The sequence below is a fragment of the Rhodanobacter lycopersici genome (assembly GCF_040812335.1).
Lineage (GTDB): Bacteria > Pseudomonadota > Gammaproteobacteria > Xanthomonadales > Rhodanobacteraceae > Rhodanobacter_A > Rhodanobacter_A lycopersici.
The window spans coordinates 961716-1006305 of sequence record NZ_JBFOHK010000002.1; the positions used below are offsets into that span (position 1 = coordinate 961716).

Below are 44590 nucleotides of genomic sequence, written 5' to 3' on the forward strand. Positions count from 1 at the left end.
CCCGGTCATCGCCCCGCACCAGCCGGTAGACAAACCCCCGCAAGGTGGTCACCGCGACGCGCTGGGGGCCTATTTGGGGGCATGACTCCGATTGCGATTTCCGGAACCGTTGCGGCACAACGCCTGCGGGGAATTGTTTGATAGCCGGACGACCCTGGATCGATTTCCATAGAGCTACCTGGCGTGCACTCTCCGACAGGCCAAGGGGAGCAAAGGACATGCGCGTCATCAAAGCGTGGGCCGCCCGGCATCCGGTCGCCAGCAAGCTCGCCATGTGGTTTGGCAGCATGCTCGTCATCTATGACGGCTACTGGGCCATTGCGATCTGGAACTATCTACTGGCGTAGGGGGCAAACACCCAGTCGCTTGGCCCAAGCTTCTGCCGAACGGTCACCATACGGTCACCAGCGGCAGAAAAAGAAAAGGCCTTGCGGCCTTTTGCTGTCCAACTTATTGAAATCATTGGTGGCCGGGGACGGAATCGAACCGCCGACACGGGGATTTTCAATCCCCTGCTCTACCAACTGAGCTACCCGGCCATGAACTTCGCCAGCAGGTCGAGCGTTGCGCTCGTTGGCGTGGCGTAGAGCCGTGCATTAGACCCAATGCACGGCTTGCCGTCAAGACTCGGGGCCGGGCGGGGTGAAGCCGGCGGCCCGGTCGACCTCGCCGCCGAACAGGTATTTCTCCATCTGCTCGGCGAGGTATTTGCGTGCCTTCGGATCGAGCGGGTTGATCCGGTTTTCGTTGATCAGCATGGTCTGGTGGGCCAGCCACTGTTGCCATGCGGGCTTGGAGATTTCGTCGTAGATGCGCTGGCCCAGCGGACCGGGCCAGGGCGCGAAGTCGAGGCCCTCGGCGTCGATGCCGAGCTTGGCGCAGTGGATGATGCGGCTCATGCGATGGGTCCTTCGAGTTGCTCCAGCAGCTTGCGCACGGGTGCGGGCAGGCCGAGCGCAGCCAGCTCGTCGACACCACACCAGCGCAGGCCGGGATTATCGGCGATGCCGTGCGGTGCTGTCGCGCCGTCGAACAGCAGTGGCTCGATGCGCAGCTTGTAGTGGCTGAACACGTGGGTGAATGGTGCAAGCGATTGTGCGTCGTCGATGCGTGCGTGTTGCCGCGCGCGACGCCATGCCTCGTCGTGGCCGCCAGCCTCGGGCAGGCTCCACAGGCCGGACCATACGCCTTGCGGGCCGCGCCGTTCCAGCAGCACGCGGCCGCGCGCGTCGCGCAGGACCAGCATCACGGTTTCGCGCACGGGTATCGTCTTCGCGGGTTTCGCGCCGGGCAGCACGGCGGTGAGGCCGTCGCGTCGGGCGACGCAGTCTGCGGCGAGCGGGCAGGCCGCACAGCATGGCCGGGTGCGTGTGCACACGGTGGCACCCAGATCCATGATCGCCTGCGTGTAGTCGGCCGTGCGTGCGGCCGGCGTGTGTGTGTCGGCGTGCTGCCAGAGCTGCTTCTCCACCGCGCGTTCGCCCGGATAGCCGTGGATGCCGTGATAGCGCGCCAGCACGCGCTTCACGTTGCCGTCGAGGATGGGGAAGCGCAGGCCGTGCGCCTGGGCGAGGATGGCGCCCGCGGTGGAGCGGCCGATGCCGGGCAGCGCGGCGAGCGCGTCGAAGTCGCGCGGCAGCTCGCCGTCGTGATGCTCCACGCAGAGCTGCGCGGCGCGATGCAGGAAACGCGCGCGGCGGTAGTAGCCCAGGCCAGACCACAACGCCAGCACCTGATCCTCGGGTGCGGCTGCCAGCGCGCGCAGGCCGGGAAGGGCGGCGACGAAGCGCTCGAAGTAACCGGCCACGGTAGTGACCTGGGTCTGTTGCAGCATGATTTCCGACAGCCACACGCGATAGGCGTCGCGCGGGTGTTGCCAGGGCAGGTCGTGGCGGCCATGGCGATCGAACCAGGCCAGCAGGGCGGCGGCGAACGGCTTCACTTCGATTTGCCGGTGGCGTTCTTCGACTTGGCCGGTGCGGCAGCGGGTTTGGCCGTAGTGCCGGCCGTGGCGGGGGCATCGTTGCCGGCCTGCACGCTCAGGCCTTCGATGCTGAGGCTGCCGATCTGCAGTTTTGCCATCTGCAGCGTTCCGCCGCCGGGCGGCACGCTGGGCTGCGGTCCGCTCTGCTGGTCGACCGGCGCGTCCAGCGTGCTCCACCAATGCGCCAGCGCCAGTGGCGGCAGATGCAGGTCGGCGTGGTTGTCCGGGCCATCCAGCTTGAGGTGCAGCAGCAACGGATCGGTCTGGTCCGCGGGAGTAAGCGTCAGCATGATGTCGTAGCTGCCGGCATCGGCCTGGTCGAGCTTGCCGCCGAGCCGCGCGACCGCGTCCGCCGCGCCATGCCAGTGGGCGTTGCCACTCAGGGTGAGCGTGGTGCCGCTGCCTTGCGACAGGTGCAGCTGGATGCCATTGAGTTGCAGCATGCTGCCCTGCATGTGCGGGGTGGCAGTGAGCCGCAACTGCAACGGAGCCCCCGCGGCCGTGACGGCCGACATGCTGAGCGGAAACGCCTGGTCGGGCGCGAGCGTGCCCGCCGTGAGCGTCACGTTGTTGAGCAGCAACTGGTCGCCGCGCACCACGCTGCCGTGCTCGATGCTGATGCCGGCATCGATGCGCGGGATGACGGGGGCGGCGTTCTCCGGTTGCGGCGGCAGGGTGTCGAGCCAGTCCTGCAGCGCATCCAGATCCACCCGCGGTGCGTCGACCTCCATCTGCGCGATCGCGGTGGGACCGCCGAGCAGCGTGTGCCAGGGCAGTACCAGCTGGCCACGCGAGGCCAGCAGGATCGGGGTGTCCGCTCCTTCGGCATTGAGTGTGATGCCATGCAGGTCCAGTGCCGGGCGCGGGAACAGGGTGGGGCTGGCGGGGCTGTCCAGGTTCAGCACGAGGCCGGCCTGGTGCGCCTGGCTCTGCAGCATCGCGGTGAAGCGATCGGGCTGCAGCAGGTAGAGCACGACCGCCATGGCCAGCAGCGCGGCGAGCGCCAGCGCCGCCAGGCCGATCAGCAGCCGTCGCAGTCCGGGCGTCATGTCAGCTCCGCACCGGGCCGGGCTCAGTCATGGCCCGAAGCCGGCAGCAGGCCGTCGACGAAGGCAGTGGCGTCGAACGTGCGCAGGTCGGTGGCGGTTTCGCCCAGGCCCACGAAGCGGATCGGCAGACCGAACTCCCGCGCCAGCGCGAACACCACGCCGCCCTTGGCGGTGCCGTCGAGCTTGGTGACCACCAGGCCGGTGACGCCGACGATCTGGCGGAACTGGCGCACCTGGTTCACCGCGTTCTGGCCGGTGGTGCCGTCGATCACCATCAGCACCTCGTGCGGTGCCTCGGGGTCGAGCTTCTTCAGCACGCGGGCGATCTTGCCCAGCTCATCCATCAGGCCGCCCTGGGTATGCAGGCGGCCGGCGGTGTCGGCGACGAGCACGTTGGCGCCACGCGAGCGCGCGGCCTGCAGCGCGTCGAAGATCACGCTGGCGGCGTCGGCGTCCTGGCCCTGCGAGATCACCGGCACGGCGTTGCGCTCGCCCCAGGTCTTGAGCTGCTCGACGGCGGCGGCGCGGAAGGTGTCGCCGGCAGCCAGCAGCACGCTGCGACCCTCGTCGCGCCACCTGCGCGCGAGCTTGCCGATGGTGGTGGTCTTGCCCACGCCGTTGATGCCCACGGTAAGCACCACGAAGGGCTTGTGGCCGACGACGTCCAGCGGCTGCTCCACCGGCTTCAGCAGGGCGATCAGCGCCTCGCGCAGCGCGTTGCGCAGCGCCGCGGCGTCGGCGAATTCGCGCTTGTGCATGCGCGTGCGCAGGTCTTCCACCAGTGCCGTGCTGGCTTCTACACCCACGTCGGCGGTGATCAGGGTGGTTTCCAGTTCGTCGAGCAGGTCGTCGTCGAGCTTGGGATGGCGCTGGAACAGCGCACCCAGACCACGCCCCAGCGTGCTGCCGGCCAGACGTTCGCGCCAGCCGCGCCTGGCCGGGGCCGTTTCGGTTGCCCCGGTGGTGGCGGCCGCTGGCGTAGCGGCTTCGACGGGCGCCACGACTGGCGCTGCGGCAGGCGCAGTTGTTTCCAGCGGCGTGTCCATGGCCGGTGCTTCGGCGGGAGCCGCGGGCGAAGTGTCGGCAGGCTTCTTCTTCCAGAACTTGAGCATTGCTGGGACGATTCAAAGACAATGGGCGGCATGCTAACACCCTCACCCGTACCGGCCGCTGAGCCGCGGCAGGCCGCATGAACGGCCGTCCCGGACGCATCCGCATCATCGGCGGCAGCCTGCGCAATTCGCGGCTGGAGGTGCCCGAGCAGCCCGGCCTGCGACCCACGCCGGAGCGGGTGCGCGAGACCCTGTTCAACTGGCTGGCGCCGATGATCGAAGGGGCGCGGGTGCTGGATCTTTGCGCCGGCACGGGTGCACTGGGTATCGAGGCGTTGTCGCGCGGCGCGGCCGGCGCCTGCTTCGTCGAGCCCGATGCGCGGGCGGCGCAGGCCCTGCGCGACAACCTTGCCCGACTCAAGGCCGCGGGTGGCGAGGTGGCGGCGCTCGACGCGCAGGGTTTCCTGCGTGGCACGGAACGGCCGTTCGACCTGGTCTTCCTCGACCCCCCGTTCGCGCTGGACCTGTGGGGTGCGCTGGCGCAGCGCCTGGAGCAGGCAGGCTGGCTGGCCGAGCGGGCGTGGATCTACCTGGAGTCGCCGCGCGGGGTGACGCCGGCCGTGCCGGCAAACTGGTCGCTGCATCGCGAGGGGGGGGCTGGCGAGGTGCGCTTCGCGCTCTATCGGCGTGCGCTTCCGTTAAGCTAAGGGAAGTTTCCACAGCGCCACCGGCTCGTGAACAAACCTTCCGGCAATCCCCGCCTGGCCGTGTACCCGGGCACCTTCGATCCGATCACCAACGGCCATGCGGACCTGGTGGCGCGCGCCGCGCCGCTGTTCGATCGCGTGGTGGTGGCAGTGGCCGAAAGCTCCAGCAAGGGGCCAGGCTTCAGCCTCAACGAACGCATCGCGCTGGCGCGTCTCGCGCTGGCCGACCTGCGCAACGTCGAGGTACGCGGCTTCGACAGCCTGCTGGCCGGCTTCGTGGCCGAGATCGGCGCAGGCGTGATCATCCGCGGCCTGCGCGCGGTGTCGGACTTCGAGTACGAGTTCCAGCTGGCCAGCATGAACCGGCACCTGATTCCGCAGGCGGAGACGCTGTTTCTCACGCCGGCGGAGCAATACAGCTTCATTTCCTCGTCGCTGGTGCGCGAGATCGGCCGTCTCGGCGGCGATATCTCCGGTTTCGTGCATCCGGCGGTGCAACAGGCCATGCGTCAGCGCTGGCACAAGGGCCGCAGCGGCGGCCTCCCCAAGCAACCTGAAAAAGAAGGTGACCACCATGCGTAAGTTCGTTCTCATCGCCGCCATCGCGCTGACCGCCGGCCTCGTCCTGGGCGGCTGCTCGCAGGGCTCGGACCAGGATCAGCAGGCCGCGCAGCAGGCCCAGGCGATCACCAAGCCCACCAGCATCACCGACGCCAAGGGCTGGAACGCCTACCTCGGCCAGCTGGTGCAGAAGAACCTGCAGGGCATGGCCGCGCAGCAGCCGTACGCCTACCTGGTGACCCCGGGCCAGACCGACGACGACAAGGCGCAGAACGACCGCCAGCTGCAGAACGTGCAGGATGCGGTGGCCCGCGGCGTGCTGCCGGGCAACCTGATGGCCTTCGCCGGCCCGGTCTCGGCGACCACCGCCGAACTGGTCGTGGCCGCGTTCAAGGATGCCAAGCCCGGCACGTTCAAGGGCGTGATCGTCGTGTTCATCGGCGACAAGGCCGACGAGCAGCGCGTCACCGACGTGATCAATCCCACCGGCGCCACGTTCCGCTTCGTGCAGATGTGATCGAACGGCGGGGCGGGGAGCGAAGGGCGCAAGGCCCGGCTTCCCGCCCCGCAGCGTGAACCGATGTCCCTGAAGATCCTCGACACCTGCGTCAACTGCGACGTCTGCGAACCGGTCTGCCCGAACAAGGCGATCTCGCTGGGCGAGGAGTACTACGTGATCGACCCGGCGCTGTGCACCGAGTGCGTGGGCCACCACGACGAGCCGCAGTGCGTGGAGGTGTGCCCGGTCGAATGCATCATCGTCGACCCCGAACACACCGAGTCGCGCGAAGCACTCGAGCTCAGGTACCGCCAGCTGATGAGCCCAAGCAGCGCTGCTTGACGGGCCCAGGCGATGGCGCTGGATTTAGCAAAGGAGTTCGCCGCATGAAATTCCAGATGCACGGCCGCGTGCTGTTGCTGAGCCTGCTGCTGACCGGCAGTGCGGCCTACGGCGCCGATGGCACGCCGAAGGCCGCGCCGGCCACCGCCACGCCGCCGCCGGCTGCGCAGCGTCCTGGCCATGCCGGCATCGCCAGTGCGAATTTCCTCGCCACCGACGCCGGCTTCGAGGTGCTGGCCAAGGGCGGCAACGCGTTCGACGCGGCAGTGGCGGTGGCTTCCACGCTGTCGGTGGTGGAGCCGGAGAGCTCGGGCATCGGCGGCGGTTTCATGGCCACGCTGCACATCGCCAAGGGTAATCGCAACGTCTTCATCGATGCGCGCGAGATGGCGCCGATGGCGGTGAACCCGAAGGATTACCTCAACCCCGACGGCACGCCGAACCGCGACACGGCGCTGAAGGGGCCGCTCTCGGCCGGCATTCCCGGCGAACCAGCCGGCCTGGCGCTGCTGGCGAAGCGCTACGGCAGGCTGCCGCTCAGCGAGTCGCTGGCGCCGGCGATCCGCATCGCCCGCGACGGCTTCAAGCCCGATCCGCGCCTGCTGGCTTCGATCAGGGACGAGCAGAAGAACCTCGAGCGCTGGCCCGCCTCCGCGGCCAAGTTCCTGCCCGGTGGCAAGCCGCCGGTGGCGGGCGAGACCTGGCGCGACCCGGATCAGGCACGTACCTGGGAGTTGATCGCCGAGAAGGGCGCCGCCGGTTTCTATCGCGGCGAAGTGGCACAGAAGCTGGTGGATGCGGTGCACGCCGCCGGTGGCAACTGGACGCTGCAGGACCTGGCGAACTACCGCGCCAAGGAACGCACGCCGATCACCATCGACTACCGGGGCTACCAGATCGTCACCGCGCCGCCGCCGTCCTCCGGCGGCGTGGCGATCGCCGAGATCCTCAACATCCTGCGCGGCTACGACCTCGCTGCGATGGACCAGGCGCATCGCGTGCACACCATCGTCGAGGCGATGCGCCGCGCATTCCGCGACCACAACGACTACCTCGGCGATCCCGATTTCGTGAAGATGCCGCTGGACATGCTGCTGTCGCCGTACTACGCCGACGGCCTGCGCCAGAGCATCCTGCCCGACCAGGCCACGCCGTCGTCCATGCTGCCGCACGGGCCTGCGCATGACCCGGGCATGCACACCACGCATTTCTCGATCATCGACAAGGACGGCAACATGGTGGGGATCACCTCCACCGTGAACTACATCCTCGGCTCCACCTTCGTCGCCAGGGGCACCGGCGTGCTGCTCAACGACGAGATGGACGACTTCGCGCTGGTGCCGGACAAACCCAACGTCTACGGCCTGCTCGGCAGCAAGGCGAACGCGCCGGCGGGCGGCAAGCGCATGCTGTCCTCGATGTCGCCCAGCATCGTGATCGGCAAGGACCGCAGCGCGGTGATCGGCTCGCCCGGCGGCTCCACCATCATCACCCAGGTGCTGGAAGGCATCCTGCACTTCATCGACGGCCAGAGCGCGCAGCAGATCGTGGCGGACAAGCGCTACCACCACCAGTTCCTGCCCGACGTGGTCGACGTGGAGGATGGCGCGTTCGACGCCGCCACCAGCGCCACGCTGCAGAAGATGGGTTACACGCTCAAGTCGCGCGAAGGCTGGGGTTTCATGAATGTGGTCACCTGGGATCACCGCGACAACAAGCTCGACGCCGCCAGCGATCCGCGCCGGCCGTCAGGGCTGGGCAAGGTGGAGTGATCTTGCGGCAACGCCGGGCGGCCGACACGGCCGCCCTTGTAGGAGCGCACCCTGTGCGCGAATGCTTTTGGCTTCGATCAAGCACCAAGGCCATCGCGCACAGGGTGTGCTCCTACTCGGCTCGCTGTCGCCCCGGCTTCTTCGACCCGCGCGTGACGCGATAAGGTACGTGTCATGGAATTCTTCTCGCTTCTTGGCAACTCCCAGCGGCTCGATGGCGGCGCCATGTTCGGCAATGCGCCCAAGGCGATGTGGTCGCGCTGGATCGCGCCGGACGAACAGAACCGCATCCCGCTGGCCTGCCGCTGCCTGCTGGTGAAGGGACTCACGGTGAACGGCGTGCCCGGCCGCAACGTGCTGTTCGAGACCGGCATCGGCGCCTTCTTCGAGCCCGCCCTGCGCGAGCGCTACGGCGTGGTGGAGGATCGCCACGTGCTGCTCGACTCGCTGGCAGCGGCGGGGCTGGCGCACGGGGACATCCACGCCGTGGTGCTGTCGCACCTGCACTTCGACCATGCCGGCGGCCTGCTGGCGGCATGGGAGCAGGACCAGCCACCACGGCTGCTGTTTCCCCATGCCACTTATATCGCGGGCAGCGCGCACTGGCAGCGTGCGTTGAAGCCGCATCCGCGCGACCGCGCCTCGTTCATCCCCGAGCTGCCGCAGCTGCTCATGGACAGCGGCCGACTGGAGCTGGTCGAGGGTGTGCACTCGAAGGCGCTGGGCGAGGCGGTGCGCTTCAGCTATTCGGATGGCCATACGCCGGGCCTGATGCTGGCCGAGGTGGGCGGCGTGGTGTTCTGCGCCGACCTGATTCCCGGCCGCGCCTGGGTGCACCTGCCGATCACCATGGGGTATGACCGCTACCCGGAGAAGCTGATCGACGAGAAGCGCGCCTTCCTTGACGACAAGCTGACGCGTGGCGTGCGACTGTTCTTCACCCATGACCACGCCTGCGCCGTGGCGCGCGTGCAGCGCGACGAGAGAGGCCGCTACGGCTGCGCGGACGAGTTGCCTGAACTGCACGGGAGCTCCGGCTGATGTCCATCGACCGCATCACCAACCTGCGCGGCCCGCTGGCCGTTGCGGCCGGCTTGGTGTTGCTGGTGCTGGGCATCGCATCGGGTGTGTGGACCGAGCGCAGCCTGGAAGACTACCGGGTGGTGCTGGAACTGCATGGTGGCGCGGTGGTCAATCTCGGCCGCAGCATGGACATGCAGGCCGACCTGCAAGGCCGGATGGTGCGCCTCAGCGGCACGCCGCGGGTGGTGGAGGCGCCCTACGATCCCGACTTCAACCAGCAGGCGGGCACGCCGGTGCTGGTGCGTCAGGTGCAAATGTTCCAGTGGCGCGAACTGCGCCTGGGCAGCAACGTGACCTATGAGCTGGACTGGGCGGATACGCCGCAGGACTCCAGCCGGTTCGCGCAACCGAAAGGCCATGCCAATCCGGGACCATTCCCGATCGCCGGTAAGCGCTTCGATGCAGGCAGCGTGGCGCTGGGAGGCTACAAGCTGGGCGTCGCGCTTGTACATGCCCTGCCAGGCAGCGAACCCGTCGCGCCCGACATGAAGACGTTGCCGGCGAACCTCGCGGCCAGCTTTTCCCTGCATGACAACGCACTGGTGACCAGTGCCAGGCCGGGCGATCCGCATCTCGGCGACCTGCGGGTGAGCTGGAGTGCGGTACCGCTGCAGGAAGTGACGGTGATCGCGCGCGTCGACGGCGATCATCTCGTGGCGGTGCCGAACGCAGCCGATGGCAAGGGTTACGAGGTGAACGTGGGTGACAGTGCGCTGCTGGACATGCGTCCCGACATGGCGGCGCAACCGGCGCTGACCTGGCCGCGGCGCATTCTCGCCGTGTTGCTGGCGGCGCTGGGTGCAGGTTTGCTGCTGCGCTGGCGCGACGCGACGCGCGTCGACCCGCTGGCGGCGCTGGGAGGCGGCCTGCTCGCGGTGGGCGTGTTCGCCGCCATGCCGTGGCTGGGCAGCAGTACGGTGACCGCCATCACCTGGCTCGTCGTCGCGCTGGTCGGCCTGGTGCTGCTGGTGTGGCGTCGTCGCGCGCCGCGCCACTGAACCGCTGATCGCCGTCGGCAAGATGTCAGGATCGTGCCAGCTGCAGGCCCGCGGCGGCGGCGATGCTGCACACCCGCGTCCACGGAGACTTTCCATGCCCTTGCGTTTGCTGATCGGTGCCGCCCTGGTGCTGGGCCTGATCCTGCCGGTTGCCCGTGCGGCGCAGCCCTCGCACGGCATCGCCCACAGCCGGTGGAACGCGCCGCAAAAGCCGTTCCGCATCTACGGCAACACCTGGTACGTGGGGCCGTACGGCCTCTCCTCGATCCTGGTGGATACCGGACAGGGACTGGCGCTGTTCGACGGCGACCTGCCCGAATCCGCTGTGCAGATCGAGGCGCATATCCGCGAACTCGGCTTCCGGGTGCGCGACGTGAAATGGATCCTCAATTCGCATGCCCATAGTGACCATGCCGGCGGCATCGTCGCGTTGCAGGCTGCCAGCGGCGCACAGATATTCGCGAGCGTTGCCGGTGCGCACGAACTGGAACTCGGCGGTGCCGACCCCGGCGACCCGCAATACGGCTCGGCTCCCCGGTACGTGCCCTTGAAGAACGTGCGCGTGGTACGCGACGGCGAGACCCTGCAACTCGGCCATGTGGCCGTCACGGCGCACTACACCCCCGGCCACACGCCGGGCAGCACCTCGTGGACCTGGCAATCCTGCTCGGGCCAGCGCTGCCTGCACGTGGCCTACGCCGACAGCCTCAGCGCCATCGCCGCGCCGGCTTACCGCTTCATCGACCATCCCGCCTACGTGGCCAGCTTCCGCAAGGCCATCGCCACCGTGGCGGCACTCCCTTGCGACATCCTGCTTACCCCGCACCCGGATGCCAGCGGCTTCTGGGAGAAAGTGGCGCAACGCAAGTCGCCGACGGATGTGGCCCCATTGGTCGACCCCCGATCCTGCCGCGACTATGCCGCCGACGCTGCGAAAAACCTGGACGCGCGGCTGGCGAAGGAGCCTGCAACGAAAGAGTGAGCCGCAAGCTCGTTGCCTCAGCATCCAGATACGGCGCGGTGTGGCCGTGCCGTGTATCGCGTAGGCGGGAGTTGCTCCCAGGCCCTCGAGACATCACTGCTTGTAATCCCGGCGTATTGAACCAGGCCATTTCTCTTGGTTACTTCTCTTGACTCCGGGCATACTGCCCTCCGCCCTTCGGGCCGGCTTCGCCGTTCGCCACCGCTCCTGCGGTGGCGTGGGCCAGCAAAGAGAAGTGACTCGGGCGCCGGCAGGCGTCCGAAAGCCCGCCGCAGGCGAGCCAAGGTGCGGAAGCGAAAGGTCGTCGCGAGCACCCGCCCCTCACCCCAGCCCTCTCCCCTCCGGGGAGAGGGGGCGAAGCCGATGTACCGCGAAACGTTCAACCGGTGGACGTGTGCTCCAACAGCCACAACCCCGCGAACAACTTCGGATCGATCGAATACCCCTCGGCAGCGCGCGCAAACAGCCACGCGCCTGCCTCAAGGCGCGGCACCGCGTGCACCACGATGTTCTCGCTGTCATCACCCCCGCCCGCGCCCACCTTCACCAGGTCGAACGCGCGCACATAGGCGATCATCTCGGTGCTCATACCGGCCGAGGACGGTCCCTGATGCAGGAAGGCCACGCGGCCGCAGCGCCAGCCGGTTTCCTCCTCCAGCTCGCGCCGCGCGGCCAGCAGCATGCCCTCGTCCTCCTGTCCGGCGAGATCGCCGATCAGGCCGGCCGGCATCTCGATGGTGCGCGCCTGGATCGCCACGCGGTACTGCTCCACGAACAGCACGCGGTCATCCGGCGTCACCGCGATCACGATCGCCGCGCCGCCGGGATTGTTGCGTTCGGCATACTCCCAGCGCCCGCGCCTGCGCAGGCTCAGCCAGCGGCCCTGGTACAGGGTTTCCTCCGGCGCGCCGGCATCGGGGGGCAGGGGCTGGTCGTGGGGATTCATCGGCATCGCGTCGCGTGGATAACCCCGGCATGGTGCCGTGGCGACGGCAGGCCCACAAGGGATGCGGGCCGGCCCCGCTTTTCGAATTCAGATGCCGGGGTGAAGCCTGTGCTGAACGGGTCAGGGCATCCCGGGCGCGGCGAGGTTCAGAACGTGCGCTGCACCGAGTAGTCCGCCAGCGTGGCCAGCGCGTCGCGGTACGGCGATGCGGGCAGCAGGGACAAGGCCTCGTGCGCGGCCGTGGCGTGGGCGACGGCGCGCTCGCGGGTACGCTCCAGCGCGCCCGAGTCGCGGATCGAGGCGACGATGCGGTCCAGCGAATCCAGCCCGCCGTGCTCGATCGCGTGGCGCAGCGAGGCGGCCTGTTCCGGCGTGGCGTTCTGCAGCGCGTAGATCAGCGGCAGCGTGGGCTTGCCCTCGGCGAGGTCGTCGCCGATGTTCTTGCCCAGGGTGTCGGCGTCGCTGGTGTAGTCCAGCAGGTCGTCGGCGATCTGGAAGGCGTAGCCCAGCTCCATGCCGTAACGGCGCAGCGCCGTCACCTGTTCCGCGGGCAGGCCGCCGAGCAGGCCGCCCAGTTCGGTGGCGGCGGCGAACAGCACCGCGGTCTTGCGTTCGATCACCGCGAGGTAGGCGGCCTCGTCCACGTCGGCGTTGCCGATGTTGAGCAGCTGCAGCACCTCGCCCTCGGCGATGGTGTTGGTGGTATCGGCGAGGATGCGCATCACGCGCATGTCGTCCAGTTCCACCATCAGCTGGAACGAGCGCGAGTAGAGGAAGTCGCCCACCAGCACGCTGGCGGCGTTGCCCCACAGCGCGTTGGCGGTCTGGCGGCCGCGGCGCAGGCCGGACTCGTCCACCACGTCGTCGTGCAGCAGGGTGGAGGTGTGGATGAACTCGATCACCGCGGCCAGCTTGACGTGCTGCTCGCCGCGATAGCCTGCCGCGCGCGCGGCCAGAGCATGCAGCATCGGCCGCAGCCGCTTGCCGCCGCCGGCGATGATGTGGTCGGCGATCTGGTTGATCAGCACCACGTCGGAAGCCAGCCGCGTGCGGATCAGCTGGTCGATGCGCCGCATGTCGGCGTCGGCGAGCGCGCGCACGGCGGCGAAGTCGGCGGGGCGGTTGGCGTCGGCGGGGATCGAGTTCATGGGTTATCGCGGTCCGGGTCGGATGATTATAGAGGCAGCTCGCCGCAAACCAGCGACAGGGATGCCCCGGGGTGATTGCAAGCCGCACTGGCCGGCCCAATGATGGGGCGGCGGCCCTCGTTGCCACCGCGGGAATCCGATCCGATGGCTCACGAAATCATTGCGCTGATCGCCCAGTACGGCCTGTTGCTGGTGTTCCTGAACGTGCTGGCGGCGCAGGCGGGTGTGCCGGTGCCGGCGGTGCCCACCCTGGTCGTGGCCGGCGCGCTGGCGGCGGGCGATCGCCTGCCGCTGGCCGGCATCGTGGCGGCGGCGCTGGTCGGCAGCCTGCTCGGCGACCTGGCCTGGTACCTGGCGGGACGGCGCTACGGCGCGGGAGTGATGCGCACGCTCTGCCGCATCTCGTTGTCGCCGGATTCCTGCGTGAAGCAGTCGGAGCTGCGCTTCCAGCGCTGGCGCGGCCGGGTGCTGCTGGTCGCCAAGTTCGTGCCGGGCCTGTCGATGCTGGCGCCGCCGCTGGTCGGCGCGATGGGCCTGCCGCCGCGGAGCTTCGTGCTGCTCGACGGCCTGGGCGCGCTGCTCTGGGCGGGCGTGGCGATCGCGCTCGGCTACGCCTTCGCAGGCGAGGTCGACCGCGTGTTGGATGCCGTCGCCAATGCCGGCACGGTGGCGGTCGAGGTGGCGGCGGCACTGCTCGCGGCCTACGTGCTCGTCAAGTGGTGGCGGCGCGAGCGCCTGCTGCGTTCGCTGCGGATGGCCCGCATCGGCGTCGAGGAACTCGGTCGTGCGATCGCGGCGGGCCGCGCGCCCGTGGTGATCGACGTGCGTTCGGCGGTGGCCCGGCAGCTGGACGACCGGATCATCCCCGACGCCCTGCTCACCGATGTCGACGGCGTCGTGCAGGCCGTCGTCGCGATCCCGCTCGATCGCGAGCTGGTGGTGTATTGCAATTGCCCGAACGAGGTCTCCGCCGCCCATGCGGCGCAGGCATTGATGACGCGCGGCTATCGCCGCGTGCGGCCGCTGCGGGGCGGGCTGGATGCCTGGGATGCGGCCGGTTACGCGGTGCAGCGGCTGGTGCCGGTGCAGGTGGCTGGCGCGGACGACCCCGCGACTACGACGGTCTGAACGCACGATTCCCGACGGCGGAAAATTTACGCGTTCTATACGCGCCGGCTGCGGATCGCTACCCCTTTCATATGCGGCACTGCTTACAGTGCGCGGCGTCGTTTCCATGAGTCGACGCCGATGGATCTGGTCTACCTGCTGTTCCTGTTCGTGCTGAGCGCGGCGGTGCTCGGCTTCCTGCTGGTCTGCGACCGGCTGCGCCCGCGCAAGTAGCGCGCGCCGTTCCCTCTGCCTCATCACTCGCATCGCATTGCGGGAGTGTCTGCATGCATTTCGCCTATGCCATCGCCGCCGTCATCGCGGTGCTGCTGATCGCCTACCTGTGCGTGGCCCTGCTCAAGCCGGAGTGGTTTGAATGACTGCCAACGATCTCATCCAGATCGGCCTGTACCTGGTCGTCCTGTTGCTGCTGCTCAAGCCGATGGGCAGCTACATGACGCAGGTGTTCGCCGATGCACCGAACCGCGTGACGCGCATCGGCGGCGGCATCGAACGCCTGACGTACCGCCTCTGCGGCATCCGCAGCGACGAGGACATGGGCTGGAAGCGCTACGCGCTGGCCATGCTGCTGTTCAACGTGCTCGGCCTGCTGTTCGTGTACCTGCTGCAGCGGGTGCAGCAGTGGCTGCCATTGAACCCGCAGCACTTCGGCAACGTGGCGCCGGATTCGGCGATGAACACCGCGATCAGCTTCGCCACCAACACCAACTGGCAGGGCTACAGCGGCGAGTCGACTATGAGCTACCTGACCCAGATGCTGGGGCTGGCGGTGCAGAACTTCCTTTCGGCGGCGACCGGCATCGCGGTACTGGTGGCGGTGGTGCGCGGTTTCGTGCGGCGCGGCGCTGGTGCGCTCGGCAACTTCTGGGTCGACCTGACCCGCGCCACGCTGTACGTGCTGTTGCCGATCTCGCTGGTGATCGCGCTGCTGCTGGCCTCGCAGGGCGTGGTGCAGAACTTCAGGCCATACGTGGACGTGCCGGTGGTGCAGACCAGCACCTATGCCCAGCCGGTGACCGATGCGGCCGGCAATCCCGTCAAGGATGCTTCCGGCAACCCCGAAACCAGACCCGCGCAGCTCACCACCCAGACCCTGCCCATGGGGCCGGCGGCCTCGCAGGTGGCGATCAAGATGCTCGGCACCAACGGTGGCGGTTTCTTCAACGCGAACTCGGCGCATCCCTACGAAAACCCCACGCCGCTGTCGAACTTCATCGAGATGCTGGCGATCTTCCTGATCCCCGGCGGCCTGTGCGTGATGTTCGGCCAGATGGTCGGCGACCGGCGACAGGGCTGGGCGATCCTTGCCGCGATGCTGGTGATCTTCGTTCCGCTGACGGTGGGCCTGGTCGCCGCCGAGCAGGCCGGCAACCCGGCACTGCATGGCCTGGTGGCGCAGCACCTGGTGGATCAGCACGCCTCGGCGCTGCAGGCCGGCGGCAACATGGAGGGCAAGGAGACCCGCTTCGGCATCGCCGCCAGCGGCCTGTTCGCCGCGATCACCACGGCCGCCTCCTGCGGTGCGGTGAACGCGATGCACGATTCGCTCACCCCGCTGGGCGGCCTGGTGCCGATGTGGCTGATGCAGCTGGGCGAGGTGATCTTCGGCGGCGTCGGTTCGGGCCTGTACAGCATGCTGGCCTTCGCCGTGGTGGCGGTGTTCATCGCCGGCCTGATGGTGGGCCGTACGCCGGAATATCTCGGCAAGAAGATCGAGGCCTACGAGATGAAGATGGCCAGCCTCGCGGTGCTGTTGCCCTGCGCGCTGGTGGTGATCTGCACGGCGGTCGCGGTGATGCTGCCGGCGGGCGTGGCGGGCATCGCCAACCCCGGCGCGCACGGCTTCAGCGAGATCCTCTACGCGGTCAGCTCGGCCTCGAACAACAACGGCAGCGCCTTCGCCGGACTCTCCGCGAACACGCCGTTCTGGAACGTGCTGCTGGGTGTGTGCATGTTCCTGGCGCGCTATCCGCTGGCGATCGCGATGCTGGCGCTGGCCGGGGCGCTGGCCGCCAAGCGGCACGTGCCGGAATCCGCCGGCACGCTGCCCACGCATACGCCGCTGTTCGTCACGCTGCTGGCCTGCGTGGTGATCGTGGTGGGTGCGCTGACCTTCCTTCCGGCGTTGGCGCTGGGCCCGATTGCCGAATTCCTGATGTCCGCCACGAGGCACTGATCCATGACTTCGACGACTCACGCAGTCCGTAGCCTCGACCGCGAACTGGTCCTCCATGCCGTCGCGGACTCGTTCCGCAAGCTGTCGCCGCGGCTGCAGTTCAAGAACCCGGTGATGTTCGTGGTGTTCGTGTGCAGCGTGCTGACCACACTGTTGTGGGTTCAGGCGCTGGCCGGCCATGGCGAGGCGCCCACCGGCTTCATCTTCTGGGTCGGCGCGTGGCTGTGGTTCACCCTGCTGTTCGCCAATTTCGCCGAGGCGCTGGCGGAAGGGCGCGGCAAGGCGCAGGCTGCCGCACTGCGCAGCTCGCGCAAGGACGTGATCGCGAAGAAGCTGGCCGGTCCCGATCGCAATGCGGCGATCACCTTCGTGCCATCCAGCGAACTGCGCAGCGGCCACCATGTGCTGGTGGAGGCGGGCGAGCAGATCCCAGGCGATGGCGAGGTGGTGGTCGGCGCGGCCAGCGTGGACGAGAGCGCGATCACCGGCGAATCCGCGCCGGTGATCCGCGAGTCCGGCGGCGACCGCAGCGCGGTCACCGGCGGCACCCGCGTGCTGTCGGACTGGCTGGTGGTGCGCATCACCAGCAATCCGGGCGAGAGCTTCCTCGACCGCATGATCGCAATGGTGGAAGGCGCCTCGCGGCGCAAGACGCCGAACGAGATCGCGCTGACCATCCTGCTGGCGAAGTTCACCCTGATCTTCCTGCTCGCCTGCGCCACCCTGCTGCCGTATTCGATCTACAGCGTGCAGGCCACCGGCGCCGGCCACCCGATCACGCTGACCGTGCTGGTGGCCCTGCTGGTCTGCCTGATTCCCACCACGATCGGCGCGCTGTTGTCGGCGATCGGCATCGCGGGCATGGACCGGATGATCCGCGCCAACGTGATCGCCACCTCCGGCCGCGCGGTGGAAGCCGCCGGCGACGTCGACGTGCTGCTGCTCGACAAGACCGGCACGATCACCCTGGGCAACCGCCAGGCGGTGGCTTTCCATCCGGCGCCGGGCATCGAGGAGAAGGCGCTCGCGGATGCCGCCCAGCTTGCCTCGCTGGCCGACGAAACGCCGGAAGGCCGCAGCGTGGTGGTGCTGGCCAAGCAGCGGTTCGACCTGCGCGAACGCCAGCTGGAGGAAGGCCATGCGGTGTTCGTACCGTTTACCGCGCAGACCCGCATGAGCGGCGTGGACGTGGACGGCCGCGCTATCCGCAAGGGCGCGCTCGATGCGGTGGAGAAATACCTCGAATCGATCGGCAGCCACCTGCCGGCGCGCGTGAAGCAGATGGCCGAGGAGATCGCGCGCCGCGGCGCCACGCCGCTGATCGTGGCCGAGGGCTTCGGCGTGCTGGGCGTGATCGAGCTGAAGGACATCGTCAAGGGCGGCATCAAGGAGCGCTTCGCCGAGATGCGCCGGATGGGCATCAAGACCGTCATGATCACCGGCGACAATCCGCTCACCGCCGCGGCCATCGCGGCCGAGGCCGGCGTCGACGACTTCCTCGCCGAGGCCACGCCGGAGGCCAAGCTCAAGCTGATCCGCAGCATCCAGGCCGAGAATCGCCTGGTCGCGATGTGCGGCGACGGCACCAATGACGCGCCGGCGCTGGCGCAGGCCGACGTGGCGGTGGCGATGAACACCGGCACCCAGGCGGCCAAGGAAGCCGGCAACATGGTCGACCTGGATTCCAACCCGACCAAGCTGATCGAGGTGGTGGAGATCGGCAAGCAGATGCTGATCACCCGCGGCTCGCTGACCACCTTCTCGATCGCCAACGACATCGCCAAGTATTTCGCGATCATCCCGGCCGCGTTCGCCACTACTTACCCGGCGCTGGACACGCTCAACGTGATGCACCTGGCCACGCCGCGCAGCGCGATCCTGTCGGCGGTGATCTTCAACGCGCTAATCATCATCTTCCTGATCCCGCTGGCGCTGAAGGGCGTGAAGTACCGCGCGCTGGGCGCCGGCGCGCTGCTGCGGCGCAACCTGCTGGTCTACGGCCTCGGCGGCGTCATCGTGCCGTTCGTCGGCATCAAGCTGATCGACATGCTGCTGGTCCTGTGCGGACTGGCCTGATTTCTTCTGCTCGTCATTCCGGCGAAAGCCGGAGGCGCTTCACAACAGCAAAGCTGGTCATCCAGTTGCTTTGTTGTACCGGGGAGCCTGGATCCCGGCCTTCGCCGGGATGACGGCTCCACTTCATGGAGACCCATCATGCAAACGCTGAAACTTTCGGTATCGCTGCCCGACGACGCGTATCCGGACATGGAGCTGCGCGTATCGACCAACGACACCGAATACGACGTGGTGATCGCCATGCCGACGTGCGTGCCGGCTGGAGTCAACGCAACCAGTGCCGCTGCGACGAACCGCGAAGAAAACGAATACGTACTGGGCGGCTACGCCGGCATCTGACACGACGGCCGCGTTGCGGCGGCCGCGACTTCGACCACTGCCGAAAGCGGCCGTTGCGGGCCGATGCAACAAGGAAAGGTATGTCACACAAGAAGATCCTCCCGCTGGCACTGCTGCTGGCACTGCTGCCGGCAGGGCGTGCGCTGGCCGCTACGGCCGTGGCGGCTGCACCGCCGGTTGTCGATCCGCAGAGCGCGGCGGTGACGCCAGCGCCGCCATTGGCGGAAAGCGGCAGCTGTTCCGCCAGCTTCCTGTCGCGCCTAGCCGCGGCGTACCGTGAGGACGCGCAGCCGGCCGACCCGAATGCGCCGGCGCCGAAGCGCCGCGCCACGGACGCGCCGCTGGATTCCCCGCCGTTCCCGTCTTCCGAATGGCAGCTGGGTGGCGTACCCGCGCCCATCGGCGTGCCTGACACCAACTCCACCTATCCGCTGGAGAAGGCGCTGGGCTGCACCAGGCTGGGCCAGTGGATGCAGCGCAACCGCATCGAGATGTTCGGCTGGGTCACGCCTTCGGCGAACCTGAGCACGTCGGGCTTCAGCAACTACCCGCTTTCCTACAACACGCGCCCGAATCGCGCGGAGTTCGACCAGTGGGTGTTCAACCTCACCCGTGTCGAGGACACCGTGCAGACCGATCATGTCGACTGGGGCTTCGACATCTCCAACCTGTACGGCTACGACTACCACTACACCACCATGAAGGGCGTCTTCAGCAACCAGCTGCTGAACAACCCCGCGCCGGGCCAGCCGCTCAACGGCAGGATCTACGGTGAAGACCCGATGCTGTTCTACGGCGACATCTACATCCCGTGGGTGGCGCAGGGCATGGTGGTGCGCATCGGCCGTTACCTGTCGCTGCCGGACATCGAAGCGCAGTTCTCGCCGCAGAACTACCTGATGACGCATTCCATCCTCTACACGGTGGACCCGTACACGCAGATGGGCGTCATGACCACCACGCGGCTCGACCCGCAATGGACGTTGCAGCTGGGCGTGAACGCCAGCAACGACACGGCGCCGTGGAATGCCTCGGCGCGTCCCACCTTGCAGGCCTGCGTGCGCTGGGTGTCCGCCAGCGACAACGACATGCTCTACCCCTGCGTCAACAGCCTCAACCGTTCCGACTACAACTACAACAATGTGCAGATGTTCGTGATGACCTGGGGCCATCGCTTCAACCAGCGCGTGCACATCCTCACCGAGGCCTATCGCATGTATGGCCGCAACATCCCAGGCTTCGGCCCGGGCGGCACGCCGGGCGTGGCGGGCTCCTCGCCGCTGCCTGGCGAGGCCGGCGCGTTCGGCGTGGTCAATTACCTGAACATCGAGATCGATCCCAGCAACATGCTGTCGATCCGCAACGAGTTCTACGACGACGAGAAGGGCCAGCGCACCGGCTATGCCACGCGCTACAGCAGCCACACAATCGGCCTCACGCACTGGGTCACGCAGGATCTGGAGATCCAGCCGGAGCTGCGCTACGAGCATTCCTACGACGCGAATGCCTACGACGGCGGCAGGAAGGACTACCAGGCCGTCGCCCTCCTCGACGCGATCATCCACTACTGAGGTGCCGACCATGGGCAGGATGTTGCGCAATGCCGCGATGCTGCTGTTGCTGATGACGGTGATCACCGGCATCGCCTATCCGCTGCTGGTCACCGGGCTGGCGCAGGCGGTCTTCCCGGCGCAGGCCAACGGCAGTCTGGTGTCGAAGGATGGCCGGCCGGTCGGTTCCACGCTGATCGGCCAGGCGTTCACCGCGCCGAAATACTTCTGGGGGCGGCCGTCGGCCACCACGCCGCAGGCCTACAACGGCACGGGTTCCAATGGCTCCAATCTCGGACCGACCAATCCGGCGCTGACCGACGCGGCGAAACAGCGCGTCGCCGCGTTGCAGGCGGCCGATCCCGGCAACCGTGCGCCGATTCCGGTGGACCTGGTCACCGCCTCCGGCAGCGGTCTCGACCCGGACATCTCGCCGGCGGCGGCGCAGTACCAGCTGGCCCGCGTGGCCCGCGCACGCGGCCTGCCGCTGGCCGAAGTGCAGGCGCTGGTGGCGCGCCACACGCGGGGCCACCAGCTCGGCGTGCTGGGCGAGCCCCGGGTGAACGTGCTGGAACTCAACCTGGCGCTGGACGCGCTGCCGGCGCACTGAGCTAACGTAAGCGCATGACCGACGCCTCCCGCGACGCCCGCGCCGATGCCTTGCTCGATGCCGTCAACGGCGACCGGCAGCGGCGGCTGAAGATCTTCCTCGGCGCCGCGCCGGGCGTGGGCAAGACCTGGGCGATGCTGTCGGCCGCGCGCGAGCTGAAGAAGCAGGGCGTGGACGTGGTGGCGGGGCTGGTGGAGACCCACGGCCGGGTGGAGACGGCAGCGCTGCTTGAGGGGCTGGAGGTGTTGCCGCGGCGGCGCGTGAACTACCGCGACCGCGAGTTCGAGGAATTCGACCTCGACGCCGCGCTGGCGCGCAAGCCGGCAGTGCTGCTGGTGGACGAACTGGCGCACACCAATCTCCCAGGTGGCCGCCACGAGCGGCGCTGGCAGGACATCGCCGAACTGCTCGACGCCGGCATCGAGGTCTATACCGCGCTCAACGTGCAGCACCTGGAAAGCCTCAACGACCAGGTGCAGCGCATCACCGGCGTCACCGTGCGCGAGCGCGTGCCCGATGCCTTCCTCGACCGCGCGCGCGACATCGTGCTGGTGGACCTGCCGCCGCGCGAGCTGATCCAGCGGCTCAGGCAGGGCAAGGTCTACGTGCCGGAAACCGCGGCGGCGGCGCTGGATGCGTTCTTCTCGCCCACCAACCTCGCCGCGCTGCGCGAGCTGTCGGTGGACACCGTGGCCGGCCATGTCGAGAGCGACCTGCGCGGCAGCATGCTGGCGCGCGGCGCGGCGATGCCGGTGCGCCGCCGCGTGCTGGCGGCGATCGACGGCCACGCGCAGAGCGAATACCTGGTGCGCGTGGCGCGACGCATTGCCGAACGGCGCGGCGCACCCTGGAGCGTGGTGTTCGTGGACCGGGGCGCGCAACTGGACGCCACGCGGCGCGAACAGCTGGAGAGCGCATTGCGGCTTGCGCGGCGCCTGGGCGGCGACACGGTGGTGCTGCGCGGGCACAGCATCGCCGACGAGCTGCTGGCGCACGCCGACCGCGAAGGCGTGGGCCAGATCATCCTCGGACGCACCCGCGAACGCCTGTTCGCGCGCATGGTGGGCCGTTCGCTCACCCAGCAGCTGTTGCGCCGCGGCGCACATCTGGAGCTCACCATCATCGCCACCCCGGCCGAGCGCGCGGCTGCGCGCCGGCGCCTGCGGCTGGTGCCGCCGGGCGGCCTCGGCCGGCGCGGCGAATACGTCTATGGCACTCTGGCCACGCTGGGTGCGCTGGTGCTGGCCCTCCTCGGCCAGCACTACCTGTCGGTGGCCAACCTGTCGCTGATCTTCCTCACCGCGGTGCTGGTGGTGGCGGTGCGCACGCGCATGGCGGTGGCGGTCTACACCGCCCTGCTTTGCTTCGTCTGCTACAACTTCTTCTTCGCCCCGCCGATCTATTCGCTGGAGATCTCCAGCCCCGACGACGTGCTCGCGGTGTGCCTGTTCCTGCTCGCCGCCCTGGTGTGCAGCCGGCTGGCCTCCCGGCTGGCGCAGCAGGTGGAGTCGTTGCGCGCCGCGCACGTGCAGGCGCGCGCGCTGCTGCTGCTGGGCCAGCGGCTGGCCGCGAGCACCGATGCCGCCGGCATCCGCACGGTGGGCGCCGCGGCCTTGGCGCAGGCGCTGCCGTGCGAGACTGCGCTGCTGGCTCGCGACCCCTCCGGCATATTGCAGCCGATGGCTGCAGAGCCGCATGACCTGCATCTGCTGCCGCAGGACCTGGCCGCCGCCGATTGGTGCGAGCGCCATGCCACGCCCGCCGGCCGCTATACCGATACCTTGAACGCCGCGCCGTGCTGGTTGCTGCCGCTGGGCAGCGAGGAGCAGCGGCTGGGCGTGGCCGCGCTGCGCTTTCCGAGCGACGCGGGCGAACCCGACCCGGACCGCCGCAGCCTGGCGCTGGCGATGGTGCAGGACATCGGCCAGGCGCTGGCCCGTGCGCGGCTGGCGGAAGAACTGGAGGGTGCGCGCGTGCAGGGCGAGACGGAACGCCTGCGCAGCGCGCTGCTTTCCTCGGTCTCGCACGACCTGCGTTCGCCGCTGTCTTCGATGATCGGTGCCGCTGGCACCCTGGTCGATTACGAAAACAGGCTGCCGCCCACCGAGCGCCGCGAACTGCTGGAGGCGATCCTGGGTGAGGGCCAGCGGCTGGACCGCTACATCCAGAACCTGCTGGACATGACCCGGCTCGGCCACGGCACGCTCAAGCTCAACCGTGACTGGGTGGACGTGGCCGAGATCGTGGCCGCTGCGGTGACCCGGCTGCGCAAGCTGTTTCCCGCGGTGCGGGTGGACACCGCGCTGCCGCACGACACCGTGCTGCTCTATGTGCACCCCGCGCTGATCGAGCAGGCACTGTTCAACATCCTGGAGAATGCCGCGCGCTTCTCGCCGCCGGAACAGCCGGTGACGGTGACCGCCCGCATCGAGAGCGGGCACCTGCTGCTGGACGTGGGCGACCGCGGCCCGGGCATACCGGAGGAGGAGCGCGCACGCATCTTTGACATGTTCTACTCGGTGTCGCGCGGTGACCGCGCCGCGCAGGGCACGGGACTGGGGCTGGCGATCTGCCGCGGCATGATCGGCGCGCATGGCGGCAGCGTGGAGGCCTTGCCGCATGAAGGCGGCGGCACCACCATCCGCATCGCCCTGCCGCTGCCTCAGGAGCTTGGATGACAGAAGCCATTCGGGCTGCAAAGCCCGCCATGCGGTGCATATTCCCGCCGATTCTTGCCCCATGGAATTACCATGGGACGGCGAATCGTCGAAAATCTGCCCTCGCATGGCGGGCTTTTCGCCTCGAGTGTTTCTGCCACCCAAGCTCCTAGTCCCTGCCAGTCCCGCATGAACGCATCTCCCCGCATCCTGGTGATCGACGACGAGGCGCAGATCCGCCGCTTCCTCGACATCGGCCTGCGCGCCGAGGGCTACCAGGTGCTGCTCGCCGCCACCGCTGCCGAGGGCCTGGCGCAGGCCGCCACCGGTAGCCCGGACCTGGTGATCCTCGACCTCGGGCTGCCCGACCGCGACGGCCACGAGGTGCTGGCCGAGCTGCGCCAGTGGAGCCGGGCGCCGGTGCTGATGCTGTCGGTGCGCGATGCCGAGACCGAGAAGGTGCGCGCGCTGGACGCCGGCGCCAACGATTACGTGACCAAGCCCTTCGGTATCCAGGAACTGATGGCGCGGCTGCGCGCGCTGTTGCGCCAGCGTCCGGTCGGCGAGCCCGAGGCGCCGCCGCGCTGGGACGACGGCCGGCTCAGCGTGGACCTGCTGCGCCGCGAAGTGCGGCTGGACGGCGCCGAACTCGCACTGACCCGCAAGGAGTACGCCGTGCTGGCATTGTTGCTGCGCCACGCCGGCCGCGTGGTCACCCAGCCGCAGCTGCTGCGCGAGGTATGGGGACCCAGCCACGTGGGCGACAGCCAGTACCTGCGCATCGTGATCGGCAAGCTGCGCCAGAAGCTGGGCGACGACCCGGCCCAGCCGCACTGGCTGAAGACCGAGCCGGGGGTCGGCTACCGCTTCCTTGGCTGATGATCGCGCCGCAAGGCGGGCATGAGAGCCTGTTCAAAGTCTCCGCGAGGCTCGTGCCGGGTAGGAGCGCACCCTGTGCGCGAATGCTCTGGCGCCGGATCGAAGCCAAAAGCATTCGCGCACAGGGTGCGCTCCTACACCGCGGAATCGGTGCTTGCGTTGCATGGTCGCCATGCGGCAGCGCGCGACTCGGCCCGACAAGGCAACGCAAGTTGCGTGGGGGCTTTGAACAGGCTTCGAGAAGCGACTCATGCACTCTGGTGCCGCAGCGGCACCCGCTCGCGCGCCGCGGCATCGGTCGCGTCCAGGCATTCACCGAACAGCTGCATCGCTTCGTGCAACTGCGCCTTGGACAGGCCGCAGTAGCCGAGGATGAGGCCGGGCACGGCCGGCGGTGTCCGGTAGTGCGGTGCGATGCAATACAGGCCCAGTCCGCGCTCATGGGCATCGGCGATCAACGCATCGACTTGCTCGTGGCTGTAGTCGGGCAGCCAGGCGGTGACATGCATGCCGGCGTGCGCGTCCGTGATCTGCACGCGCTCGCCGGCATATTGCTGCAAGCCGGCGATCAGCTCCCGTCGCCGCGCGTTCAACTCCCGGGTCATGTAGCGCAGATGGCGCTCGAAGCCGCCATCCTCCATGAAGTGCGCGAGTGCCGCCTGCTCGATCGCCGGGTTGCCGCGATCACACAGGTACTTGGCGTTGATGAAGTCGTCGCACAGTGCCTCCGGCAACACCATGTAGCCGAGGCGCAGCGCACCGAACATCACCTTGGAGAAGGTGCCGACATAGATCACCCGGTCGTCGCCGTCGAGTGAGTGCAGGGCCGGCAATGGCGGTGCGTCGTAACGCAGTTCGCCATCGTAATCGTCTTCCATGACCCAGCAGCCCCTGGTCCGCGCATAACGCAACAGCTCCTGCCGGCGCGACAGGGAAAGCGCCGGGCCCGCAGGGAACTGGTGGGACGGAGTGACCATCACCAGCCGTGGGGCCTGCGCCGGCAGGGCGCTGCAGACCAGGCCTTCATGGTCCGTGGGAATGGCCTGCAGCGATGCGCCATGGGCACCGAATTGCTGCCAGGCGCCGAAATAATGCGGCTCCTCGATGGCCACCTCGTCGCCTTCGTCCAGCAGCACGCGCGCTGTCAGGGTGATGGCCTGCTGGGAGCCACTGACGACCAGCACCCGATCCGGCGAGGTCCGGATTCCGCGGCGCCGGGCCAGGTAGTCGCAGATCTGTTCGCGCAGTACCGGCAGTCCCTGGTTGCTGGCGTATTCAAGCCGGGTGCGCGTGGCGGCCCAGGCGAGTTCACGTCCCCAGATGGCGCCCAACGTGGGATTGACCTGCGGGCGCCCGTACTGCATGTCCAGGCGCCGATCGCGATGTTGCGTCGAGATCGACCAGTCGGTCAGTTGCCGCGCACGTTTCGCATAACGCGTGAGTGGCGCGGTGGAGCGGGTTGGCGCCTGCTGTTGCGGCATGGGTTCGGCACGCGAAGTGCTCACGTAGCTGCCGGAACCCACGCGGCCGACGATGTAGCCCTCGGCCCGCAGCTGCTCGTAGGCGGTCAACACCGTGATGCGGGAAAGCTTCAATTCCTCGGCCAGCACGCGGGTCGGGGGCAGGCGGGCACCGGCGGCCAGACGGCCGCTGAGAATGGCCGACTTCATGGCGCGGGTGAGCTGGCTGTAATGCGGGCCGTGTCCATCGAGCTCGAGAAACATGTCGCCTCCTGATTGGTTATGGATATTTCCCTGGAATTGGTCATGCGTACGACGCTGCTCCACTTAATCAGGACGTTTGACGGGCAGAAAATTGAAATGGCGACAGTCTTCCCGGGAAAGAGGCGGCTCAATTCCGTTTCGTTTCCATCATTTGGATGCCGCGTCATGTGCCACAGGGCATGGTCTGGCTTTGCGCGAGATGCAGGCGGGCCTGCGCGGCCTGGCGGCATTGGTCATGTCGTTTTTTTGTCGATTGGTTCTGTAAGGGCCTCAAATGTTTATTTAGTGTGACCGGATGGCCGGTTCAAAGGAGTGCCTGATTTGCCGTATTGGATCGCCGCCGGATGCGGGCGGGGCGAGTCGGGCGTATTGGCTGGCCAGGTTCCGCGCCATGCAAGTTGCACTTGACGAGATAACGGGGACTGGAAGATGCGCATGAGGTTCTATCCGGAAGAGCTGAAGGACGAAGCCATCCGGTTGGTAGTCAAGCATCGGCTCACCACGAGTGAGGCAGCTCTGAAGCTGGGTCTGCGCAGTGAAGTCGTTCGGGTCTGGGTACGCCGGTTCCGCTGCGGAAAGGCCCGTCTCAATGACATCGATCAGCTGCGCGCCCACGTGAAAAAGCTCGCGATGGAGCGCGACACGCTGGCCAGTATCGCTGTCCGGCTTCTGGAGAAAACGAGTTGATTCATGCGTATTCGGCATGCGAGTGCCGAGGCGCGTAATTGCCCGGATGCAGGGGCTGTTTGTTGCTGCTTGTACAGGTGTTTCGAATCACGGGGAATAAACCTTTTTGGACCGTCGGCCCGAGAGGCCAAGGCCTTTGTTCACGGCATATGCTGGGGAGTCGTTTAATGAATATCGCGAAATTCCGTAATTCATCGTTGCATGGTGCGCGCCTGCGTCGCACGGCACTGGCTTTGGCCATTGCCGCCGGTGCCGGCATGACCGGCCAGGCGCTGGCGCAGGCCACCACCGGTTCGATCTTCGGCACCGCGCCCGTATCGACGGGCGAGACGGTCCGCATCGTCAACAACCAGACTGGCCTGACTCGCGAAGTGGCGGTGGACAGCACGGGCCGCTTCGGCGCCAACCAGCTGCCGGTGGGCAATTACACCGTGTCACTGATGCAGGGCGGCAACGTGGTCGCTTCGCACGACCATGTGCAGGTGAGCGTGAGTGGCGGCGCCCAGGTGCCGTTCACCGCCGCCGAAGCCGGCCAGAACGTGCAGAACCTCTCCAGCGTGACGGTAACGGCGAACTCGGTGCCGGCGATCGACGTGTCCTCGACCCGCCAGACCTCGGTGATCACTTCGCAGGACCTGAAGGTGCTGCCGGTGGCGCGCGATGCCGAGGCCATCGCCATGCTGGCGCCCGGTGTCTCCGGCGGCAATGCCGTGCTGGGCACCGGCCCGGCCGGCACCCCGCTGCTTTCCTTCGGCGGCAACTCGGTGATGGAGAACTCGTACTACATCAACGGCTTCAACACCACCGACCCGGTGGGCAACACCGGCGGCATCGCCCTGCCGTATTTCGCCATCGCCGAGCAGCAGACCATCACTTCCGGCTACGGCGCCGAATACGGCCGCTCCACCGGCGGCGTGATCAGCCAGGTGGGCCAGCGCGGCGGCAACGACTTCCATGCCGGCGTCTACGTCACGATGCAGCCGGGCTGGGCGGAAAACAGCTACGACAACACCTACTACGGCAATGCGCTCTCCACCACGCCGAACAAGGAATGGGGCAATCTCTACCAGTACAAGCGGCAGAACAGCGACTGGAGCACGCTCTACGACGCCTATCTGTCCGGTCCGCTGATCAAGGACAAGCTGTTCTTCTACATCACGGGTGAAGCCGAACACGATCACCACGACAGTGTGACCGGGCTGAACCTGCCCAGCACGAACGCCTTCTACCGGTCGACGGGTTCCACGCTGCCCAAGTTCTACGGCAAGCTGGACTGGAACATCAACGACAACAACACCCTCGAATACACCTACGTCAATACCAAGAACGAAACCCAGTTCGACAACCTGTACAACTGGAATTACGCCACGCGCAGCACCGGCGGCTTCAACGCCGTCAACAATCCGATCAATTCGGACAAGTTCAAGGTCAACATCCTCAAGTACACCTCGTACATCACCGACAACCTCACGCTGAGCGTGCTGGCCGGCAAGATGAAGAGCACGTACTTCGACCAGTTCGAGCCTTATGCGGGCTTCGATCCGGACATGCCGGGCCTTGCCTCCATCGCGAACGTGAACCCCAACGTTCCGGGGTACACCAACGTCAACAACAACATCTATGCCATCAGCGCGGGTTCGCCGGGACACAAGTCGACGACGAACAACTTCCGCCTGGACCTGGACTGGAAGCTGGGCGACCACGATCTGCGCTTCGGCATCGACAACCAGCGCAGCGAGGATATCGACGACGGCACGATCACCCCGGGGCCGGGGTACTATTGGAATTTCTATAACCCGGTTGCGCCGATCAGCGCGCAGTACCAGGAGTGCAACAACCTCGGTCAGTGCATCTACAACCCGCGGAACTTCGCAGGTGGCGCCAGCGGCTACTACGCCGCCAAGGTGTTCTACGGCGGCACCTCCTCGTTCGTGGTGCAGCAGAAGGCGCAGTACATCGAGGACAACTGGCAGGTCACGCCGAACCTGCTGCTGAACCTCGGCCTGCGCAACGACCAGTTCACCAACTACAACGGTGCCATGGTCCCCTACATCCGCCAGACCAAGCCGCAGTGGGCGCCGCGCCTCGGCTTCAGCTGGGACATCTTCGGCGACAGCAGCGCCAAGCTGTACGGCAATGCGGGCCGCTACTACCTCGCCATCCCGTCGGGCATGGGTACGCGCATGGCGGGCGCCAACAACTACAGCTACGAGTACTACACCTACGGTTCGATCAATGCGGAAGGCATCCCGCAAACCATCGCGCAGATACCCACCACGGCCACGCCGTATTCCGCCGATGGCGAGTATGGCCAGCCCAAGGATCCGCGTACCGCCTCCTCGGCCGACCTGAAGCCGATGTACCAGGACGAATACGTGCTGGGCTTCCAGAAGGCGCTGCATGCCTTTGGCCAGTCGCTGGTGTGGACCAGCCAGGCCACCTACTCGAAGATGAATAATGTCATCGACGACACGAGCGCTTTCTGCAGCACGGCAGGCACCGGCTACGCCGTCACCACGCAGCCCACTGCATGCGCCAGCGGCTATAGCTTCCTGCCGCCGGATGCCGACCCGTCCACCTGGACCGACGACTACCTGGTCAATCCGGGGCGCAGCAACGTGATGCGCTACCAGAAGACCGACGGCAGCTACGGCACCTTCGTCTGGAATCCGCATACGGCCCAGAGCGCCGCCGGGGCGGTCGTCGGCTTCCCCGCCGCCTTCCGCAAGTACTACAGCCTGGAGGAGTCGCTGGAGCGTCCGTGGGACGGCAAGTGGATGGCCAAGATCGACTACGTGTTCTCCAAGAGCTACGGCACCACGGAAGGTCCGACCGAGTCGTCCACCCACCAGGTCAGCTCGTCGTCGGGCGCGGCGGGCGGCTACAACTCGGGCGGCCTCACCGAGGCGTGGGATTACCCCGAGCTGATGCAGTACGCCAACGGCGAACTGCCCAATTCGCATCGCCACACGTTCAAGGCCTACGGCACCTACGCCATCACGCCGGAATGGCTGGTCAGCGGCACCTACATCATCCAGTCGGGCGCGCCGATCACTTGCCTGGGCTATTTCGGCCCGGGGCAGACCAATCCGATCGGCTATGGCGAGGCCTACCACTGGTGCGGCGGCCATGCGGCACCTCCGGGAGAGATGGGCCACACACCATGGACGCACCAGCTCAACCTGTCGGTGAACTACGTCCCGGCATGGGCCGGCAAGCACCTGACCCTTCAGTTGCAGCTCCACAACGTGTTCAACGAGCAGAACGTCACCGCCTACAGCGACTTCTACGGCGCGACGAATGTCGCGGGTGGCGCGGATCCCACGTACAAGGAACCGTGGGGCGTCGAGGATCCCCGTTACGCGGAATTCAGTGTGAAGTACGACTGGTAAGCAACGCGACTCTCCTCCCCGGGCCATCGCGAGTCGATGGTGCGGGGAAGGAGATCAGGCAAACGAAAAGGCCACCGGTTGTCCGGTGGCCTTTTCGTTTCGTCGCACCCGCCGTTGGCTGCAGCCAGCCGAAACGCGGCGTACGGCATGTCGTGGCGGTGCGGCCGGGTTCGCGCGCCCGCACCGCGCTCGCCGTATCGGATACTCCGCGCCTGGTCTGGTGGGGTGCGAGGCCAGCCGGGAAGTGAGGAGGGTCGGACGGCACCAGCCGCAGCGAACGCGGTATTCTCGGCGCAGGGCTTTGTCGGCAATCGCTGGTGTGGCCGGCGACGGCGAGTCGGAGGAGGCGGTCATGAGGCTCTTCAGGCGTCTGCTTGTCTGTGTGCTGATGTCGTTCTGCACGGAAGCCATCGGTGGCGCTGCGGCCCTGTCTCCAGGAGCGCCGGTGCCGGAGTTCGCCGGGATCGCCGGCTGGCTCAATTCGCCGCCACTGAGCATGGCCAGCCTGCACGGCAAGGTAGTGCTGGTCGATTTCTGGGCCTATTCCTGTATCAACTGCATTCGGGCCTTGCCGCATGTCGAGCATCTGTACCAGGCCTACAAGGACAAAGGCCTGGTGGTGGTCGGCGTGCATACGCCGGAGTTCGACTTCGAGGCGAATCCGGCGAATGTGCAGGCCGCGGTACAGCGGCTGGGCATCACTTATCCAGTGGCGATGGACAGTCATGGCGACACCTGGAACGCCTGGCACAACCAGTTCTGGCCGGCCGAGTACCTGATCGACCAGAACGGCCGGCTGCTTGGACATCATTACGGCGAAGGTGCTTATGACGCCATGGAGAACGCCGTGCGTGCGCTGCTGGGGCTTGGTCCGCTGCCTGCCGGTACCGGCGGAACAGGCCAGGTTGCCGCTGCCGACGACACTCCGGAGCTGCATTTGGGCAGCGCGACCCAGTCGGGGCTGGACAGTTCCGAAGCCAGTGGCGGAAGCAACGGCGTGCATCACTTCAGTGCGCCGGTTCAGCCTGCCGCCAATAACTACGCCTTGAATGGCGTATGGCAAATCACGGATGAATATGCCCAGCTGGCAGGTAGACAGGGCGAGATCAGGTTGCGCTTCAAGGCGGCGAAGGTCTACGTGGTGGCCAGTGCCGTGCAGCCGGTCACGCTGCAGGTGATGGTCGATGGCAAGCCGCAGCCTGCCGTCACCGTGCATGGCAGCCAGCTCTACACCCTGTACGACGGCGCAGCCGACGGTGAACACGTGCTGGTGCTGCATGTCCCGCAGAAGGGTCTGCAGGTCTACAGCTTCACCTTCGGCTGAACGGGGCGCCGCGGACACGGCGGCAACTGATCCGCACCCATGGCATGGAATGGGTGATCTGGCCATCGAGTCGACCCTGGATGCGCCGCGGCACGACGCCGGCTGGCGTTCCGCATCTGCCCGGGACTACAGCGTCCGCCGGCCGCTGCGGATGCTTTCGGGTCCCGGCAAGGTATGATGGCCGACACTTCAACCCCGGCCGCAATCCAACCTCAAGTGCGGCCGGCTCAACCAGGAAGCGAATCCATGGCACGCGGCATCAACAAGGTCATTCTGGTCGGCAACCTCGGCAACGATCCGGAAGTGCGCTACACCGGCAGCGGTACCGCAATCGCCACGTTGAGCGTGGCCACTTCCGAGAGCTGGACCGACAAGCAGAGCGGCGAGCGCCAGGAGCGCACCGAATGGCACCGCGTGAAGATGTTCGGCAAGTTGGCCGAGATCGCCGGCGAATACCTGAAGAAGGGCCGGCAGGTCTACATCGAAGGCTCGCTGCGTACCGAGAAGTACACCGACAAGAGTGGCGTGGAGAAGTACTCCACCGACATCGTGGCCAGCGACATGCAGATGCTCGGTGGTCCCGGCGGTGGCGAAGGCGGCGCGAGTGGCGGCGGCTTCCAGCGCGAGCGCCCGCAAGGTGGTCAGCGCCAGCAGGGCGGCGGCGGCAACTACGGCGGCGGTTACGGCAACCAGTCGCGTGGCGGCGGCGCACCGGCGCCGTCGGCGCCCGCTAGCGGCGGCGGCTTCGAGGACGACGACATTCCGTTCTAGGACACGCTTATCCATAAGTGGTGAAGAAAAGATTGAGAAAGCCCGCCGCCACGGCGGGCTTTCTCGTGTTGGCGGCTGCACCTGGTGCGCGAGCTGCACGGCGCCCCTACACTCCCCAAAGGGGCTGCCGGCACATGGCCGGTGCGGAGAACATGCACATGGCCACTTCCCTGGATATCGCCCAACTGGCGGGAGTCTCGCAGTCCACGGTTTCGCGTGCGCTGCGGGGCGACCCGATGGTCAACGAGCGGACCCGTGACCGGGTGCGGGAGATCGCCCGTCGGCTCGACTACACGGTCGACAAGAACGCCTCCAACCTGCGCACGCAGCAGACCCGTACGCTGGCCCTGCTGTTCTTCGAGGATCCCACACCCGACGAGTCGAACATCAATCCGTTCTTCATGGCGATGCAGGGCTGGATCGCCCGCGTCTGCTCCGAGCGCGGCTACGACCTGCTGGTTTCTTTCCAGCAGATGTCGCGCAACTGGCATGCCGAGTACACCGGCAGCCACAAGGCGGATGGCCTGATCCTGCTCGGCTACGGCGATTTCCTGGCCTATCGCAGCAAGCTCGACGCCCTGGTCGAGTCGGGTACCCGGTTCGTGCGCTGGGGCTCCATGCTGCCGGACCAGCCCGGCATCACCATCGGCAGCGACAACCAGCTGGGCGGGCGCATGGTGACCGAGCACCTCGTGGCCCAGGGGCGTCGTCGCGTGGCCTTTCTCGGCGCGCCCGAGCATTCGCCGGAAGTCATGGAGCGCTACCGCGGCTACGAGGCGGCCTTGCGCACGGCCGGCATCGCGATCGACCCGGCGCTGCGCATCGATGCGGTGACGACCGAGCAGTCCGGCCATGACGCCGTGCTCGCGCTGCTCGACCAGGGGCGGCAATTCGACGCCGTGTTCGGTGCCAGCGATCTGATCGCGATCGGTGCCATGCACGCCCTGGCGGAGCGCGGCCTGAAGGTGTCCGACGACATTGCCGTGGCCGGCTTCGACGACATCGCCATGGCCGGCAACGTCAGCCCGTCGCTGACGACGGTGGCGCAGGACACACGTCGCGCCGGCCGGCTGCTGGTGGAGGCCTTGATCAACCTGATCGAAGGCAAGCCGGTGCAGAGTACCCGCCTGCCCACGCATCTGGTGGTGCGGCATTCCAGCGTGGCGATGCAGCCTGCCAACACCTGAGCCGCCGCGGACGGCGGCCTAGCGCAGTTCCACCACCACCAGCCCCTGCGGTGGAATCGTCACGCTGAACTTGCCGTCGTGCACCGGTACGTATTCGGCTGGCGCCATGCGTGCAGCCTGCCGGAGCGCCTTGATCTGCTCCAGGCTGGGATAGTCGGGGCGTCCCATCGCGTCGAATGCCGGGATGACGTCGCCATGCCCGGTGTCGAGCCGCCACAGCGTGGCCTGGGCGGCGCCGGCGAGGTGGGCGACGTCCACCTCGAAGCGTTCCGCGGGTCCTGCGGGTGCGCCGCGCACGTAGCTGGTCGTGGTGCTCACCGGCGGCGCATAGTTCCACAGTGCCAGCACGATGCTGCCGTCCTTGCGGCGCGTGGCGAGCACCGGGCCGTCGCCGGCCGGCAGGCGGGTATGGCCGAGCCTGTGCAGCATGGCGAAGGCATTGAACGCCGGCTTCGGGATCCCGCGTTCGGCGATCAGGCCGTAGCCGCCGTAGAACGGCGTCTTCACCACGCCCTGTTCCTCGAACACGTCCGAGAAGGTCCAGAAGCTCATGCTGTCGACGAAGCCGGCGCAGTCGTGGATGACCCGCGCGAGGTACGGGCCCATGTAGACCGAGTCGGTGATGTCGGGCCGGGTGAAGGCCGAGGCGTTGAATTCGCTGAGGATGAACGGCAGCTTCGGGTAGGGCGAGTCCGCGATCTGCCGGTGCACCTTCTGCACGTCGGGGCAGACGTTGCCGTAGGCGTGGGTGCTGACGAAGTCCACCGGCACGTGCTGGGCGTGCACGTGCTGCAGGAAGGCCGGGATCCAGGCGACCGCGGAGGTGGACGGCCCGCCGACGCGCAGCCGCGGGCTGACCGCTTTCAGCGCCCGCGCGGTGTGGTCGTAGAGCTTGAAGTAGCTGGCCTGCGCCGGCTTGCCGTTCCAGAACGCGATGTCGGGCTCGTTCCAGACCTCGAAGTACCAGCTCGACACCTCGTCGATGCCGTAGCGATCCACCAGGTGTTGCGCGAACGCCTTGATCAGGCCGTCCCACAGCGCGTAGTTCTTCGGCGGCGAGGCATGCAGCTGGTAGAAGAACACCTTGGTGGCGTCGGGGTGGCTGTCGAGGTCGGGCGGCATGAAGCTCAGCTCGACATAGGGCTTGACGCCGCGCGCCAGCAGGCCGTCGTAGATCTGGTCGACGTAGGAAAAGTTGTAGACGGGCCGCCCCTGTTTGTCGAGCTCGAACACCCCGACTTCGCCGTCGAGGATGCCGTGGGCACGCACGTAGGTGAAACCGGTGGCCTGCTTCACCATCGTCAGGTCACGCCGGTAGTCGTCGCGCAGGGCGAGCACGGCGTGGCCGGAGCCGAACATCTGTTCCCAGAAATGCGGGAAGTCCGTGCCCCGGGCCTGCGCGTCGACCGTGACCTTGACGATGGGCGTGGTGTCCGGCGCGGAGGGCGGCATGGCGCCGGCAGCCAGCGGCCATGCCAGCAGGCCGGCGAGGACGCGGCTGGCGAAACGGTAGTTGGCTTTGCCGGTCATCTTGCTTCCCTGGTCGAATCTGCCGGATGCGCCGCGCGCGTTCAGAACTTGAGGCTGAATCCCGCGTACAGGGTGCGCCCGAAGTACTGCAGCGTGCTGGTCTCGGCCGGATTGCCGAAGTAGGTGCGCGTCGGCTGGTCGGTGAGGTTGAGGACCTGGAACAGGGCGCTCAGGTGTTTGTTGAAGTTGTAGGCCGCCTGGTAGTCGACCACCTTCTCGGCGGCGAAATACACGGTCTGGAAGGTGAACGACACCTGCGCGGCGGAAACGAACGGCGAGCGGTAGCTCGCGGCCAGCCGGGTGGAGAACTTGCCGTTGTCGTAGAACAGCGCGGCGCTGGCCACGTCCCTGGACAGCCCGGGCAGCCCCTGCTGCTGGGGGAAGCCGCCGAGGTCGGATTCCACCTTGGTGCCGCTCTGCGTGTAGGCGTAGTTCAGGCTCACGCCCAGGCCGGACCAGATGCCGGGCAGGAAATGCGTCTTCATGAATTGCAGTTCGAGGCCACGCACGTAGCCGCCCTTGGTGTTGTTGTAGGCGGTCTGGAACTCGCCGTCGATATAGGGCTGGCCGGTCTGCGGGTCGATCGGCACGGTGTAGCCGTGGGCGGCGAAATCGTAGTTCGGGTCGGTGATCGTCTGCACGAACGAATTGATGTGCTTGTAGAACGCGTCCGCCGCGAACACGCCGCTGGAATCGGGGAAGTAGTGCTCGAACACAAGGTCGTACTGGGTCGCGTACATCGGGTCGAGCAGGGGATTGGTGCCGCTCGACAGGTTGTAGGTGCCGTTGAGGATGTAGGAGGCGACGCCGGACTTGAGCAGGTCGATCGGCGGGCGCGACATCACCTTCGCCACCGCGAAGCGGAGCTGGTTGTGGTCGTCGAGGTGCAGGTTGAGGTTCAGCGACGGCAGGTAGTTGGTGTAGCTCTGTCCCGGGTCGACGCGGATGTAGTCGGTGCTGATCACGCCGAGCCCGTCGGCGATCGGCTCGCCGGTGCCGTTGCCGACTTGCTGCAGGCCCGGGCTGTACTGCGAGGTGTGCACCACGCGCAGGCCCACGTTGCCGGTCAGTTCGCGGTCGAACACGGTGGTGTCGATGTCGGCCTGCAGGAAGGCGTCGCGGATCTTCACGTTGACCGCGCCGCTCTGGGTCTCGGTCCAGTTCTGCGACCAGTCCTTCTGCGGGTTGGGCACGATGCCGTTGGCGGCCAGGATCGCTGCCGTGTCCAGCGCCAGGAAGCATGGGAATCCGGCGAACCCGCTGCCCTTCCAGCAGGTCTTGACCGCATCCGAGCTGTTCAGGGTCAGCGGCGGCTGGTTGGGCGTCGACAGCCAGTACTGGCCCCAGGCGGATCCGTACAGCCACACCGAGCGATCGGCGGTGTAGGTCTGGTTGTTGAGGTAGATGCCGCCTTCGAGGGCGTAGAACACCGGATTGTTGAGCAGCTCGTAGCGCACCGTGGTGCGGAACGCCTCCCGCTGGTCGTGGTAGCTGGTCGGGTAGACGTCGTAGCTCGACAGCGCCATCTGGCCAAGGTTGGTGTACATGCCCGGGTTGGCCACCGAGAACTCGCCCACGTTGAGCCCGTGCAGCGCGTACGTGACGGACTGGTCGGCGATCAGCGGCAGACCGGAACCCAGGCCGTTGTAAGGGTCGGCGGTCACGTCCGAACCCAGCGAGTAGCTTTGCGCATGCGAGGTCGAAAGGTCCGCCGTCACGGTCCACGGGCCGTCTTTCCACTCGGCGTTCAGGCCGCCGGAAAACACGTTGGCGGAGGTGGACTGGTTGTTCGCCGTGGTCGCGACGGAAAACGCCTGCAGGCCGGGGATGCCGAAATAGCCGCCCGGGATGCTGCTTGCCGTGCCGCCGATCAGCGCGCCGTTCGGCGCGATCACCGGATCGGTGATGACGGCGCCGCCATTGGTGAACAGTTGCGCGCGCATGCCGTACTGGACCGACTCATCGTCGTAGCGCGAGAAGAAACCGCTGCCGGTCAGCTTGAAATGATCGTCCGGCTGCCACACCACGGTGGCCATGTAGCCGTGGCGCCGCTCCGCGCCGCCGTCCTGGTTGATCTGCATGCCGGTGTTGACGTAGGTGGACTTGCCGTCGAGCAGCACCGGCGTCGTCGAGTAGGATTCGTTGACGTACTGCTCGGCGACATGCGGCTGGGACAGGTCGGCGAAGCCCAGGCCGACGCCGAGCGTGTTGTCCAGGAACTTGCCCTGCCAGGCGGCGCTCACGCGGAATGCCCGCGGGTTGTCGCCATAGACGTCGTTCGCTCGCGGGTCGTAGCTGCCGCGGGCATCCAGGTTGAAGGTCTGCTGCTTGCTGCTGTCCAGCGGATTGGCCGTCTGCATCGCGATCGTGCCGCCCACGCCGCCCTCGATGAGGTCGGCCTGCGAGGACTTGTACACGGCCACCTGGTTGATCAGCTCGGAAGGGTAGTCATCGAACTGGATGTAGTTGCTGCCGCTGGTCGAAGGCTGCACGCGGCCGTCCAGCGTGGTCTGGACGAAGTTGCCGGTCAGGCCGCGCAGGTTGATCTGCGACGCTTCGCCGCCGATGCGTTGCGCCGCCACGCCGGGCAGCTGGGTCAGCGAGTCGGCGATCGACTGGTCCGGCAGGCCGCCGATGTCGGCGGCGGTGACGACATTCTCGATCTTGTCCGAAAAGCGCTGGATATCGATCGAGGTCTCCATGCTGCGGCTGAACCCCGTCACGGTGACCGTGCTCAGGGTCTTGGCGAGCTTTTCTTCCTTGCCGGGTTTCTTTCCGCTGGTCTGGCCGCTTTTGTCGCCGGCGTCTTTTCCGGCGGTCGGGCTGCCGTTCTGGGCATTGCCCTGCACGCTGGCGCCGTTGGCCTCGGTGTCCTGTGCGGGGTTCGATGCGTATGCCTCGCAGCACAGACCCATGCCCGCCGATACCATCGCCAATACAAGCATATTGCGCTTGAAACTCATGACAGCACGCCCTCCCGTTTCGCCATGGCGCATTTCAAATGGATGTCTGTTTGATTGGCCGATGCCTCCCGTTCCACACGAAAGACATGCCCCGCAGGCCAGATCGGAAGGATGCTAGAGCGGCGTTTTCGCGGCAGACAACTTCCGCATACGTATGCGACGAATGAATACGATTGTGAAAAACCGGCGGCGGCAATGCCGGCGCGCCACCGCGAGGGCGATGCGGAAGGCGCAGTTCAAAACCGGGCGGTATCCGGTGCTTGCGTCACGGCCTCTTCGATCTTGCGCGGCAATAAACGCGTCGGCGCATGGCGATCAATGATCTGGGAAGGCCGGATGCGGATTCGTGGTGTCATGCAGCATCGCGTACGCCGCGGGGATGCGCCGTTCCGGTTTGCCTGCGCGATGCGCACCCGGTTGCGCGGGACCGGTTCCCGCGATGAATACGTTTGCGACGCCTGCGCATGCGCCCGCGGGTCGCGTAGGCTTGCCGCTCCCGACATTGCCTTGAGTCGCGCATGCGTCGCCACGCGTGCCCCCCGGACCGGAGACACCGCATGAACGACGCCCCCTGGTGGCGCGGCGCAGTCATCTACCAGATCTATCCACGCAGCTTCCAGGACAGCAACGGCGACGGCATCGGCGACCTGCCGGGCATCACCGAAAGGCTGGACTATGTCGCCAGCCTCGGCGTGGATGCGATCTGGATCTCGCCTTTCTTCAAGTCGCCGATGGCCGACTACGGCTACGACATCGCCGATTTCCGCGACGTCGATCCGGTGTTCGGCACGCTGGCCGATTTCGACCGCCTGCTGCACAAGGCGCACGCGCTGGGCCTCAAGGTGATGATCGACCAGGTGCCCAGCCATACCTCCAGCGAGCACTCCTGGTTCGAGGAAAGCCGCCGCAGCCGCGACAACCCGAAAGCCGACTGGTACGTATGGGCCGACGCGAAGGAAGACGGCACGCCGCCCAACAACTGGCTGTCGATCTTCGGCGGTTCCGCCTGGCAATGGGAGCCGCGCCGCAAGCAGTACTACCTGCACAACTTCCTGGCCGCGCAGCCCGACCTCAACTTCCATCATCCCGACGTGCCCGCAGCCGCACTGGAGCATCTGCGCTTCTGGCTGGATCGCGGCGTGGACGGCTTCCGCCTCGACTCGATCAATTTCTGTTTCCATGACCGCCTGCTGCGCGACAACCCGGCCAAGCCCGGTGACCAGCGGGTCGGGCGCGGCTTCTCGCCGGACAGTCCCTACGCGTACCAGTGCCACCTTTTCAACAACACCCGGCCGGAGAACCTGGCCTTCCTGGCCCGCCTGCGCGGGCTGCTGGACGAGTATCCGGATCGCGTCGCGCTGGGCGAGGTCTCGTCCGAGGACTCGCTGGCCACCATGGCCGAGTACACCGGCGACGGGCGCCTGCACACGAGCTACAGCTTCGAGCTGCTGGGCGATGAGCACTCCGCCAGCCACATCCGCGGCACGGTGGAGATACTGGAGCGCCGGATGCCGCACGGCTGGCCATGCTGGGCGATCTCCAACCACGACTGCATGCGGGTGCGCTCGCGCTGGGCCGCGCCGGACGCGCCCGACCACGCTGCCAGCCTGTTCAGCGCGCTGGCCTGCAGCCTGCGCGGCTCGGTGTGCGTCTACCAGGGCGAGGAACTGGCGCTGCCCGAGGCCGAGCTGCCCTACGAGGCCTTGCGCGATCCCTATGGCATCGCCTTCTGGCCCGATTCGAAGGGCCGCGACGGCTGTCGCACGCCGATGCCGTGGCGTGACGAGGGGCAGGGCGGTTTCACCACGGGCGCGCCCTGGCTGCCGCTGGACGATCGCCATCGTCGTCTGAATGTCGCCGCGCAGGAAGCCGATCCGGTGTCGCCGCTGCACCGCTTTCGCCGTTTCCTGCAGTGGCGCAGGCAACGGCCGGCGTTGAAGTGGGGAGACATCCGCTTCCTCGACACGCCGGAGCCGTTGCTGGCCGTCATGCGCAGCTGCCGCGAGGAGACGATCCTGGCCGTGTTCAACCTGGGCGGCGATGCCGCGACACTGCCATGGCCGGCCGGAGAGGCTCGCGTCTGTGGCGATCACGGACTCCCGGGCGGACGCATCGAGAACGGGCGGATCGTGCTGCCCGGCTACGGCGCGCTGTTCGCCGAAATCGACGCGCCGCTGCCGATACATCACGCTGGCGAGGCCGTGGAGGCCGCCGGCACCTGAGCCGAACGCAGGTCAAAGTCTGGACGAGGGGAAAACCATGCAAGTTGCAACGCGACCTTTCAGCATCCTCCTTGCCGTGCTGCTGCTCGGCGTGGTGGCGCCGAGCTTCGTCACGCCGGCCGCGGATGCCCCGCCGCCGGGCGTCCCCGCCGGGAAGATCGTGCGGCTCGACCGCTTCCCCTCGCAATACGTGGCGCCACACGACGTCGACGTGTGGCTGCCGCCGGACTATCCGAAGCAGGCGCCGTATGCCGTGCTGTACATGCTCGATGGCCAGAACCTGTTCGGCGAACGCGAGGCCGGCAAGATGCAGAGCTGGCACGCGGCGGCCACCGCGGCGCAGCTGATCGCCGCGGGCAAGACGCGCCCGTTCATCATCGTTGGCATCGCCAACGCGCAGTCGCTGCGGATGAGCGAATACTTCCCGCAGCAGCCGTGGGAATCGCTGACGCCCGCGCAGCGGCGGACGCTGTTCGCGCAGCAGCTGGGCGGTTTCCAGATACTGCCGGTGGCGCCGTATTCCGACGCCTTCCTGAAGTTCGTGACACAGGAACTCAAGCCGGCGATCGACCAGCGCTTCGCCGTGGACGCCAAACCGGAAGCGACCTTCGTGATGGGTTCCAGCATGGGCGGCCTGATGGCCTGGTACGCGCTGGCCGAATACCCCGGCACGTTCGGTGGCGCCGCGTGCCTGTCCACGCACTGGCCCGGGCCGTACCTTTCGCTGGATGCGAAGACCGACGACCCTGCGCCGGACGCCTTCGTGGATTACATCCAGCGCCATTTCCCCGCACCGGACCGGCACAGGATCTACTTCGACCACGGCACCAGGACGCTCGACGCGTACTACGGCCCGATCCAGGCACGCGTCGACCGGTTGCTGCAGGCGAAGGGCTGGCGCGGCAGCCACTTCGAGAGCCGGGTGTTCGAAGGCGCCGAGCACAGCGAGAAATCCTGGGCGGCGCGGCTGGCGATCCCGTTGACGTTCCTGCTGGCGCCGGCATCTAAATAAGGGCGAGAAAAAGCGTCGTTCTTTGGCTGTGCCGTACGGGATGCCTGGATATTTCTGATGATCACGTCCACCCAAGGCAACCTGCTTGAGACCCGAGCCGAGGCGCTGGTCAACAGCGTCAATACCGTGGGTGTGATGGGCAAGGGCATCGTGCTGATGTTCAAGGAGCGGTTGCCGAAAACCTCCGTCGCTACGCCACCGCCTGCAAGGTCAAGGAAGTGCGCGTCGGCAGGATGTTCGTCACCGAAGTGAACGAACTGGATGGCCCACGCTGGATCGTCAACTTTCCGACCAAACAGCACTGGCGAGGCGCTTCTAAGATCGAATGGATCACCGAAGGGCTGCAGGATCTGCGCCGCTTCCTAATCGAGAACAAGGTCAAATCCATTGCCATCCCGCCGCTGGGCGCGGGCAACGGCGGATTGGACTGGGCCGCGGTTCGCCTACAGATCGAGGAGGCGTTGGCGGGTCTTGATACCGAAATTCTCGTGTTCGAGCCGACCAGGGGATACCAGAACATCGCCAAGCGCGCCGGTGTGGAGAAGCTGACTCCGGCGCGAGCCCTGATTGCCGAGCTGGTGAGCTGTTACTGGGTGCTGGGCATGGAGTGCAGTTTGCCGGGGATCCAGAAGCTGGCGTGGTTCCTTGAGCGGAACATCGAGAGCGCGGGTCCGACACCGCTGGATCTACGCTTCACGCCGCACGAGTACAGCCCCTACGCCGAGCGCCTACGGCATCTACTGGAAGGGCTGGATGGTAGCTACCTGCACTGCGACAAGCGCATCGGCGATGCCGGCCCGCTGGATGTGATTTGGTTTGACGACGAACGTAAAACCTTCGTCCAGACCTACCTCAAGAGCGAAGCCAACGCCATGTCGGCAGCGGCACTCTGGCGTCCTGATCGTTTAGCCGCTAAACGCGGCATCACCATTACTCGCGCTGGGGCTTCGTCTTGGCGCGTGCGCCTTTGCTTTCAGCCGGCGGCAGCCGGCCCGCTCCGCCGGAGAGCGGGCTTTTTCTTTAGGTTATAAAGACATCTCCGTACCTCACCGCAGCTCTCGCTATGCGCCTGACTGGATTGCAACCGCTGTACCGCAGCATGCGTGCGCAGAACATGGGACGTGCCAAGTTTCGCTACCAGCACAACCATCTCACCTTCGAGTGCCTGTTCTTTGCCGATCTCGAACCGTTCGAGCTGGTGCTGGGATGCCTGGGCGAAGGCTTCACCATCTTCGTGGAAGTGCACCAGGGTTTCGCGATCAGAACCTTCATCGAACCACCCGAAGCGTTCTTCGCGTTGCGCAGAGCGCTGTTTCAACAGGCTGGCAACGATCACCGCCTCAACCCCGCCGAGTTCTTCGCCGAGTTCAACCGGCATATCCCTGATCACACCACACCCGCGCACACGCCTTCGGCCGACGACGTGGTGCGTTATTACCCCCACATCGAGCACGCCGACAAGCGCTATTTCTGCGGCTGGCTGGACAACAACAAGCAAGGCAATCGCGTGTCACCGGAGAACCTGGCCAAGACACGCCGCTTACAGGGTCAGCGTGCCCACGATTTCTCGCTACGCCGCAACCAGAGCACCCGTTGGACGCACAAGCGAGAGGATGCCGTCGCGTTCTTCGTGCCGCCCGAGTAAGGCCGGCGGTAGCCGGCCCGCTCCGCAGGACAAGACACCGTTGAGCGCCCCGGCGCGAATAAGGGAAGTGATGTTGGCCAACATTTTCAAATGTAGGCCTACATCACCTGTCTTGCCCGCACTTCGCGCACGGTATCGCCGCCGCTGGGAACCGCATTTGCGCCGCGCCCCGAGCCGCATGTCCCCGATAGCGTGCCGGCATCGCCCGGCATGTCACCGGCATAGGCACGGCATCCCGCCGCACCCGGCTACGATGCGCGGGTGACCCTGATCGAGAGAGGAAGCACGCCATGCAGAACCATCGCGAAGGCCGCTGCGGCACACCACTGGTGATGTGCGGACAGCTCACGCTTCGACCCGAGGTCGAGGCCGTCGAGCCGGTACTGGAAACCCAGGGCTATGCCGCCGTGCCGAGCTGGCGACACGATGGCCGATGGGAGCTGTGGACGCGCGAGGGCAACATCACAAGCGGGCCCAGCGAGACCTTCGCTTCACGCGGGGATGCGCTCACCGCCGGCCGCCTCTGGCGCGACGCCCGATAGCTGCCCCGATCGGTCGGTGTTCAGGGCCTGAACAGCGCTGCGCAGAGCAAAGAAGAACGCCCGCACAGGGCGGGCGTTCCGATTCATGACGCAACTTCCGGCTGGTTCGAATCAGGGAGAACGTTTCGTAGAGAGGTACGTCTCTCCATCTTGCAGTGCATCCGTGACCATAGCTCGGTCGCCTTTGCCTGAATATGGCTCGAAAGCTTTTAGCTTGGTGACACTCGATTTAATACCAATCATCAACACGTCCTTTGCGTCATCGCTATTATTTTTGTCCAAAAGCGAAGCAACTGCTATGTTGTTTTCCAAGCTACTAGCCTCACACGCAAGCTGCGCACCCAGTGCGCTAGTCGGCTGCACCTTAACCTCATGCTCCTTCCAATGCAGACCAGCAAAAAAGGCTGCGCCAGAAAGAGCAACAATTAGCAAAATAACATAAAAAATCTGCGCTTTTTTCATGATTAAATCCACTATTTGCACGATGCCACACATTGTTTTAGGTGCCGCCCAGCGACGTAATCCGCAGCCGACCACATCGCCCCAACATTAACTCTACACATCACTGGTCCGTTGGGATCATCCGGGTTGGGGATGTCGGTTGCGCATTCGTTCAACTGATCGATTTCGAATTCAGCAGTCGCGTCTTTTTCACGGCTATACGCCGCTACACATGCCGCAGGTGTCAGAGGCTCTGGAAATCCTTCCGGAGTACGCGGCAACTCCAACTCCGCCCACGGCGGCGGCAAGAACGGCCCCATCGGCGGAGGTACGCCCGGAGGCGAAAGCCCCGACGGGTCGACATACATCAGCGGGTTGTTCAAGCCGTAGACGTACAGATCAATGCCGCCGTTAAAGCCGGAAGGATCGGGCTGATCGAAGCCACCACGAGCCGAGTCGAAGTACCGCGCCCCGTTGTACATCAACCCCGTTTCCACATCGTAGTACTGTCCGGGGAAGCGCAGGTTGTAGGTATAGCCGGTCGTTGAAGTCGGGTCCAGCTCCCCCCACGGGTTGCCCGCGTACGCCCACTGCCAGACCGTGGTGCCGCTG

Annotated in this window: 39 protein-coding genes, 1 tRNA gene and 1 pseudogene; 29 read left to right on the plus strand and 12 right to left on the minus strand. The window is 66.7% G+C overall.

Going from position 1 to position 44590, the window contains the following annotated elements:
- Nucleotides 1-218 precede the first annotated feature (218 nt).
- Nucleotides 219-347, plus strand: coding sequence for a hypothetical protein (locus ABQJ54_RS11205; protein WP_367854369.1), 129 nt, complete (start codon nucleotides 219-221; stop codon nucleotides 345-347).
- 116 nt (nucleotides 348-463) lie between these two features.
- Here the strand turns inward: ABQJ54_RS11205 and ABQJ54_RS11210 are convergent.
- The 5 genes from ABQJ54_RS11210 to ftsY all read right to left on the minus strand — a co-directional run bounded on the left by ABQJ54_RS11210 (nucleotide 464) and on the right by ftsY (nucleotide 4145).
- Nucleotides 464-539 (minus strand) — tRNA-Phe (locus ABQJ54_RS11210).
- Between the two features lie 81 nt (nucleotides 540-620).
- Nucleotides 621-899: an oxidative damage protection protein gene (locus tag ABQJ54_RS11215; protein WP_367854370.1), complete on the minus strand. Its 279-nt coding sequence runs from the start codon at nucleotides 897-899 to the stop codon at nucleotides 621-623.
- On the minus strand, nucleotides 896-1942 hold the full coding sequence (gene mutY, locus ABQJ54_RS11220; protein WP_367854371.1) for an A/G-specific adenine glycosylase: 1047 nt from the start codon (nucleotides 1940-1942) through the stop codon (nucleotides 896-898). Before mutY ends, ABQJ54_RS11215 begins: the two co-directional genes overlap by 4 nt.
- A complete protein-coding gene (locus ABQJ54_RS11225) occupies nucleotides 1939-3033 on the minus strand; it encodes an AsmA family protein (protein ID WP_367854372.1) in 1095 nt (364 codons plus the stop codon). The genes mutY and ABQJ54_RS11225 overlap by 4 nt, the downstream gene beginning before the upstream one ends.
- 23 nt (nucleotides 3034-3056) lie before the next feature.
- Nucleotides 3057-4145: a signal recognition particle-docking protein FtsY gene (gene ftsY, locus ABQJ54_RS11230; RefSeq protein ID WP_367854373.1), complete on the minus strand. Its 1089-nt coding sequence runs from the start codon at nucleotides 4143-4145 to the stop codon at nucleotides 3057-3059.
- A 77-nt stretch (nucleotides 4146-4222) separates the two neighbouring features.
- On the opposite strand from ftsY, the gene rsmD reads away from it, so the two are divergent.
- From rsmD to bla, 8 genes are all read left to right on the plus strand, one after another.
- Complete coding sequence (gene rsmD, locus ABQJ54_RS11235) at nucleotides 4223-4792, plus strand: 16S rRNA (guanine(966)-N(2))-methyltransferase RsmD (protein ID WP_367854374.1); 570 nt, start codon at nucleotides 4223-4225, stop codon at nucleotides 4790-4792.
- A gap of 27 nt (nucleotides 4793-4819) precedes the next feature.
- Entirely contained in the window at nucleotides 4820-5374 is a 555-nt protein-coding gene (gene coaD / locus ABQJ54_RS11240; protein ID WP_367854375.1) for a pantetheine-phosphate adenylyltransferase, read from the plus strand.
- Nucleotides 5367-5870: a hypothetical protein gene (locus tag ABQJ54_RS11245; protein ID WP_367854376.1), complete on the plus strand. Its 504-nt coding sequence runs from the start codon at nucleotides 5367-5369 to the stop codon at nucleotides 5868-5870. The genes coaD and ABQJ54_RS11245 overlap by 8 nt, the downstream gene beginning before the upstream one ends.
- A 63-nt stretch (nucleotides 5871-5933) precedes the next feature.
- Nucleotides 5934-6194 carry a YfhL family 4Fe-4S dicluster ferredoxin gene (locus tag ABQJ54_RS11250; protein ID WP_367854377.1) on the plus strand — a complete coding sequence of 87 codons (261 nt, stop codon included), beginning with the start codon at nucleotides 5934-5936 and terminating at the stop codon, nucleotides 6192-6194.
- Between the two features lie 44 nt (nucleotides 6195-6238).
- Nucleotides 6239-7966 carry a gamma-glutamyltransferase gene (ggt, locus tag ABQJ54_RS11255; protein WP_367854378.1) on the plus strand — a complete coding sequence of 576 codons (1728 nt, stop codon included), beginning with the start codon at nucleotides 6239-6241 and terminating at the stop codon, nucleotides 7964-7966.
- 174 nt (nucleotides 7967-8140) lie between these two features.
- Nucleotides 8141-9007, plus strand: coding sequence for an MBL fold metallo-hydrolase (locus ABQJ54_RS11260; protein ID WP_367854379.1), 867 nt, complete (start codon nucleotides 8141-8143; stop codon nucleotides 9005-9007).
- Complete coding sequence (locus ABQJ54_RS11265; protein WP_367854380.1) at nucleotides 9007-10047, plus strand: TMEM43 family protein; 1041 nt, start codon at nucleotides 9007-9009, stop codon at nucleotides 10045-10047. The genes ABQJ54_RS11260 and ABQJ54_RS11265 overlap by 1 nt, the downstream gene beginning before the upstream one ends.
- Nucleotides 10048-10141: 94 nt before the next feature.
- On the plus strand, nucleotides 10142-11029 hold the full coding sequence (gene bla, locus ABQJ54_RS11270) for a subclass B3 metallo-beta-lactamase (RefSeq protein WP_367854381.1): 888 nt from the start codon (nucleotides 10142-10144) through the stop codon (nucleotides 11027-11029).
- Between the two features lie 379 nt (nucleotides 11030-11408).
- On the opposite strand, the gene ABQJ54_RS11275 is transcribed toward bla, so the two are convergent.
- Together ABQJ54_RS11275 and ABQJ54_RS11280 are read right to left on the minus strand one after the other, a co-directional pair.
- On the minus strand, nucleotides 11409-11975 hold the full coding sequence (locus ABQJ54_RS11275; protein WP_367854382.1) for an NUDIX hydrolase: 567 nt from the start codon (nucleotides 11973-11975) through the stop codon (nucleotides 11409-11411).
- 146 nt (nucleotides 11976-12121) lie between these two features.
- Nucleotides 12122-13123 (minus strand): polyprenyl synthetase family protein, encoded by a 1002-nt coding sequence (locus ABQJ54_RS11280; RefSeq protein ID WP_367854383.1) that lies wholly within the window; start codon nucleotides 13121-13123, stop codon nucleotides 12122-12124.
- A 156-nt stretch (nucleotides 13124-13279) separates the two neighbouring features.
- Between ABQJ54_RS11280 and ABQJ54_RS11285 the strand changes: the two genes are divergently transcribed.
- From ABQJ54_RS11285 to ABQJ54_RS11325, 9 genes are all read left to right on the plus strand, one after another.
- The gene (locus ABQJ54_RS11285; RefSeq protein ID WP_367854433.1) at nucleotides 13280-14251 is read left to right on the plus strand and encodes a VTT domain-containing protein; all 972 of its coding nucleotides are present in this window, start codon (nucleotides 13280-13282) and stop codon (nucleotides 14249-14251) included.
- A 266-nt stretch (nucleotides 14252-14517) separates the two neighbouring features.
- A complete protein-coding gene (gene kdpF, locus ABQJ54_RS11290) occupies nucleotides 14518-14610 on the plus strand; it encodes a K(+)-transporting ATPase subunit F (RefSeq protein ID WP_181300560.1) in 93 nt (30 codons plus the stop codon).
- Nucleotides 14607-16427 (plus strand): potassium-transporting ATPase subunit KdpA, encoded by a 1821-nt coding sequence (gene kdpA / locus ABQJ54_RS11295; protein WP_367854384.1) that lies wholly within the window; start codon nucleotides 14607-14609, stop codon nucleotides 16425-16427. Before kdpF ends, kdpA begins: the two co-directional genes overlap by 4 nt.
- A gap of 3 nt (nucleotides 16428-16430) precedes the next feature.
- The gene (kdpB, locus tag ABQJ54_RS11300; RefSeq protein WP_367854385.1) at nucleotides 16431-18503 is read left to right on the plus strand and encodes a potassium-transporting ATPase subunit KdpB; all 2073 of its coding nucleotides are present in this window, start codon (nucleotides 16431-16433) and stop codon (nucleotides 18501-18503) included.
- 138 nt (nucleotides 18504-18641) lie between these two features.
- Complete coding sequence (locus ABQJ54_RS11305; RefSeq protein ID WP_367854386.1) at nucleotides 18642-18842, plus strand: hypothetical protein; 201 nt, start codon at nucleotides 18642-18644, stop codon at nucleotides 18840-18842.
- A gap of 80 nt (nucleotides 18843-18922) precedes the next feature.
- Nucleotides 18923-20413, plus strand: a complete 1491-nt coding sequence (locus tag ABQJ54_RS11310) for an outer membrane beta-barrel protein (protein WP_367854387.1) — start codon at nucleotides 18923-18925, stop codon at nucleotides 20411-20413.
- 10 nt (nucleotides 20414-20423) lie between these two features.
- The gene (gene kdpC, locus ABQJ54_RS11315) at nucleotides 20424-21002 is read left to right on the plus strand and encodes a potassium-transporting ATPase subunit KdpC (RefSeq protein ID WP_367854388.1); all 579 of its coding nucleotides are present in this window, start codon (nucleotides 20424-20426) and stop codon (nucleotides 21000-21002) included.
- A 14-nt stretch (nucleotides 21003-21016) separates the two neighbouring features.
- On the plus strand, nucleotides 21017-23680 hold the full coding sequence (locus tag ABQJ54_RS11320; protein WP_367854389.1) for an ATP-binding protein: 2664 nt from the start codon (nucleotides 21017-21019) through the stop codon (nucleotides 23678-23680).
- Between the two features lie 168 nt (nucleotides 23681-23848).
- The gene (locus ABQJ54_RS11325; protein ID WP_367854390.1) at nucleotides 23849-24538 is read left to right on the plus strand and encodes a response regulator; all 690 of its coding nucleotides are present in this window, start codon (nucleotides 23849-23851) and stop codon (nucleotides 24536-24538) included.
- Between the two features lie 248 nt (nucleotides 24539-24786).
- Here the strand turns inward: ABQJ54_RS11325 and pdxR are convergent, their stop codons facing one another.
- Complete coding sequence (gene pdxR, locus ABQJ54_RS11330) at nucleotides 24787-26262, minus strand: MocR-like pyridoxine biosynthesis transcription factor PdxR (RefSeq protein WP_367854391.1); 1476 nt, start codon at nucleotides 26260-26262, stop codon at nucleotides 24787-24789.
- A gap of 435 nt (nucleotides 26263-26697) precedes the next feature.
- Between pdxR and ABQJ54_RS11335 the strand changes: the two genes are divergently transcribed.
- The 5 genes from ABQJ54_RS11335 to ABQJ54_RS11355 all read left to right on the plus strand — a co-directional run bounded on the left by ABQJ54_RS11335 (nucleotide 26698) and on the right by ABQJ54_RS11355 (nucleotide 33623).
- Nucleotides 26698-26949, plus strand: a complete 252-nt coding sequence (locus ABQJ54_RS11335; protein WP_367854392.1) for a transposase — start codon at nucleotides 26698-26700, stop codon at nucleotides 26947-26949.
- Nucleotides 26950-27116: 167 nt separating this feature from the next.
- Nucleotides 27117-30341, plus strand: coding sequence for a TonB-dependent receptor (locus ABQJ54_RS11340; RefSeq protein ID WP_367854393.1), 3225 nt, complete (start codon nucleotides 27117-27119; stop codon nucleotides 30339-30341).
- 352 nt (nucleotides 30342-30693) lie between these two features.
- Nucleotides 30694-31665, plus strand: coding sequence for a thioredoxin family protein (locus tag ABQJ54_RS11345; RefSeq protein WP_367854394.1), 972 nt, complete (start codon nucleotides 30694-30696; stop codon nucleotides 31663-31665).
- A 246-nt stretch (nucleotides 31666-31911) separates the two neighbouring features.
- Complete coding sequence (gene ssb / locus ABQJ54_RS11350) at nucleotides 31912-32436, plus strand: single-stranded DNA-binding protein (protein WP_367854395.1); 525 nt, start codon at nucleotides 31912-31914, stop codon at nucleotides 32434-32436.
- A 158-nt stretch (nucleotides 32437-32594) separates the two neighbouring features.
- Nucleotides 32595-33623 (plus strand): LacI family DNA-binding transcriptional regulator, encoded by a 1029-nt coding sequence (locus tag ABQJ54_RS11355; RefSeq protein ID WP_367854396.1) that lies wholly within the window; start codon nucleotides 32595-32597, stop codon nucleotides 33621-33623.
- 18 nt (nucleotides 33624-33641) lie between these two features.
- Here ABQJ54_RS11355 and ABQJ54_RS11360 read toward each other — a convergent pair whose 3' ends face one another.
- Nucleotides 33642-35153, minus strand: a complete 1512-nt coding sequence (locus ABQJ54_RS11360) for a GH39 family glycosyl hydrolase (protein ID WP_367854397.1) — start codon at nucleotides 35151-35153, stop codon at nucleotides 33642-33644.
- A 41-nt stretch (nucleotides 35154-35194) separates the two neighbouring features.
- Nucleotides 35195-38116, minus strand: coding sequence for a TonB-dependent receptor (locus ABQJ54_RS11365; RefSeq protein ID WP_367854398.1), 2922 nt, complete (start codon nucleotides 38114-38116; stop codon nucleotides 35195-35197).
- A 557-nt stretch (nucleotides 38117-38673) separates the two neighbouring features.
- Here ABQJ54_RS11365 and ABQJ54_RS11370 point away from each other — a divergent pair.
- From ABQJ54_RS11370 to ABQJ54_RS11395, 6 genes and pseudogenes are all read left to right on the plus strand, one after another.
- Nucleotides 38674-40338, plus strand: coding sequence for an alpha-glucosidase (locus tag ABQJ54_RS11370; protein ID WP_367854399.1), 1665 nt, complete (start codon nucleotides 38674-38676; stop codon nucleotides 40336-40338).
- A 37-nt stretch (nucleotides 40339-40375) separates the two neighbouring features.
- A complete protein-coding gene (locus tag ABQJ54_RS11375) occupies nucleotides 40376-41350 on the plus strand; it encodes an alpha/beta hydrolase (RefSeq protein WP_367854400.1) in 975 nt (324 codons plus the stop codon).
- A 57-nt stretch (nucleotides 41351-41407) separates the two neighbouring features.
- Complete coding sequence (locus ABQJ54_RS11380) at nucleotides 41408-41602, plus strand: macro domain-containing protein (protein ID WP_367854401.1); 195 nt, start codon at nucleotides 41408-41410, stop codon at nucleotides 41600-41602.
- Nucleotides 41566-42381: pseudogene (locus ABQJ54_RS11385) on the plus strand (macro domain-containing protein); the annotation flags it as partial. The gene ABQJ54_RS11380 and the pseudogene ABQJ54_RS11385, both read left to right, overlap by 37 nt.
- Before the next feature lie 32 nt (nucleotides 42382-42413).
- Nucleotides 42414-42995 carry a DUF6037 family protein gene (locus tag ABQJ54_RS11390; RefSeq protein WP_367854402.1) on the plus strand — a complete coding sequence of 194 codons (582 nt, stop codon included), beginning with the start codon at nucleotides 42414-42416 and terminating at the stop codon, nucleotides 42993-42995.
- Nucleotides 42996-43285: 290 nt separating this feature from the next.
- Complete coding sequence (locus tag ABQJ54_RS11395) at nucleotides 43286-43537, plus strand: hypothetical protein (protein ID WP_367854403.1); 252 nt, start codon at nucleotides 43286-43288, stop codon at nucleotides 43535-43537.
- A gap of 111 nt (nucleotides 43538-43648) precedes the next feature.
- Here ABQJ54_RS11395 and ABQJ54_RS11400 read toward each other — a convergent pair whose 3' ends face one another.
- Entirely contained in the window at nucleotides 43649-43999 is a 351-nt protein-coding gene (locus ABQJ54_RS11400) for a hypothetical protein (RefSeq protein WP_367854404.1), read from the minus strand.
- An 11-nt stretch (nucleotides 44000-44010) separates the two neighbouring features.
- The coding region (locus ABQJ54_RS11405) for an RHS repeat-associated core domain-containing protein (RefSeq protein ID WP_367854405.1) at nucleotides 44011-44590 on the minus strand (580 nt) is incomplete at its 5' end.

What these genes read in the sequence shown, in the direction of transcription:
- pdxR (WP_367854391.1), bottom strand. Translation starts at nt 26,262, where the DNA reads ATGTTTCTCGAGCTCGATGGACACGGCCCGCATTACAGCCAGCTCACC.
- ABQJ54_RS11375 (WP_367854400.1), top strand. Translation starts at nt 40,376, where the DNA reads ATGCAAGTTGCAACGCGACCTTTCAGCATCCTCCTTGCCGTGCTGCTG.
- ABQJ54_RS11400 (WP_367854404.1), bottom strand. Translation starts at nt 43,999, where the DNA reads ATGAAAAAAGCGCAGATTTTTTATGTTATTTTGCTAATTGTTGCTCTT.
- ABQJ54_RS11365 (WP_367854398.1), bottom strand. Translation starts at nt 38,116, where the DNA reads ATGAGTTTCAAGCGCAATATGCTTGTATTGGCGATGGTATCGGCGGGC.
- ABQJ54_RS11355 (WP_367854396.1), top strand. Translation starts at nt 32,595, where the DNA reads ATGGCCACTTCCCTGGATATCGCCCAACTGGCGGGAGTCTCGCAGTCC.
- ABQJ54_RS11205 (WP_367854369.1), top strand. Translation starts at nt 219, where the DNA reads ATGCGCGTCATCAAAGCGTGGGCCGCCCGGCATCCGGTCGCCAGCAAG.
- ABQJ54_RS11340 (WP_367854393.1), top strand. Translation starts at nt 27,117, where the DNA reads ATGAATATCGCGAAATTCCGTAATTCATCGTTGCATGGTGCGCGCCTG.
- ABQJ54_RS11275 (WP_367854382.1), bottom strand. Translation starts at nt 11,975, where the DNA reads ATGAATCCCCACGACCAGCCCCTGCCCCCCGATGCCGGCGCGCCGGAG.
- ssb (WP_367854395.1), top strand. Translation starts at nt 31,912, where the DNA reads ATGGCACGCGGCATCAACAAGGTCATTCTGGTCGGCAACCTCGGCAAC.
- ABQJ54_RS11245 (WP_367854376.1), top strand. Translation starts at nt 5,367, where the DNA reads ATGCGTAAGTTCGTTCTCATCGCCGCCATCGCGCTGACCGCCGGCCTC.
- ABQJ54_RS11250 (WP_367854377.1), top strand. Translation starts at nt 5,934, where the DNA reads ATGTCCCTGAAGATCCTCGACACCTGCGTCAACTGCGACGTCTGCGAA.
- bla (WP_367854381.1), top strand. Translation starts at nt 10,142, where the DNA reads ATGCCCTTGCGTTTGCTGATCGGTGCCGCCCTGGTGCTGGGCCTGATC.
- kdpC (WP_367854388.1), top strand. Translation starts at nt 20,424, where the DNA reads ATGGGCAGGATGTTGCGCAATGCCGCGATGCTGCTGTTGCTGATGACG.
- ABQJ54_RS11395 (WP_367854403.1), top strand. Translation starts at nt 43,286, where the DNA reads ATGCAGAACCATCGCGAAGGCCGCTGCGGCACACCACTGGTGATGTGC.
- ftsY (WP_367854373.1), bottom strand. Translation starts at nt 4,145, where the DNA reads ATGCTCAAGTTCTGGAAGAAGAAGCCTGCCGACACTTCGCCCGCGGCT.
- kdpB (WP_367854385.1), top strand. Translation starts at nt 16,431, where the DNA reads ATGACTTCGACGACTCACGCAGTCCGTAGCCTCGACCGCGAACTGGTC.
- kdpA (WP_367854384.1), top strand. Translation starts at nt 14,607, where the DNA reads ATGACTGCCAACGATCTCATCCAGATCGGCCTGTACCTGGTCGTCCTG.
- ABQJ54_RS11225 (WP_367854372.1), bottom strand. Translation starts at nt 3,033, where the DNA reads ATGACGCCCGGACTGCGACGGCTGCTGATCGGCCTGGCGGCGCTGGCG.
- ABQJ54_RS11360 (WP_367854397.1), bottom strand. Translation starts at nt 35,153, where the DNA reads ATGACCGGCAAAGCCAACTACCGTTTCGCCAGCCGCGTCCTCGCCGGC.
- ABQJ54_RS11280 (WP_367854383.1), bottom strand. Translation starts at nt 13,123, where the DNA reads ATGAACTCGATCCCCGCCGACGCCAACCGCCCCGCCGACTTCGCCGCC.
- ABQJ54_RS11325 (WP_367854390.1), top strand. Translation starts at nt 23,849, where the DNA reads ATGAACGCATCTCCCCGCATCCTGGTGATCGACGACGAGGCGCAGATC.
- rsmD (WP_367854374.1), top strand. Translation starts at nt 4,223, where the DNA reads ATGAACGGCCGTCCCGGACGCATCCGCATCATCGGCGGCAGCCTGCGC.
- ABQJ54_RS11380 (WP_367854401.1), top strand. Translation starts at nt 41,408, where the DNA reads ATGATCACGTCCACCCAAGGCAACCTGCTTGAGACCCGAGCCGAGGCG.
- ABQJ54_RS11265 (WP_367854380.1), top strand. Translation starts at nt 9,007, where the DNA reads ATGTCCATCGACCGCATCACCAACCTGCGCGGCCCGCTGGCCGTTGCG.
- kdpF (WP_181300560.1), top strand. Translation starts at nt 14,518, where the DNA reads ATGCATTTCGCCTATGCCATCGCCGCCGTCATCGCGGTGCTGCTGATC.
- ABQJ54_RS11345 (WP_367854394.1), top strand. Translation starts at nt 30,694, where the DNA reads ATGAGGCTCTTCAGGCGTCTGCTTGTCTGTGTGCTGATGTCGTTCTGC.
- ABQJ54_RS11305 (WP_367854386.1), top strand. Translation starts at nt 18,642, where the DNA reads ATGCAAACGCTGAAACTTTCGGTATCGCTGCCCGACGACGCGTATCCG.
- ggt (WP_367854378.1), top strand. Translation starts at nt 6,239, where the DNA reads ATGAAATTCCAGATGCACGGCCGCGTGCTGTTGCTGAGCCTGCTGCTG.
- ABQJ54_RS11370 (WP_367854399.1), top strand. Translation starts at nt 38,674, where the DNA reads ATGAACGACGCCCCCTGGTGGCGCGGCGCAGTCATCTACCAGATCTAT.
- ABQJ54_RS11260 (WP_367854379.1), top strand. Translation starts at nt 8,141, where the DNA reads ATGGAATTCTTCTCGCTTCTTGGCAACTCCCAGCGGCTCGATGGCGGC.
- ABQJ54_RS11320 (WP_367854389.1), top strand. Translation starts at nt 21,017, where the DNA reads ATGACCGACGCCTCCCGCGACGCCCGCGCCGATGCCTTGCTCGATGCC.
- ABQJ54_RS11215 (WP_367854370.1), bottom strand. Translation starts at nt 899, where the DNA reads ATGAGCCGCATCATCCACTGCGCCAAGCTCGGCATCGACGCCGAGGGC.
- ABQJ54_RS11335 (WP_367854392.1), top strand. Translation starts at nt 26,698, where the DNA reads ATGAGGTTCTATCCGGAAGAGCTGAAGGACGAAGCCATCCGGTTGGTA.
- ABQJ54_RS11310 (WP_367854387.1), top strand. Translation starts at nt 18,923, where the DNA reads ATGTCACACAAGAAGATCCTCCCGCTGGCACTGCTGCTGGCACTGCTG.
- ABQJ54_RS11390 (WP_367854402.1), top strand. Translation starts at nt 42,414, where the DNA reads ATGCGCCTGACTGGATTGCAACCGCTGTACCGCAGCATGCGTGCGCAG.